Genomic DNA, 57,671 nt, shown 5'->3' on the forward strand with positions numbered 1-57,671 from the left:
AATCCGGAGCCGGTCGAGTGCTCGAAGATCACCCTGCAGCAAGCGCTTCAGTAATCCGGCCCGGACTACACCCAGATCCTGAAATACCAATTTTTGCGAGAACGATATGAATTTTGAACACGAATTGAACCAGTCGACGCCGATTGGACACTGCCTTGAGTGCTGCGCGAAAAATGGCACTCACACGCTGGATTGCTCACTCGGCACACCGCCGCGCATCACGATGACGCCGTTACTGCGGGACGCGCTGGAAACCTGGCGCCACGCCGCGGAGGGCGACGAAAACGCGGACCTGTATCTGCTCGATGTGCTGAGTCTAATGGCCGGCCCCGGCCGCGAGCAGCAGCGCGGGGTGCCGGATGCACCTGCGGCAAGTGGCTCGGCGCTGACGGATGCGCAGATCGACGCGATATGGGAGCAAGTCCCGAGAGGGGCCGACTCGCTTGAAGAAATACGCCGGGACGTCGCCAGAGCCATCCTCGCCGCCCAGCAGGGGACAAGCAGCGCGGCGTTGACGGATGAGCAGATTATGCGGATTGCGGGTGAATCATATGCCGATGGACTGCGCGATGATGTGAAGTTCGTCCGCGCCTGTTTCGCCGCCCAGCCCGCCAGCACCACCCCCGCAGCGGACGATGCCCACGAATGCGGCGAGCGGACTTGTCACTATTTCGGCAAGGCTGTGCCCGATCACTGCAAAGAATGCCACGCAGGCACCGCGCCCGCCAGCGCCGCAGCCGAAGCGCCCGACCTCGAAAGCTGCGCGAGCTGGCGATGGCGTCCACTCCAAGCTGGCTCGCCGCCCCTGTAGCAGCAGAGCCAGCGCCGACCGGAGGCCGCCATTAGTAAGGGCATTGCACGCCAGTCGGCAGAAATCGCGGATGCGCTGTGGAGCGGATAGCGCACGCACTGCAGCTGGGCCCAGCTGGCCCGCCGCTGGCAATCGAGCTGGACCCGGACGATGACGCGGTATTCACGGCGCCGCTGGATGATTGCTTACCAATGAAAGATGACGAAATGAAAAAGTCTAATAAGGGCCCTGAATCATGACCTATCCAATGGCTTGGGTCAAATTGGAAAAGTATTCCGAAATGACTGGTGACAGCGTTGATGCCGTAATGGCCCGGAGGAAAACAGGCAAATGGCTCGACGGGGATCAATGCAAAGTAGTGGATGGCCGGCTGTGGATAAATCTCCCAGCGGTAGAAAAATGGGCGGAGAAATGGGAACCACAAAATCAGTTTCAACGGGCGTAGAGTTAGCGGCGGGGACGCGTTCCCAATCGATTAGAATCAAGTTTATGTATCGAGGAATGGAATGCCGCGAATCACTCCAACTCACCCACTCGAAAGCGAATATCAACTATGCCATGCGGCTCAGGGGCGAGATTCTAAACGCCATTGAAAAAGGCACGTTCAAGTACGCGGACTATTTCCCGAATTCGAAAAATGCCGGAAAATTCGACGCTAGACCGGCCCGGGTCACGGTTGGCGAACTATTGCGCGAGCAACTGAGCATCGCTGACCGGACTCTATCGCCGAAGACGGCCAAAACTTACTGGGAGGCATGCAACACCCATCTTTTCAAAAAATGGGATAAAACTCCTATTCTGGGCTTAACGCCTCCAGTCGTGCGGGCCTGGATCGGAACGTTCACTTGCAAAGCAAAAACAATGCGGAACATACTTCAGCCACTAAGCAATGCACTCGTCCAGGCGGTTAATGATGATCTAATCGAGTTCAATCCGCTCGAACGCGTAAAACTGAATAAGATAATGACCAAGGAACAGCGTAAGAGTAATTTTGCCCCAGACCCGTTTGATATGTCAGAAATAGTTGCTATCCTGAAAGCGGCAGATGGCCAAAAGCGGAACCTATTCCAGTTTTCTTTTGCAACAGGCATGCGGCCAAGCGAATGCATGGCACTCGAGTGGTCTTCGATAGACTGGTTCAAAGGGAAGATTCGCGTTGAACGTGTCAAGGTGGCCGGCGTGACGAAAGAGGAAGCAAAGACTGCAGCAGGCAACCGTGATATCGATATGCGGCAAGGCGCGTTCGACGCTTTGAAGGCCCAGCAGCAGTTCACAGCACTCGCGGGCGGCGTAGTGTTTCATGATCCTGGAACAGATAGGGAGTGGTCCACTGACAAGGCCATACGGCAGAGATGGGAGATTGTATTGAGGAAGGCAAAGGTACGGTATCGAAACCCATATCAGACCCGCCACACGTTCGCCAGCACGCTGCTGAGCGGCGGAGAGAATCCGCTGTATGTCGCCAAGCAAATGGGACACAAAAACACCGAGATGTTGAGCCGTCACTACGGCCGATGGATTGAACAGGGCAGCGACGTAACGACCCGCGCCCAGTCAGCTGCGTTTTTCGCCAAAGTGTCGCCAAAGTTGGAGGTGCAAAAACGGGAACCCGCATAAACAGGACGTTTCAAGGCGCTTGGTCTCAGGTTCGATTCCTGGACCACGCACTGCATTCGAGCCCGCCAGAACTTTCCACCCAGATCACATCAACGGCTTGGAAAAGATGGCGCCGCCGCCAGCAACACAAACGCCTCGAAGCGCTTGACGCTTCGTTGCCCAGCCCTTCCAGCTATTATCGCTTGCCGGATTACACGGCCCTTTCGCCTCCTCTCCACCCATCTCAAATCAGCCAGTCAATCCCTCCGTGGTTGTTGGCCCCGGTCCGCCGATCCTTGTCATTGCCTGTATTTTCAATCGTGAGGACAGTCTACAATTGCTCCGGCGGCTCCGGAGCGGATCATGTTCGTGTGGATATCCAGGGTGGCAAAGATAGCCCATGCATACGAGTGCCCTACGGTACCAGCGGCTCGATCAATTGGAAAATCTACGGTTACCCCGGTAAATTTCGGCGGTGGGTACGTTGCTGAAAGCTTGCACGTCCCATGCTGAGCGGACGTTGTTTGAAGTTTCACATGCCACCGCGGGCCTTGACATCATCGCTTCATGCATAACGGTACTGGCCGCTGTGGTGGCTTGGTCAAATTGCTGACCAGCCTTCTGCGCCAGGGGCTGAGTCTTTCGCCTTCAAAAAGTACGAAACCCCGACAGGATTTGCAACCGACATGCCATCGCCAGGCATATCAGGCGTCGCCGATATCACGCGACCGTAAAAGTTCGCGCGATTATTTTGATCCGGATCAGATACCACTACGTTCGTTTTACTAGGATAGAAATTCGTGCTCGACAAAGTAATGATTGGTATAGAGCATAACGATGTGAGTGGAGTCCGTATGCATAAAAAATTGGCGTTGAAAATGATTGCGGCTTTCATGGCGTTTCGATGGGCAAGCGCCGAAGCCGCCCTGGTAAATCCTGGCGAAGACCAGCAGCCTGCCACAAGCAGCACACAGAAGGGCTCAGCTGAAGAGGATGCAATCTTTGCGACAATGGCCAAGCTCGCCATTCAGCTAGCCACATTAACGAAATACACTTCCGCCAATGGCAAAATCCAGTCGGAGACAAGACCGGACGGGACTGTTGGAACCTATCTGTATGATCGAACCGGGCGATTCCAGGCGATCACGTATTCTGATGGCCGGGCGATCACAGCCATCTACGATGAAAGCGGGGATATTCAAGCCATGTTAGAAAATGGCACTGGCCGAAAGCTTGTTTTTGGAAAGAATAAGACCATTCATTCAGACAAAAAAGATAACGATCTCCGATCGAATTTTGCAATTCAGATGGGAATTTCAGCGCTCGTGGAACCACATGGGAAAAAAATTCAAGGCGGCGACCCAGTCTGCGTCGGCTCCAGCCCAATTCCATGCATCCTAGAAGCGCCCGCGGGAAGTGGCGGAGGCCACTGAAGAGGGGGCAGGCTCCAGCGCGACCCATCATGCGGCGGTAGGACTCTTGCGGATTGCTATAAAATCCCTTGCCGGGCGAGACAGATCCTGGCCCGACTCCGATTGATAGGTGATCGTGCACATAACAGTGCAAGATTAATATTGTTGCTGTTCACATCAGGATGCAAACCATTCTTGGATCACATTTATTTCAAAAAGCGGGGAGCCGATAGATCACGCCCGTCAATCCGATGTTCCAGCAAACCGCATGGGACAAGGTGGCAGCGCGTCTGTAAAGAATCTCCGAAAAGCTACCCGTAGGAGCTGCATTCCGCCAGGAATGTCCGGGCATTCTGGCACCCTGGAGCCCTCGATGGCGTGGGCGTCCCGAGCGGAACGGCACGCGCAACAGCAGTCCGGACACTTGGAACATTTTGTCTTCGCAGCTACTCCAGAGACTGGGTACGAAGCATCATCCCAGTGCGGCCAACCCTTGCCGCGGCGCTCAGTTGCGGAATTTTAACAGTGTTTATTCAAGTTATCCGCATGGATGACGAGGAGATAGTCAGTGTCTGCTAACCCAATAATCATGATTCCCATCGGCGTGGTTTCGTCGCCGCGAGTCGATTTAAGCGACGACAATTGGGGTTCGGCCGAATCCGTAATTACGATCGACTCCCCGGAACTGCTGCATGAGGCGCTTCTGGGCTTGGATACATTCAGCCACATCGAAGTGATATATCACCTTCATCGCGTCCCGCTGGAAGAAATAGAGAGAGGAGCCCGGCATCCGCGCGGGCGCGCCGATTGGCCAAACGGCGGGATACTGGCGCAACGCGCCAAGGCGCGCCCGAACCTGATCGGCTTGGCTCGTTGTCAGCTATTGTCCGTCGATGGTCGTACATTGCGCGTACGTGGGCTCGACGCGGTGGATGGGAGCCCGGTGCTCGATATCAAACCGTACTTGGCGGAATTCGGACCGATCGGGGAAGTAAGGCAGCCAGTCTGGAGTCATGAGGTCATGAAGGACTATTACCGTGAATGAGTGAGCGAGCCGACGCGCGCCCGCTCGCTCGCAATTTCTCATGCATCCGCACGCCGGGCAGCGGCATGAACACGAGCGCGTGGAAATACCGTGCGGCGGTCAGCCCTTCCAGGTGCGCTTGAGCCCGGTATCGGCATGAATCCAGCCGCCGCGCGGTCCGGAACGGTAGTAATACCCTACGCCGCCCTGGCGGAAGCTGCGCACCAGCCCGCCGAGCACATCGGCATTCAAATTGGCGATCCGGATATCGGCCGCCTTGCCTTCGATATGCAGCGACTGGCGCGCCGCCGGCACGCCCGCTTCCCTGAGTTTATCGTTCGATTTGGAAGTCCGAAAGCCCGACAGGATTTCCAGCGGTTCCTCGATACCGTAGCGGGCGATGAACGCCTGCGTGCCCCACAGCGTTTCAAACAGCTTGGGATCGATCGGCGCGGTTTCCTTGCCGTTGACGTCACGCATCAAGTGGCACAGTTCCTGATAGGCCGAATCGATGACCTGGCCATCCTTCCAGTACAGGACCTTGGCTTTTTCCCCGCTTTGCGGGCGCGTCAGCGTCAACACGCGCGGCTTGAGCCAGAAATCCAGATCCAGCGCTTGCGCATCGAAAATATCGGGTGGGGGCGCCAGTTCGGTTTCCGGGACCGGCGCGGATGGAGCCGCCGCACGGGCTACCGGCGCCGGTTTGCCTGCCTTGGTGACCTGGACCGGCCGCCTGGCCTGGTCCGCCGGCGCCGCGCTCGCACTGCCGCAGCCAATCAGCGGAACCGAAATAATGCCCATGGTGGACAGGCATAAGCCTTGATGTAGAAAATCTCTGCGCGTGGCCATGACGAATACTCAGTAAACAAGGCGCACACTATAGCGCAAGCTTGCCGCGCGCACAGGGCGCACGCGCATTATTGCCCGGTACAGTTGCAAAAACGCTTGCGCGGACTGGGATCGGTCGTCTCGCAGGCGTTCAATTTCTTCCAGAAAAAGTCGCACTCCAGCCCGTAGCAGCTCTTTTCCTTGCCTGCGAGGATGTAGCCGTTACGTTCATAAAACTTGCTGGCGGTGACAGTGCTGTTCAGACGCAACACGCTTACGCCCCACGCCCGCGCCTGCGCTTCCACGCCCTGCAGAAGAGCCTTGCCGACGCCGCTGTACAGCGCTTCGGGCAACACATAGCACAGCGACAACTTGCCGGCCTGGGTCAACAAGGCCACGCCCACCACGGCACCGTCGCGCTCCGCCACCAAAGCATGGTTGGCCGGCGATACGAACCAGCTCGCCACATTCTGCGGCGTCTTGTTGCCCAGCCACGCCGTGAGCGCGTCCGGATTGTGCTGGTGATCGGCCACGCAACACTCGGTAATCGAGCGGCGCAAGACGTCACACGCGGCGAACGCGTCTTCTGGCACAGCAATGCGAATCTCAATACCCATGTGTAATCACGATAACCAATAACAAAAGAGTAAAAGGTGTTGCCGCAGCCCAAGTGCAACGCAACTATACCAAGAACAGGCGCACACGCCTGTTGCGAATTTGCCCAACCCGACCAGCCTACGCCGCCCGGCAGCCCGTGCCAACGAAGAAAATCAAGGAAGCTTATGCGACACTACCAGCACGCCCCATCTAAGCATATGACAAAACAATCCTTCCGTTTTGGCTGCGGATTTTAGACCATGCGTCTCAGTTCCTACAATAGAAAGCCCAAGAGAACACCATGAAAACAACATGCAATATGCGTACCCGTCGGGCGATTCTTTCCCTGGCAGCCGGCATGGCCATCCTGCCACTGGGCGCCAGCGCCGCCGATGTGCAGCTGCTTAACGTCTCGTACGATGTGGCGCGCGAGCTGTACAAGGAAATCAATCCGGCTTTTATTGCAGAATGGAAGAAAACCACGGGCGAAACCATCACCATCAACCAGTCGCACGGCGGTTCGAGCAAGCAGGCGCGCTCGGTCGCGGACGGTCTCGAGGCATCGGTGGTGACCATGAACCAGGCCAACGACATCGACATGCTGGCCGACCGCGGCGTGGTGGCGGCCGACTGGGCCAAGAAGTTTCCCCACAATGCGGCGCCCTTCTATTCCACGATGATTTTTTTGGTACGCAAAGGTAATCCTAAACAGATCAAGACCTGGGACGACCTGGCCAAGCCCGGCACCAAGGTGGTGATCCCCAACCCGAAAACAGCCGGCAACGGCCGCTACACCTACCTGGCCGCATGGGGCTCCGTGATCAAGAAAGGCGGCACCGAGGTCCAGGCGCGCGACCTGGTCAAGCGCATCTTCAAGAACGTGCCGGTGCTCGACGGCGGCGGCCGCGCGGCCACCACCACCTTCACCCAGCGCGACATCGGCGACGCCCTGGTGACCTTCGAGAGCGAAGTGCAGATGGTGCGCACCGAGTTCGGCGACAATTTCGAGGTCGTCTACCCGGCCGTATCGATCCTGGCCGAGTCGCCGGTGGCGGTTGTCGACAAGGTGGTCGACAAGCGCGGCGTGCGCAAGCAGGCTACCGCCTACCTGAACTTCCTGTACTCGGACGTCGGCCAGAACATCGGCGCCAAGCACTTCCTGCGCCCGCGCTCGGAAGCGGTGGCCAAGAAGTATGCCGCCAACTACAAGCCAATCGCGTTGTTCACGGTCGACGAGGTCTTCGGCGGCTGGAAACAGGCGCAGAAAAAACACTTCGACGATGGTGGTGAATTCGACAAAATCTACCAGGTCAAATAAGCCTTCCCCGCCGCTTGCGCCATCGACGCGCAAGCGGCCTTTCCGCCCGTCGCCCTGCTCCCCTCCCCTGCCTCCACAGCATCGCCCGATAGCATTTCCGCCACCCGCGTAGCATACGAGAAACTTTGCTTTCCTGAAATAATTCAGGTACTTACGTGACTTTATTAACGTGTTTCTTGCGCTTGAGCTCGTTTTGCTTCGCGCACGCTAGACATAGCCGCGCCTTTGATGCTATCGTGCCCCTTATTAAGTAGTTGCCGTATAGAATTACCCCATTCAGCAGCTGCCGCGCTCCCCGCGCCGCCATTGACCCAGCCCTACTGCAAAGACCAATCACATGATCAAGAAATTGCTTGTCACCCTATTGATGTCGCTGTCCGCCGCGGCCGCTGTTGCCGTGCCATTCGGATCGCATTCAGTGCTGGTGATCGAAGACGACACCGGCAAGATCCTTCTCGAAAAGAACGCCAACCAGGTCGTCTCGATCGCATCGCTGACCAAGCTGATGACCGCCATGGTCGTGCTCGATGCCAAGCAAGACATGAACGAGCTGATCGCCATCGACCAGCGCGACGTCGACATCCTCAAGCACAGCACCTCGCGCGTACCGGTCGGCGCGGTGATCAGCCGCGGCGATGTGCTCTCGCTGGCGTTGATGAGCTCCGACAACCGCGCCGCGGCGTCCCTGGGCCGCACCTATCCGGGCGGCGTGGTCGCGTTCAAGTCGGCCGTGCGCGCCAAGGTGGCGGCGCTGGGCATGACCCAGACCGTGATCGAAGAGCCAACCGGCCTGTCGCCGAACAACAAGTCGACCGCCCTCGACCTGGTCAAGATGGCCAAGGCGGCGTCGGCTTATCCGGAAATTGCGCGCATGACGACCGAGTCGCGCGAGACGATCAATATCAGCGGCCGCGAGGTCGAATACCGCAACACCAACCGCCTGGTCGGCGCCAAGGGCTGGGAAATCGGCCTGTCGAAGACCGGCTACACGGAAGAAGCGGGCCGTTGCCTGATCATGAAGATCAAATCGGCTGGCAAGAATGCGACCCTGGTGCTGCTCAACGCCAAAGCCAGTTCGACCCGGATCGTGGATGCGCTCAGCATCCGCCGCTTCATTGCCGGCGATGAAGCGCCTGTGATCGCCCGTGCACCGACGCGCCAGCGCGCGCGCCCGGTGATCATGGCGTCGGCGACGCGTGCGCCGGTGCTCAAGGCCAGCTTGCGTAACCGTGGCCGTAACCAGCCGGTGATCGTCACCGTTGCCCGTGGTCCGGTGGTCAAGGCGGGGCTGCACAGCCGCGTGAAGTTAAAGCAGAACAAACCGGTGATCCACCGCCACCGCCGCGCGTAACAATGCGGCCCCGTCGCTTCCGCCACTGGCGGAAGCGACAGTTTGCCTCACCCCGAAATCATCTCCCGCAAGCCGCTCGCCCTCAGGGTGCGCTGCGCAATCGATTCGCCCAGAATCGCCGCCAGCGGCGACACCAGCGTGAACTGCGCACTGGCCCGCGTAATACCCGTATAAATCAGCTCGCGCGCGATCATCGCCCCGCGTTCGCGCGGCAGCACCAGCACCGTGTGCGCAAATTCCGACCCCTGCGATTTGTGCACCGTCATCGCGAATGCCGTCTCCACATGCCGCAAACGCGTGGCCAGCACGCTGCGCACCTTGTCGCCCTCCAGAAAATACACGCGCAATGACCCCGGACGGGCCGGATCGCCCAAGGTCAAGCCGATATCGCCATTGAACACGCCCGTGCCGTAGTCGTTCCGGGTGATCATCACCGGCCGCCCCACATACCACTCGCCGCGGCGCCGGATCAGGCCCGCCCCGTCGAGCCGCTGCTCGATCGCGTCATTCAACCCACCCACGCCCCACTCGCCCTCGCGCACCGCGCACAGCACGCGAAACGCCTCGAAGCGATGCAGCACCGCGCGCACCCAGGTTTCGTGCGCCTGCCCGCCATCGCCCTCACCCAAGAGCGACAGATACGGCGCGTAGCCGTCGAACGCCAGCTGCACCACATGCTGCTGATGCCCATGCTCGATCCAGCGCACCGTGCCATCGCCGCCGCGCAGCACTTCCTCGGCCCGGGCGACATCCCCCGCGTTCACCGCCAGCGCCAGTTGTCCGATCGGGCCACTGAAACGGCGGCTGCTGCGCAGCATCACGGTCTGCTGCGCCAGCGCCCCGCCGGCACCGCCATATTCAGCCGGAATGGTCTCGCCGCTGGCCGCCAGCGCATACGCCATCGTGGCCGCCGAATACCCGCCCGCCTGCGCATCGCGGCACAGATCGCCCAGCACCGCCCCCGCCTCCACCGACGCCAGCTGGTCCTTGTCGCCCAGCAGGATCAGGGTTGCACCCACCGGCAGCGCGTCAAGCAAGGAGGCCATCATCTCCAGGTGCACCATCGACGCTTCGTCGACAATGAGTACGTCGATGTCGAGCGGATTGCCCTTGTTATGGGCAAAGGTGCGGGTGTCGGGGCGCGCTCCCAGCAAACTATGCAAGGTGCGCGCCGCTCCCATGCGGGCCGTCAGGTCGCGCAACGGCAGCGTGGTGCCGACCTTGTCGGCCAGTTCGGTCAGCGCCTTGTCGATTGACTGCTTCAGGCGTGCCGCGGCCTTGCCGGTCGGCGCGGCCAGCGCGATGCGCTGCCGTCCCGCGTCCGGCGCCACCGCGAACAGCAGCGCAAGCAGGCGCGCCACCGTGTAGGTCTTTCCGGTTCCCGGGCCGCCGGTGATGATCGCAATCGAGCCGCGCAGCGCGATCGCGCAGGCCAGTTTTTGCCAGTCCGGTCCCTTGGTGCGGCGCTCCGACGCGAACAGGATGTCGAGCCAGATCCGAACCGACGGCGCATCGACCTCGCGCACCAGCCCGGCGCGCGCGCGGATCGTCTGCGCGACCAGGGTTTCGTCGCGCCAGTAGCGGCGCAAGTACAGGCGCTCGCCGTCAAGCACCAGCGGCTGGTCGAAATCGAAATCGCCCACGTGCCATACCTGGTCCGAGGCCGTCAGCTGGTCGATCCAGCCCTTGCGGTTCCTGGGCAGCGCACCGGCCGAGCGGGCCAGCGCATCCCACTGCTCCTTGTCCCAGGCCATCAAGGTGGCCGGATCGAGCGCCAGCTGGTCGAGCATCAGGCAGCTGTGGCCGCGCCCTTCCAGTTCCGACAGCAGCACGCAGGCCAGCATCAGCGCCGGCGTGGCGGTGCCGAGCGAGCCGACAAAGCGCGCAAAGGTGCCGGACAGGCGCCGCAGCTGGCCATCTTCGGTCAGCATGGCGACCTGCACCCACAGGGCGTCGAGCGAAGGAGCGCTCTTCATGCATCCTCCCGCGACGGAGAAACGCCGAGCAGCGCGTCGAGGCTATCGAGCAGCACCATGTCCGGTTCGAGCAGGTAGCAGCCGCGCGTGCTGGCATTGGCGATCCCGCGCAGGAACAGGAAAATCGCGCCGCCCAGCTGGCGCGCCGGATCGTAGGCCTCGCCCAGGCGGCTCTTGAGCAGGCGATGCAGGGCCAGCATGTAGATCGCGCCCTGGATATCGTAGCGGTGCACCGCCATCCCGGCCGCCATCGCGGCCTTGCCGTAGGCGGCATCGCCCGTGCCGAGCGCGTTAGATTTGTAATCGATCACCCAGTAGCGGCCCTCATGCTCAAATACCAGGTCGGCGAAGCCCTTGAGCATGCCGTGCAGGTAGCGCTCGGGCAGCGAGGGACGCGGCGTTTTCCCCAGCAGGTGCCTGGTGCACAGGCGGTCGAGCGCTGCGCTGTTCAACTGCTCGCTGGGGAACCAGAACTCCATTTCGGGAATGACGTGCCCGATGGCGGCGAGCGGCGCGCCCAGTTGCGGCAGCGGCGTGGTCGCCACCGCGCGCAGCCATGTCACCGCGTCTTCCTGGCGATGGCCCCAGCCGGCACGCTCGCAGCGCTGGCCCAGGCGCGCGGCGAACTGCTCGTCGTCGGCAATCGCAAAGCCCTCCTGCCCCATCCACTCAAGCTGTTCGTGCAAAAAATTCCCCGGCACGGAGCCGCGCGGGAAGCGGTGCCACGGTGCGTCCTCGGTGCGCGGCGCTTGTTGTTGCTGTTCTTCGTCGAACAAGGTCTCTTCCTGCGCGCGCATCGGCGCCGCACTGGTCTGGCGCGTGAGCGAGGTAAACGAACCGACCGCCCAGTTGCGCTCGAAACTGCCGCCAAAAGGGGCGGCGTCGACCAGCGCCGGCCTGGCCTCGTCGCGCGCCAGGATGGTGACGCCCTGCGGCGTATCGAGCGAGCGCAGGTCGATGGTTTGCGAGCCGCCGCGCAGCTTTTCCCAGTACGGCTGGATGTCGGCCGCGCCGATCGGCTGCCCGCCGGTGAGCAGGTAGCCGAGCGCGGACTCGTGCAGCTTGTTGTCGCCCGCCTTGCGCGCCGTGACAGCGGCCACGCCCAGCCACAAGAAATGGCGCGCGCGCGTCAGCGCCACGTACAGCAGGCGCAAGTCTTCCTCGATGCGCGCGCGGTCCACGGCAGTCAACGCTTCGTCCGACAGCGCCAGGTCGATGCGGCGCACGCCATCGCGCCCGACGAATTCGAAAAAGCTGCGGTTGCGCCGGTCGGTGGTGCGCGCCGTCACGGCGAACGGCAGGTACACCAGCGGATATTCGAGCCCCTTCGATTTGTGCACCGTCACGACCTTGACCAGCTCCGCGTCGCTTTCGAGCCGCAGCACCCGTTCGTCGCCGCCCTCGCCCACCCCGGCCAGTTGTTCGGCGAACCAGCGGATCAGGGCTTGCTCGCCTTCGAGCTGGCTGCTGGCGCTTTGCAGCAGTTCGGCCAGGTGCAGCAGATTGGTCAGGCGCCGCTCGCCGCCGGCCTGGCGCAGCAGCGCGGACGGCAACCGCATGTCGTGGATGAAGCGGCGCAGCATGGCCAGCACGCCCTGGCGCTGCCACACGATGTGCAAACCCTTCAACTGTTCGACCCGCACTTCCCACGCCAGTTCGTCCGACGACAGGCGCGCCAGTTCGCCCAAGGAAAGGCCGGACGTGCGGGTGGCAAAGGCCGCGCGCGCAAGCGCCCCGTCGAGCGGATTGGCCACCGCCTGCAGCCAGCGCAGCACGTCGGCCGCTTCTTCGCTTTCGATCACCGAATCCTTGTCCGACAGGTACACGCTGGGCACCTTGCGCTGCGCCAGCGCGCGCCGGATCGCGGTCGCCTCGCGCCGGTCGCGCACCAGGATGGCGATATCGGCCGGCACCAGACGCGTGAACGTGCCGTTTTCACTGAAACCCGCATGCGGATCGTTCAGCAGGCGCACGATATGCTCGGCGCTGTGGTGGGCGAAAAATTCGCGGTAATCGTCGGCCTTGAGGTCGTCGCGGTTGGTGCTGCAGATGGCCAGCGCCTGGTACGGCCCGTCCACGCCGACCAGTTGCTGTGCGCGGCCCTTGGCGGCGACCGCGTCGAACGGCAGCGGATTGACGCCACCCTTGCGAAAGCGGAAAGCCCCGGCCGCAAAGCCGGGATGGCCGTCGCGTCCTTCGGCGTGCAGGAACAGCTGGTTGACCGCTTCCACCAGCGCCGCCGTCGAGCGGTAGTTGGTGCCCAACTGGTAGTGACGGCCTTCGGTGGCGCGGCGCGCATCCAGATAGCTGTGAATGTCGGCGCCGCGAAAGCCGTAGATTGACTGTTTCGGGTCGCCGATCAAGAACAGGCCGCGCGACGGGTCGTTGTCGGCCACCCGGTACAGCAGGTTGAAGATTGCATACTGGTCGGGCGAGGTGTCCTGGAATTCGTCGACCATCGCCACCGGGAACTGGTCGACGATACGTTGGCGCAGGGCTTCGCCGTTGGCGCCTTCGAGCGCGCTTTTCAGGCGCTCGAGCATGTCGGCAAAGCCGAACTGGCGCTTGCGCCGTTTCAGTTCCATCATGCGCCGCGCGATATGAAAGGCGGCATGGCGGTACAGCGCGTGCGCCAGCGGGTCGATCGCCTTGAGCGCTTCCCACAGGTCGGCGGTGGCGTCGAAGCACGGCGGAATATCGCAACTGAAGCCCTTGCTGAATGCATCCGTGATACCGTCCGGGGTGAGGCGGTGCCAGGCGGTGTCGGTCAGCGCGGGCATCAGCATGGCCGGTGCCCGCGCCCAGATACGCAACGCCTCGAACCACTTGAGCAGCGAATCGGCGCGCAGCTTGTTCCCGTTGAAGCATTTGGGGGCCGTCTCGCGCTGGGCGGCGATCCACTGTTCCATGGCGTCGGCGCGCTCGGCCCAACCGGCTTTGAGCTTCGCCAGTTCGGCCGCCTGCGTGCGTTCGACCCGGTCGATCGCTTCTTCCAGCGATTCGTCGGGCGGATCGCCCAGCACCGCTACCCGGCGCACCAGTTCGCGCACTGTATTTTTAAGGGCGCGCACGTCCGGCCAGCAGGCCAGCAGCGCGCCGAGCGCACCGCTGTCGAGCGGGTACACATTCTGGCGCCAGTAGTCGTGCGCCGCGTCCTCGAACAGCGCGTGTTCGTCGCTGACCAGTTCTTCGTCGAACAGGCTGCCGCTGTCGAAAGCGTGCTCGCGCAGCATGCGCTGGCACCAGGCGTCGATGGTGAAGATAGCCGCTTCGTCCATGGTGTCGGCGGCCAGCATCAGGCGGTGCGCGGCCACCATCCGTTCGCCCTCGCTGCCGCAGGCGTCGGCCAGCTGGTGCAGATATGGATCGTCCAGTTCCAGCTCGCCCCGGAAAAAGCCGGCCGCTTCGACCAGGCGCTCGCGCACCCGGTTCGACAATTCACGCGTGGCAGCGCGGGTGAAGGTCATCACCAGAATCTCGGACGGCAGCAGCGCGCGCGCAAAGCCGTTCTCGCCGCCGTGGCCGAGCACCAGGCGCAGGTACAGGGCGGCGATGGTCCAGGTTTTTCCGGTGCCGGCGCTGGCCTCGATCAGGCGCGTGCCGGACAGCGGAAAATGCAGGGGGTCGAGCAGTTGGCTCATGCTGCGTCCCTGTCCATGGCGGCGATTTCGATGTGCTGGCCGAGCCAGCGCGCCAGCGGTCCGTAAAGCGCTTCGGCGACTGCCGGAAACTCGCCGCTGGCGTTAAGGGCCGAAAAATCGGGCCACAGGCGCGCCAGGCACTGGTCCAGCACTTCGCCCGACAGCTCGAAGCCGCCGTCGTAGGTGCTGCGCGGTTCGCCCTGCTGCAGTAATGCCAGCGCCGTCTTGCAAGCCACCGGCAGCGGCTGATCCATGTTGCGGCGCCACAGCGCCACCAGCGCGGCCAACTGCGCATAGGACTCTTCGCGTTCGAGCGGCGCCAGCATGACGATGGCGTCGCGCGCCACGAGGTAGCCGGTGACCGGCTGGCCGACCGCCGCCGCGGCCAGCTGGCGCAGCCACGGCGCGATCAATTTGTCGCCGCGCGGCGCACCCTTTTTATCGAGTACTTTCGACGAGATTTGCAGCAGCCATGCCGTTTCGCTGGCGTTGCTGCGCAGTTTGTCGACCCAGTCCTCCAGGTGCACGCCGCCCAGATCGAGGCTCACGGCCAGCTTGGGCGCCACTTCATCGAAGCGCGCGCCAAGGGTCAGCCAGGCGGTGCGCACCGGCACCAGGCCCTCGACCAGCTGCTCCTGCCACTGTTTGCCGACCAGGCCAATCGGCAGCACGCCTTCGCGCTTGAGGCGTTCGGCGCGCGCACTGAGGCTGTCGCGCACTTCGTGCAGCTCCTCGGGCGTGCTGGCGTCGTCGAGCAGGCTGTCCTCTAAAAAGTAGCGCTCCAGCGCGTCGAGCGAGAACGGTTCCTCGTCTTCCCCGACAGCCTGGGCGTCGCCAAACGCCACGCCCAGGCGGCGCCTGAAGAAATAGCGCGCCGGCTGGCGTAAAAAATTCGCCAGCTCGCCCAGTTTCAGGCGGTATTCGGGCTCCAGCTCGAACGGCGGCAGCATGGCGTCATCCAGGGCGTCGCCCGCTCCGTGCGCGGCGCGCCATTCGGCCGCGTAGGTCAGCATGCCGCCCTGCTCGAAATAGCGCCGGCTGAACGGCTGCAGCGCGTGTTCGGTCGTCATCGCGGCCAGGTCCAGGTCCCAGCCCTCGGCCAGGTAGTCGCGCAGTTGCGACACCAGCACCGAGGCCGGCTGCTCGCTGTTGTCGCGCACATTGCGCCCGACCCAGCTCACATACAGCTTCTCGCGCGCCGCCAGCACGGCTTCGAGCATCAGATAGCGGTCGTCGTCGCGGCGCGAACGGTCGCCCGGACGCGCCATGCCGGGCAGCGCCAGCAGGTCGAAGTCGGCCTGCCGCGTGCGGCGCGGAAAATCGCCGTCGTTCATGCCGAGCAGACAGACCACGCGAAACGGCACCGCGCGCATCGGCATCAGGGTGCAGAAGGTCACGCCGCCGGACACGAACTGGTGGTTCAGGGTCGGCTCGTCGAGGGCACCCAGCCACGCTTCGCGCAGCACCGCCAGCGGCACCTCCTCCTCAAAACCGGCGCTGTCGCAGGTCTCCAGCCAGCCTTGCAGGGCGTCGTGCAATTGCGCGAGCGTCAGGCGGTCGCCTTCCTCGGAGGCGGCGAAAAACGCCGCCAGCAGCGCGCGCGCCTGCTCGCCCCACTGCGCTGGCGTGCGCGATTCGGCCAGCGCGGCGCGCCAGGCCAGCAGGGTTTCGATCAGTTGCGCCAGCGAGCCGGCCAGCGCGGCATCGAGCCCGCCTACTTCGGCGTACGGTTCGATCTGGCGGAAGCTGCCGCCGGCGCCGCTGGCGTAACCGAGCAGCATGCGGCGCACGCCGAAAATCCAGGCATTCTGCTCGCCGGCCGAACCGAGTCCGAGGCCATCGCGGTGCTGCTGGTCCAGGCCCCAGCGCACGCTGGCGCCTTCGATCCAGTTGCCGAGAATGGGCAATTCATCTTCCGACAGGCCGAAGCGCGCGGCCAGCGCGGGCACGTCGAGCAGGTCGCGCACTTCGCTCTGGCGGCAGCGCTGCTGCGGCAGGCGAAGCAGCCATTCGAGCGACACCAGCAGCGGATTGACGCTGCGGTCCTTCACATCGCCGATCTCGAACGGGATGAAGCGAGGGTCGCTGCGCTTGTGCTGGTCGAACACGGCGTGGATCGCGGCCGAAAAGGTGTCGATGTCGGGCACCATGACCACCACGTCGCGCGGGCGCAGCCTGGCGCCGGGCGCGCCGAACCACGACAGCAGCTGGTCGTGCAGCACCTCGACTTCGCGCTGCACGCTGTGGGCGACGTGAAATTCGATCGAGCGGTCGCGTGGCGCGCAGTCGGGGTCCGGCAGGCCCCTGGCGCACAGATGCTCGCGCAGCGGCAGCATGTCGCGCACCGCCGCCTGCACCTGCGCCAGCAGGGTCTCGCCCTCGCCATCGCTGAACAGGTCGATGCGCAGCTTGTCGGCGCGCTCGCCCGACTCGGTATCGAATTCGTCGAGCATGCGGATGAAATCGCGCCCTTGCCTGCCCCAGCTGGCCAGCAGCGGATGGCTGTGCGCGTGCAGTTCTTCGAGCGGCACGCCTGACAGGTCGATGCCGCCGCGCTGGCGCTGGCGCTTGTGGGCGGCCTTGAGCAGTTCACGCCCTTCGATGATGTCGCCCCAGTAAAACTGGCACGGGTTCGGCACGGCCAGCAGCACCTGCGTGTGGTGCGAGAGCGAGGCGATGGCCTGCAAGGTCTGGTAAGGAAGCGCCGACATCCCGAACAGCACCACGCGGCGCGGCAGGCGCCCGGCCGGCGCCTCGCCGCTCTCGCTGGCGCGCACGAACTGCTGGTGGATGGTGGCGCGGCCCGAGTCGCGCAGCTGCGGCGGCAGGCTGTCGTTCACGGCGCGCCACAGGCACGCCTGCCAGCGCTGGTCCGGCGTGAGCGGGGTCACCTCGCCGCGCGCCGTGCGCAGCCGGTCGCGCCCCGCGCTCCAGTCGTCGAGCCAGTCGGCGCGGTACACCTGGTATTGGTCGTACAGGTCGGCCAGGCGTTCGGCCAGTTGCAGGCGCCGTTCCGGGTCGCCGTCGCTCAGGAAATGGCGCAGTGGGGCGAAGGCGTCGTCGGCCAGCAGGTGCGGCAGGAGGCGCATCAGGCGCCAGGTGAGCGGGCCCTTGTCGTACGGGGAGCGGGTCGGGACCCGTTCACGTCCCAGCATGCCGCGGTAGGCTTCCCACAAAAAGCGCGCGGGCAGCGCCACGCGCGTAGCCGCGCACACGCCCATTTCTTCGGCCAGCGCGATCTTGAGCCACTCGGCCACGCCGTTCGACTGCACCAGGATGATTTCGGTTTCGAGCGGGGCGAGCGGGTGGCTGCGCAGCCAGGCGAAGAGCGCGGCACGCAGTTGCTCCATCTGGTTGCCATGAAGGATAAGGAGGCCGGGCGTGACGGGAGAAGACATGGCGCACAGCATACTAGCTTTGGGCTGGGCGCGGTAGGGTGATACGTGCGGTCAACGGTTCAAAGCGGGCTCGACTTTAGCGATCGCGGCGCCGGAACGAACCCCGATTCGCGCAGGGGTGCCTGGCGGCCCGCGAAGCGGTTTCCGGGACGGAGGTACGAATAGTGCAAGCATGCATGATCGACAAGCGGGCTCAGCTAGTGGATTCGGTCAGTTCCTGCGCGATGTGCTCGTTCAACTGGTCGAGCAGCGCGTACATGCTGGCCACCAGCGTGCGCGCCTGGTCCACCGTGGCGCCCTCGCGCAGGCGTTCCAGGTCCTGGCACAGGTCGGCGAAGCGCATCGCGCCCACCGCCTTGGCCGATGCCTTGATGCGGTGCCCCAGGTCGGCCATGCGATCGAGGTCGGCGCGGTCGAGCGCTTCGCTCACGTCGGCCAGGCCGTCGCGCGCCGAGTCGAGGAACATGAACGCGTACTTGCGCATCTTGACCGGATTGGCGCCGAAGGTCAGCGACAGCGCCGACATATCGAGCATGCCGGCGTCGCTCGAGGCTACCGGCGCGGCCGACATGCGGGTCGGCGCCTGGTCGGCCACCGCCGCCACGCGCCGCCGTCCGTTGCGCGCCGGCCGCGTGGCCAGCCACCTGGCGATCACCTCGAACAGCAGCTTGGGCGAAATCGGCTTGGTGACAAACTCGTTCATGCCCGCTTCCAGGCAGCGCGTCTGGTCGTCCTTGCCGGCGTTGGCGGTCATGGCGATCACCAGCGCGTCGCGCAGGCGCGGGTCGGAGCGGATCATGCGGGTCGCTTCAAAACCGTCCATCACCGGCATCTGCACGTCCATCAGCACGCAGTCGAAGCGCTCCTTGAGCATCAGGTCGATCGCTTCCTTGCCGTTGTTGGCCACCACCACCGTGGCCTGGGCTTCTTCGAGCAGTTCCTGCCCCACCTGCTGGCTGAAGATATTGTCTTCCACCAGAAGGATGTAGGCGCCGCGCAGCTGCTCGAGCAGCGCCGGATCGACGGCGCTGCGGTCGCCCGGCAGGAAGTTGAGCGCCTTGCCCAGGCGCGCCGTGAACCAGAAGGTGCTGCCCTGCCCCGGGGTGCTGTCGACGCCGACCGTGCCGCCCATCAGCTCCGCAAGCTGCTTGCTGATCACCAGACCCAGGCCGGTGCCGCCGTATTTACGGGTGGTCGACGGGTCGGCCTGGTGGAAGGACTTGAACAGGTCGGCGATTTCGGCCTCGCTCATGCCGATGCCGGCGTCGATGACCTCGAAGCGCACGACAAAGTCGTTCTCGTCTTCCTCGGCCGCCAGCGCGCGCACGCGGATGCTGCCGTTTTCCGAGAACTTGATGGCGTTCGAGGTGAAGTTGAGCAGCACCTGCTCCAGCCGCAGCGGGTCGCCGCGCAACTGCAGCGCCAGATGCGGGTCGATCTCGAAGTCGAGATGGAGGTGCTTGTTGGCGGCCGCATCGCCAAGCTGGTTGGCGATGTTCTGCATCAGCGCGCGCAGGCCGAAATCGAGCACTTCGAGTTCGAGCTTGCCCGCTTCGATCTTGGAAAAGTCGAGGATGTCGTTGATGATGCCGAGCAGGTGCTGGCTCGAATGGTGGATTTTTTCGAGGTAGTCGCGCTGCTTCGGATTGGCCACCGTCTTGAGCGCCAGGTGCGACATGCCGATGATGCTGTTCATCGGCGTGCGGATCTCGTGGCTCATATTGGACAGGAAGTTGCTCTTGGCCTGATTCGCGGCGTCGGCCTGCGCCTTGAGCTGGTGCAGTTCGGTCACGTCGGTCGACAGGCTGATCACGGCGTTCACCTCGCCGTCGAGCAGCACCGGCACCTTGACGGTCCACAGCTGGCGCACGGTGCCATCGGGCTCGGTGAATTCCACCTGGCTGGCGTGGCGCGCGCCGTCGGTGAAGATCTTGCTGTCCTGTTTCCAGTAAAAATCGGCCATCTCGGGCGTCATCACTTCGCGATCGAACTTGCCGATAATCGCTTCGGCCGGCTGGCCCAACGCTTCGGCGGTGCGCGCGTTGATGTAGATGTAGCGGCGCTCGCTGTCCTTCATGTACACGTGCGCGTCGATGCTGTTCAGGACCGAATCGAGCAGCACGCGCTGTTCGATGGCGGCGCGGCGCGAGCGGTACAGGGTGAAGAAGTAGGCGTAGGCCAGCATCGTCACCAAGAAGCCGACGCCGAACGTGACCGGCGGCAGCAGCACGTCGAAAGCGCTGTACAGGTCCGCGCGCGCGACCCGGAAATGCGCCTTCCACAGGTTGCCGTTGTAGTCGACCGGCAGCACAGTGTCGAAATAGGTATCGGGGCCCTGGCCGCCGGCGGCCACCGGGTCGTGATCGTTGTACAGCAGCCGGTCGAGCCGGCCCAGTGCCAGGGTGCGCTGCTCGGGATCGGGGCCGCCGTCGGCGTACAGGGCCAGCCTGAGACGGCGCTGCGGCATTTCTTCGAGCGCGCTGCCGACCAGCGCCGGCACCGAAAAGCCGATCCCCACGCTGCCGATGTAGGCGGCGCGGCGCGCCTGCGCGGTGTAGAGCAGCGCGCCGCTGCGGTACACCGGCATGCGCATGCCCAGCGCCACGTGCGGGCGTGGTTCGTTGACGATGATCGGCATGCCGGAGGCGCTGATCCTGCCGCTGTCGCGCGCCTGGTCCAGGTGCGCCAGGGCGGTGGCATTGGCGCCGATGTCGAGGCCCATGCGGTTGCCGGCACGCGCCGCTCGCGGTTCGATATAAGTGAGCACCGTGTAGCCGGCGCGCTCACCGTCGGGACGGATGCTGAAGTCGGGATAGCCGCCCGCGTCCAGGCTGCGGTCGGCCCGCACCGAGGCGATGAAGTCGTCGCGTTCGGCCGCCGTCACGTAGCGCGCGAAGCTGACCCCTTCGATGGCCGGGTAATGCGTGCCCATGCCGAGCGCCTGCACGTAGCGGTGAAACTGCAGGCGGCTGGGCGCCTCGGCGCTCTGAAACAGGGCCGACATGCCGCGCGCGAGGTCGGAATAGGACTTGATGCGGGTCGACAGGCTCGATTGCGCGCCGCGCGCGAAGGCGTCGAAACGCTGGCGCGCATCGCCATCGACCGTCCTGGTCGCGCCCATGTGCAGCAGGGTTGCCACCAGCGCCGATAACGACAGCCCCGCGGCCCACCACGCCAGACGCGCTCCCGGGCGGCTGCCGACGGTGCCTGCCATGGTGCGCTTGATCGCTTGCATCATCGTCCAACCCCGTTATTTTCGCTCGGCCGTACTCGGAAACGACTCTGCAGGCGGCATACTATTAGTGACATGGATGGCGCGCGCGGACCTGCCGACCGCGACGCACTTCCTCAAGGGTACTTTGCAGCAAGAGAACATGCAATTGATAAATTTTACCGTCGCGCCGGCGCCATAGTGCGGCCGAGAAAGCAGTACAGGACACAGGAGCGAAAATGCGACATTTGATTGGCGAAAGCATATCGGAAACGGCGAAACCGGCGCACGCGGCAGACGGCGCGGACGATCCGCATCTGTGGCTGGAAGAAGTTACCTCGGCCGCCGCGCTGGACTGGGTGCGCGCGCGCAACGCCGTGTGCGAGCGCGAGCTCGAAGGAAAGCCCGATTTTGCCGCGCTGCGCGAGCGGCTCGGGACTATCCTCAACGACAAGGCGCGCATTCCATGGGTCGGCGGGCATGCTGGCCATGTTTATAACTTCTGGCGCGACGCCACCCATGTGCGCGGCCTGTGGCGGCGCACCACCCTGGCCGGTTACCGCGCCGACGCCCCCGACTGGCATACGGTGCTCGACCTCGACCTGCTGGCCCACGCCGAGCAGGAGAACTGGGTCTGGGCCGGCGCCTCCTTCCTGCGTCCGGCCGGCGCGCGCTGCCTGGTGTTCCTCTCGCGCGGCGGCGGCGACGCCCATGTGGTGCGCGAATTCGACCTCGACGCCGGGGCTTTCGTGGCCGATGGCTTCGCCCTGCCCGAATCGAAATGCAGCGCGCGCTGGCTCGATGCCGGCCGGCTGGCCGTGGCCACCGACTTCGGCCCCGGCAGCATGACGGCGTCGGGCTATCCGCGCATCGTCAAGGAGTGGCGGCGCGGCACGCCCCTGGCCGAGGCCAGCATGCTGTTCGAGGCGCGCGAGGATGACCTGAGCGTGTCGGCATACAAGGTCTTCACGCCCGGCTTCGAGCACGAGTTCGTGGAGCGCCAGATCGGTTTTTACAGCAGCGAGCTGTTTCTGCGCAGCGGTGCGGCGCTCACGCGCATCGACAAGCCGGACGACGCCAATGCCTACACGGTGCGCGACCAGCTCGTCATCGAACTGCGCTCCGACTGGCAAGTGGGCGGGCGCACGTATCCGCAAGGCGCGCTGGTGGCGACCGATTTTGCCCGTTTCATGCAGGGGGAACGCGATTTTGCCGTGTTGTTTGCGCCGAGCGCCACCAGTTCGCTCGACGGCGTGGCCATGACGGCCAGCGCCCTGCTGCTCACGGAACTGGACAACGTGAAGAACCGCATCGCCGAACTGCGCCATGTGCGCGGCCAGTGGCAGCGGCGCGAGGTGACGGCGCCGGAATTCGGCGCGCTGGAGGTGAGCGCGCTCGATCCGGCGGGGTCGGATCAGTATTTCCTGACCGTAAGCGATTTCTTGACGCCGACCAGCCTGTACCTGTGCCAGGTGGGCAGCGACCGGCGCCAGGCGCTCAAGGCGATGCCGGTCTTTTTTTCGGCCAAGCCGTATATCGTCAGGCAGTTCGAGGCGGTGTCGAAAGATGGCACGCGGGTGCCCTACTTTGTGGTCATGGACCGCAAGACGCGCATGGATGGCAGGAATCCGACCGTGCTGTACGGATATGGCGGCTTCGAAATTTCGATGAAGCCGTTTTACAGCGGCGTGACCGGGGAAGCGTGGCTGGCGCGCGGCGGCGTGTATGTGCTGGCCAATATCCGCGGCGGCGGCGAATTCGGGCCGCGCTGGCACCAGGCGGCGCTCAAGGGCCAGCGCCAGCGCGCCTTCGATGATTTTATCGCCGTTGCGCAAGATTTAATTGAGCGCAAGGTCAGCAGTCCGGCGCACCTGGGCATCATGGGCGGGAGCAATGGGGGCTTGCTGGTGGGGGCGGCGATGACGCAGCGGCCCGATTTATTCAACGCGGTCGTGTGCCAGGTGCCGCTGCTGGACATGCGGCGCTACCACAAGCTGCTGGCCGGGGCCTCATGGATGGGCGAATATGGCGATCCGGAGGTGGCCGGCGAGTGGGAGTATATCCAGCGCTACTCGCCGTATCACAATGTATTTAGCGACAAGCGCTATCCGCGCGTGCTGCTGACCACCTCGACCCGGGATGACCGGGTGCACCCGGGGCACGCACGCAAGATGGTGGCCCTGATGGAAGCGCAGGGGCATGACGTGCTGTATTGGGAAAACCTGGAAGGGGGACACGCGGGCGCTGCCAATAACGACCAGCAGGCGCAGATGTGGGCGCTGACGTATACGTTTCTGCTGGAGCAGTTGCGGTAGGGACAAGTCCCCGGCCGACGTTCCCGTTTCACCACCACCACCGTTGTTCCCGCCTTCGCGGGAACGACGGTGGTGGTGGCGGGAACGACAGTAGGTGGCGGGAACGACGGCTCGGTAGCGTGAACATCGGATCGGTAGCCGACACCACGCAGGGCGGGTACCAACGGGTTCTGTCTCATTCACACCAAACCCACCCGCTTCGAATATCGATTAGCGCAAACTTTCTTAATATAGTTCCGCTCCCTTCGCCATTCCGAACGCCGCCCCACACCCTTCCCGCCCCCATTTCCCCGTTCCCCGACCTGCTATTTCTGCCAGCTACCCCGGCCCGGTTGTCCGGTTTGTAATAGTTCATCAAGCGAACTCGTTTACCGCCGATCAACCCGAACCATGACTGGAAACATCACCATGGAACACCTCGCCTCACTATCCCCCCAGGTTTCCCCCGCCCAGCCGGCAGTGTTGCGAGAGAGCACCCCGCGCATCGTCGGCGGCGGCAGGTTCTGGAGTCCCGGCATCGGCCTCGGCGCGGGCATCATCCTCGAACTGTCCGCCGATATCGACAGCCTCTCGCAACGCATCGCCCAGCTGCCCGAGCGCGCCGGCGCCGTGCGCCCGATGGTCACCCATTACCTGTTCATGGTCAAAACCCTGGCCGCCGCCTGGGCCACGCGCAGCCGGCCGGGCCTGCACGCCGCCCTCGACGGCCTGCGCTACCTGGGCGAAAGCTTGCTGGCGCAGGACGCCGCGCCGCTGTCCGCGGCGCTGCTGAACATGTTCCACGGCCGCCCCTCGGACGGCGGCGCGGGCGCGGTCCGCCTGATCGACGGCTTGGTGCGGCGCCTGGCCGCTCCCAGCCAGGCGCTCGACACAATCGACCAGGATGTCGGCAGTTACCTGGCGCAAATGGCACGCGCCTCGGCCGACCTGGAAACGGATACGGTGCTGGTCACCCAGCGCCTGCAGGCCGACCACGTGCACGCCTTCATCCTGGCGCAGCAGGTCAATGCATTGCAGGGAAAACTGGCCGAGGCGCGCGCGCGCCGCCACAGCCACTGGCTGCTCGGGCCGGAGGCCGAGGAAGCGCGCAACGATATCGGCCGGCACAACGGCGCGCTCGACAGCGTGACCCGCCAGCTCGACCATATCCGGAACGGGCAAAGCGCCATGATGGCCGAGGCGGCCTATCTGCAGGGCTTGCTGCCGACCCTGTCCGCCTATCTGAGCGGCATGGACCGGATCGGCGCCGGCATCCGCACCGTGGCGGCCGGCACCCGGGCCCTGCGCGCGGAGCTCGATGAACTGAAAAACGTGCTGCTGGCCGGCCCCGGCGTCAGCGGCCAGGCCCATGCCCAGCTGCAAGCCGCCCTGCCCGCCTGGCGCACCCTGGCGGCGCGCATCGCCACCTTCCCCCCGGCCCCGGCCGACTGAGCGGGCGGGCGCCGCTCAGGACGCCAGGCGCGACTCGAACATCGCTTCGTAGGTGCCGGCGATGTCGATATACAGGGCCACGGCGCGCTCGACCCCGATCTGCACCGGATCGCCGAAGCGCGTGGTGAGCACCCCGGCACGGCGCAGCAGGCGCTCGATGGCGGTGGTGGTGACGGTCACGTACTGGTCCAGCCCGGCGTGATGGCCGTGGCTGATGATTTTGCCGATCGATTCCATCGTAATGTCGGAAAAACCGAAATTCTGGTTGCCGTCGGTTTCGATGGCAAAGCGCGACAATTCCCAAATACGTGCGTTCCGAGGGGCATCCTGCCCGTGCAGGAGCTGCGCAAATGAATCCTTGAGCATGTACGGGCCTTCGGTCGGCAAAAGGCGCCAGCAGCCGCGCAAGGCCCCTCCACCCGGTTCACGGATCATCATGTAGAGCGGTTCGAGGGCATCGTAGCCATCGATTTCCATGCCGCTCATGATCGGCACTTCCCAGCCGAGCCGGTCTTTGAAGACCTTGGCGCGCAGTGTATGCATCTCCCACAGGTCACGCGATTTAAATTCGCGCCTTGCAGCGATTCGAATATGCAGAGCCATCTTAGGTACCTCGCTTTATAAAAAGTTATGCAACTTGCATGAAGAATCATGCAAAAAAGTCATTGACATAACTAGTAGAGTTGCTAGGTGGCCCGTAAGCACAGTGAATGGAATACTGCCCTTTTGTTTGCGAGGAAACGGTATGGCTCAGGATTTCAATTACCAGACGACGGCCGTGGCAGAACAGCGCGGTGAGGTCGATCACGATAGCGGCGTCCAACAGGCAGGCAGCACGGCCAGCACGCCCCACAGCGAATTAAAACGCTTCAGGATCAGCAAGCGCGAGAGCCAGGAAAAGTTCTGGGGACGCTTCGGCGTCACCCAGTCCAGCGGAAGCCGCTTTGAAACCGGCCTGGGTATCCCGGCGCCGGTGGCGATTTTGGTCAAGCTGTATGTCAAGGGCAAGCTCAGCGATGGGGATCTTCCGGGCTGATAATACCCAGACTGATGGCCTTGACCAGTGCCTGCTGCCGGGTGTTGACATTGAATTTCACGCGGATGTTACCGATGTGAAAATTCACGGTCGCCTCGGAGCAGAGCACGATCTTGGAGATTTCCCACGACGATTTGCCAACCATGACCCAGTTGAGCACTTCGAGTTCGCGCTTGGTCAGGCGGGGAATCGCTTCGGCGCCCGGTTTGGGCGCGACGAATTTGAGCGAGGACTCGAAGGCATAGTCGCGGATCAGCGATAGCGACGGCATCAGCTGGCTGATGGTGCTGTCGAACTCGCCGTTGGGCGGCGCATCGGAAGCGAAACTGACCACGCCGAACTCCCCGCTCGGCCCGTGGATGGGGAAGGTGATGCCGGAACGGATGCCGTAGCCGCAGGCTTCCTCGTACATCTCGCGCTGGCCGGGGGCGTGGAAGGTATCCGGTTCCCACACGATGGGAAGCGAGCTGGTCATGCAATGGGCGACCGTCGGGTCCACGTAGTGGAGCTTGTCGGCGTCGTAGCGGCTGCGCCATGCGGGCGCGTAATTGCTGTGCAGGAAAGCCGTCTCCAGCTTCACATGCTTGGAGCCCACGGCACCATACAGTACCTGGTCGAATCCCTGGTCGTGGGCCAGCGAAAACAGGGCGGAACTCCAGCCATTCTCCTGGTCGCTTTTTAACAGCGTCATCAGTTGTCCCATTTTCACCATTGCCGTCACTCCCTTTTGTTGCCTATTTTACACAAATATCCCGTACTGACACTAGCAGGGATGCTCGCGTAAATTAAAAGTCATAGAAAAGTAACTATTTGTCAGTATTTTAGGCTTTTCCGCACCCTTGTGTTGGACAAGTTGTACGGACAATTCCTGCTAGAAATGAAACTAATAGTTACGTCGGGTTGACTTGCGCGGTGAGGCCAAACCCGTAGCGCAATCACAACATGGACCCTGAGTACAATGAATTGTGCGTCATGGAAATTTATTCTCGGGTAGTCTCTGGCCACTTTCTGTTACCAGGCCATGCAAAACGGGTAAGCTGCACGTTTTTCTCGCCCTGGGCCACGCGCGGCGCCGGTGCTTGACTGGCGGGCGCACTGGTATACAGTTGCTGTTCCGTAGAAAACAATGTGATCGGCAGCCATTCCCAACCAGACCCACGTACCGTGCAGATCATTCCGAAAGTTTTACTCGTCAACGATGATGCAGCCAGCCTGCTCGCGCTCGAAAGCCTGCTGGCCGGGGCGGCGCGCGCGCAGCATTACGAACTGCTCACCGCCACGTCCGGCCATGATGCGCTGCGCATGGTGCTGACTCACGATTTCGCGGTGATCTTGCTCGACGCCAACATGCCCGGCATGGATGGGTTCGAGACGGCCGAGGCCATTCATTCGCACCCGCGCACCAGTGCGATGCCGATCATCTTCATCACCGCCCACTACGACGACGAGCGCCATCGGCTCGAAGCCTACAGCAAGGGCGCGGCCGACTATCTGTTTACGCCGGTGATCCCGCAGGTACTGCAAACCAAGGTGGCGGTATTCGTCGACCTGACCCGCAAGAACCTCGAACTGCAGGCCAAGACGCGCGAACTGTCGCTGCTCAACCAGGACCTGCGCGTGCAGCGCGTGCAAGACCTCGAACGCATCAACCGCGCCCTCGAACAGGAAGTGGCCGAGCGCAAGGTGGCCGAAGAGCGCGCGCAGGCGCTCTCGATCCGCGACCCGCTGACCAACCTGGTCAACCGCCGCTCGCTGATTGCCCAACTCGAACACGCGGTGGCCACGGCCGACCGCCATCAGGGCGAATTCGCCCTGCTGTTCCTCGACCTGGACCGCTTCAAGCAGATCAACGATTCGCTCGGCCACGAGGTGGGCGACGAATTGCTGCGCCAGGTGGCGGCGCGCCTGCTGGCGGCGGTGCGCGTGTCGGACGTGGTGGCGCGCCTGGGCGGCGACGAATTCGTGGTGCTGCTCGAAGGCCGCGGCGCCCCCGCCAATGCGGCCCGGGTGGCGCGCAAGATCGAGCAGGCGCACAGCCGCCCGTTCGAGATCAACGGCCAGCGCATCGCCACCTCGACCAGCATCGGCATCGGCCTGTATCCGCAGGATGCCAACAGCGCCTCGCAGCTGATGAAAAACGCCGACACGGCCATGTACCACGCCAAGCAGCACCGGCGCGGCAGCATCGAGTTTTTCCGCGAAGAGCTCAACACGCGCGAGCGCGAACGCGCCCAGTGGGTGGCCGAGCTGCATGCGGCACTCGAACGCAAAGAGTTCGAGCTGCTGTTTCAGCCGCGCGCCGCCCTGCCCGACGGCGCCGTGTGCGCGCTCGAAGCGCTGCTGTACTGGCGCCATCCGCGCCACGGGCTGATCGCCGCGTCCAGCTTCCTGCCCGACGTGGCCGACCGCCTGCTGCTCGAACAGGTGTGCGAATGGATGCTGGGTGCCGCCTGCAGCCAGGCCGCCGCCTGGCGCGCGCAGCCGGCGCCGCTGCCGGAGGTGGTCATGGCGCTCGACCTGGCGCTGCTGCAAATCCGTCCCGAACTGGCCGCGCGCGTGCTGGCGCATCTGCGCACCTGCAAGCTGCCGCCGGGCTGGCTGGAACTGGAAATTCCCGAGCACCTGCTGCTCAACACGCGCGATAACGTCGCCGTGCTGCGCCAGTTGAAAGCGGCCGGCGTGCGCCTGACGGTCGACGACTTCGGCAGCGCCGGCGCGGCCCTGGCCATGCTGCGCGAACTGCCGCTCGACGCCATGAAAATCGACCGCGCCTTCGTACGCGCCATCGGCATCGACGGCGGCACCGACATGGCCGCCGCCATCGTCCACCTCGGACGCGCGCTCGGCCTGCGCGTGCTGGCACAGGGCGTGCACACCGAAGAACAGCTGGCCGTGCTGCAATCGCTCGGCTGCGACGAATTCCAGGGCGAGCTGTTGAGCCCTCCCCTGCGCGCCCCGGCCATGCTGGCGCTGCTGCGGGACCAATGCAAGACCGATCAGACAACGAGCCCGAATCCGAATCGGGCCGCTCCTTCAACTTCCAAAAAACGAGGACTAAGCCGATGAACAACATGACCGACCTGGCCGAGGAACTGGACATCAAGCTCCTGCTATCTACCCTGATGGCGCTCAAGAAAGGCGACTTCACGGCGCGCATGCCATCCGACTGGAGCGGCATGTCGGGCAAGATCGCCGACACCCTCAACGAGATCATCGAAACCAAGGAAAAGATGGTGCAGGCGGTGACCGACGTGTCGCGCGTGGTGGGCCGCGAAGGCCGCCTGACCCAGCGCGCCTCGGTCCCCAACGTGGTGGGCGGCTGGGCCACCATCATCAGCTCCGTCAACACCCTGATCGACGACCTGGTGCGCCCGACCACCGAAATGGCGCGCGTCATCGGCGCGGTGGCCAAGGGCGACCTGTCGCAGACCATGGCGCTGGAAGTGGACGGCCATCCGCTCAAGGGCCAGTACCTGCGCGCGGCCACCACCGCCAACACCATGGTCGAGCAGCTGTCCTCGTTTTCGTCGGAAGTCACGCGCGTGGCGCGCGAGGTGGGCACCGAGGGCAAGCTCGGCGGCCAGGCGCAGGTGAAAGGCGTGGCCGGCACCTGGAAGGACTTGACCGACTCGGTCAACTCGATGGCGGGCAACCTCACCTCGCAGGTGCGCAACATCGCCGAGGTGACCACCGCGGTGGCCAACGGCGACTTGTCCAAGAAAATCACGGTGGACGTGCGTGGCGAGATCTTGCAGCTCAAGGACACCATCAACGTCATGGTGGACCAGCTGCGCTCCTTCGCCTCGGAAGTGACGCGCGTGGCGCGCGAGGTGGGTACCGAAGGAAAACTGGGCGGCCAGGCCTACGTGCCGGGCGTGGGCGGTACCTGGAAGGACTTGACCGATAACGTGAACTTCATGGCGTCCAACCTCACGGGCCAGGTAAGGAACATCGCGGCGGTGACGACCGCGGTGGCGAACGGCGACTTGTCCAAGAAGATCACGGTGGACGTGAAGGGCGAAATTCTCGAACTTAAAAACACGATTAACGTGATGGTGGACCAGTTATCCTCCTTCGCCTCGGAAGTGACGCGCGTGGCGCGCGAAGTGGGAACCGAAGGAAAGCTGGGCGGACAGGCGCAGGTGAAAGGCGTGGCCGGTACCTGGAAGGACTTGACCGACTCGGTCAACTCGATGGCGGGCAACCTCACCGGCCAGGTGCGTAACATCGCGGACGTGACGACCGCGGTGGCGAACGGCGACTTGTCCAAGAAGATCACGGTGGACGTCAAGGGCGAGATCCTGGAGCTGAAAAACACCATCAACGTGATGGTCGACCAGTTGAACTCCTTTGCGTCGGAAGTAACGCGCGTGGCGCGCGAGGTGGGTACCGAAGGCAAGCTGGGCGGACAGGCCAACGTGCCCGGCGTGGCGGGCACGTGGAAAGACTTGACCGACGGCGTGAACTCGATGGCGGGTAACCTCACCGGCCAGGTGCGAAACATCGCCGACGTGACCACCGCGGTGGCGAACGGCGACCTGTCCAAGAAGATCACGGTGGACGTCAAGGGCGAAATTCTCGAACTTAAAAACACGATTAACGTGATGGTGGACCAATTGTCTTCCTTCGCATCGGAAGTCACGCGCGTGGCGCGCGAGGTCGGTACCGAAGGTAAGCTGGGCGGCCAGGCGTACGTGCCGGGCGTGGGCGGTACCTGGAAAGACTTGACCGATAACGTGAACTTCATGGCGTCGAACCTGACGGGCCAGGTGCGTAACATCGCGGCGGTAACCACCGCCGTGGCGCGCGGCGACCTGTCCAAGAAGATCACGGTGGACGTGAAGGGCGAGATCCTGGAACTGAAAGACACCATCAACGTGATGGTGGATCAACTGTCTTCGTTCGCATCGGAAGTGACGCGCGTGGCGCGCGAAGTGGGTACCGAAGGTAAGCTGGGCGGCCAGGCTAACGTGTCCGGCGTGGCCGGTACCTGGAAGGATCTGACCGAGAACGTCAACCAGCTGGCGGCAAACCTCACCAACCAGGTGCGCGCGATTGCCGAGGTGGCGACCGCCGTGACGCGCGGCGACTTGTCGCGGTCCATTCAGGTGGAAGCGCGCGGCGAGGTGTCCTACCTGAAGGACAACATCAACGAGATGATCCGCAATCTGAAAGAAACCACGCAGAAAAACGCGCAGCAGGATTGGCTCAAGACCAATCTGGCGCGCTTTACCCGTCTGCTGCAAGGCCAGCGCGATTTGCAGGCGGTCACGAAACTGATCCTGTCCGAACTGGCGCCGCTGGTGTCGGCCCACCACGGCGTGTTCTACATGATGGATTCGCAGGAGCTCGACGCGCGCCTGCGCATGATCGCCAGCTACGGCTACCGTTCCAGCCGCAAGCTGGCCACCTCCTTCCTCCCGGGTGAAGGCCTGGTCGGCCAGTGCGCGCTGGAGAAAAGCCGCATCTGGCTGACCGACGTGCCGCGCGATTACATCGTGGTCTCGTCGGGCCTGGGCGCGGCGCCGCCGACCAATATCGTGGTGCTGCCGATCCTGTTCGAGCAGCAGGTCAAGGCCGTGATCGAAATCGCTTCGCTCGACCGCTTTACCGAAACCCACCTCTCCTTCCTCGACCAGCTGATGGAATCGATCGGCGTGGTGCTCAACACGATCGAAGCGAACAGCCGTACCGAATCGCTGCTGACCCAGTCCCAGTCGCTGGCGCAGGAACTGCAGCAAACCAACCAGGAACTGGCCGAAAAGGCGCGCCTGCTGTCCGAACAGAACATCGAGGTGGAACGCAAGAACCGCGAGGTGGAACAGGCCAAGCTGGCGCTGGAAGAAAAAGCGACCCAGCTGGCGCTGTCGTCCAAATACAAATCCGAGTTCCTCGCGAATATGTCGCACGAGCTGCGCACTCCGCTCAACTCCCTGCTCATACTGGCGCAGCAGCTGTCGGATAACCCTGAGGGCAACCTCTCGGGAAAGCAAGTAGAGTTCGCAAAGACGATCCACGGTTCCGGATCGGACTTGCTGACTCTGATTAATGACATTCTCGACCTGTCCAAGATCGAATCCGGAACCGTGACACTCGATGTGTCGGAATACCGCTTCTCGAACCTGCGCAACTACGTCGACCGCACCTTCCGCCACATGGCCGAAGCGAAGCACCTGGGCTTCACGGTGCTGCTGGCGGACGCGCTGCCAACCGCCGTGATGACCGACACCACGCGACTGCAGCAGGTGCTCAAAAACCTGCTGTCGAACGCCTTCAAGTTCACCAGCCACGGCGAAGTCGCCCTCGAAATCTCGCTGGTGACGAGCGGCTGGACCAGCGACCATCCGAACCTGGTGCATGCCGACGCGGTGCTGGCGTTCTCGGTGCGCGACACCGGCGTGGGTATCGCGGCCGACAAGCTGCAGCTCATTTTCGAAGCGTTCCAGCAGGCCGACGGCTCCACCGCCCGCAAGTACGGCGGCACCGGCCTTGGCCTGTCGATTTCGCGCGAACTGGCGCGCCTGCTGGGCGGCGAAATCCGGGTCGAATCGGTGGTCAACGCCGGTTCCACCTTTACCCTGTTCCTGCCTTACAACCGGGCTGGCTTCATCAACTACGACCAGGCGCGCCAGCCGCAGCCTGCTCGCCTGGCGCCGCCGCCATCGACCGTGGTGTATGCCAGCACGGTCACGCCGTACGACAGCAGCACCATCCACGCCGATCCGGCCGCATCGCAAGCGCAGCTGGTCGAATACGCGTCGGTGCTGGACGACCGCGGCCTGATCGCCCCGGGCGATCCGTCGGTCCTGATCATCGAGGACGACGAAAACTTCGCCAAGGACGTCATGGAGTTCGCGCGCGAGAAGAACTTCAAGGCGATCGTCACGCACCAGGGCGATTCGGCGCTGTCGCTGGCGCGCGATTACCTGCCGTCGGCGATCATGCTCGACCTCGACCTGCCCGACATCGATGGCTTCACGGTACTCGACCGCCTGAAACGCGATCCGAGCACGCGCCATATTCCGGTGCACGTGATGTCCAGCCTGCGCGAGCGCGAACGGGCGCTGCGCCAGGGCGCCATTTCGTACATCAGCAAGCCGGTCGAACGTGAAGCGCTGCAGGAAGAATTCACGCGCATCCAGAAGTTCCTGTTGGGCGGCAAACGCAGCCTGCTGGTGGTCGATGACGAGAAGATGCAGCGCGACTCGATCGTCTCGCTGATCGGCGACGCCGACCTGCGCATCGTGGCCGTGGAAACCGGCGCGGCCGCGCTGGAAGCGCTGCGCGGCTCGCACTTCGACTGCATGGTGCTCGACCTTACCCTGCCCGACATCAGCGGTTTCGACCTGCTCGACGTGATCGGCAAGGACCCTGCCCTGCGCGACCTGCCGATCGTGATCTACACCGCCAAGGAATTGAGCCGCAAGGAAGTGACCAAGCTCAAACGCTATGCCAAGACCATCGTCATCAAGGATGCGCGTTCGCCCGAACGGCTGCTCGACGAAACAGCCCTGTTCCTGCACCGCTCGCACGCCTCGCTGCCGGAACTGCAGCGCCGCATGCTGGAAGAGATCCACGCGGCCGATGGCGGCCTGGCCGGACGCAAGGTACTGATCGTCGACGATGACTTGCGCAACATCTTCGCCCTGTCGTCGCTGCTGGAGCGCCAGCAGATGCAGGTGTCGTTTGCCGAAAACGGCCGCGACGGCATCGAGGTGCTGGAAAAAGACCCGACCATCGAGATCGTCCTGATGGACATCATGATGCCGGAAATGGACGGCTACGACACCATGCGCGCGATCCGCCGCATCCCGAAGTTCAAGTCGCTGCCGATCATCACCCTGACCGCCAAGGCGATGAAGGGCGACCGCGACAAGTGCATCGCCGCCGGTGCGTCGGACTACATCACCAAGCCGGTCGACGTGGCGCAGCTGCTGTCGCTGATGCGGGTGTGGCTGCATTGAACGGCCCAATCAGGCAGGCCGGCATGCCGGCAACCGAGGAGCTGGAAATCGACCTGCTGCTGGAGGGCGTTTCCAGCGCTACGGCTTCGACTTCCGCGCCTACGACCGTCCGGGCCTGAAGCGCCGGCTGCTGGCGTTGATGGGAGAGCGCGATCTGGCCACGGTGTCGCTGCTGCAGGACCGCGTGCTGCACGACGCCGCCGCCGCGGCGGCGCTGCTGCGCGCGCTGAGCGTGCAGCCGGCGTTCCTGTTCGACGATCCGGAACAGGTGCGCCAGACGCGCGAGGTGCTCGGCGCCTGCCTGCGCGCGTCGGCGCTGCCGAAAGTGTGGCTGGCCGAGTGCGCGCACGCGGAGGAAGCGTGGTCGCTGGCGATTTTATTGGCCGAGCAGCAGATGGATCATCGGACCGAGATCTTCGCCACCGTCGCCAATGAGGAATTGCTGGCCGAAGCGGTTGATGCCAGCATCCCGATGGAGCGCATGGAGCAGTATCAGGAGAACTACCTGAAAAGCGGCGGGACGGCCAACCTGGCCGATTATTTCGAGGTTCGCGGCAAGCGCGCGGTACTGCTGCCGGCGCTGCGCAGCCGCATCACGTGGGCGCAGTACAACCTGGTGACGGATGCGTCGTTCAACGAGTTCCAGCTGATATTATGCCGGCGCGCGCTGGCCGATTTTGGCCCGGTGCTGCGCCAGCGTGCCCTGCGCCTGTTCCACGACAGCCTGGCGCTGTTCGGGGTGCTGGGGATCGACCGGGAACTCGCGCCGGGCGACACGCTGGCGTCGAGCTACCGCCCCGTGCTTGCGCACCAGCCGTGGTACAAGCGTGTCGCGTAGCGCGTCGCCTGGCGCGTGGCCTGGTGCTTAGTCGATGTTCAGGCGCGCTTCGTCGTCGCGGTCGATCAGGCGGTCAATCACCACATCGATTTGATCCGACATCAGCGCATCGAGGCTCAAGGTGCCTGTCAGTTTCCCCTTGAGCATGGCCTTCACTTGCGGGGCCATCTTGTTCCAGTTGTTCTGGTCGTATGTGACGCTGCCAAAGCGTCCTTCGCAGTCGAAAAACAGGTGCGTGTAACTGTTTTCGCTATTCTTTACATGGCCGAAGATGAAGAAATTCGCATCGAGAAAAGCAATCTCGGCATCCGTGAAATATTCGCCGAACTCCCAGCGGTCGCCCCACAGGTTGACTATCATGTCAACGAAGCCGCCGAACAGGATCATGCTCCGGTGGTTCGCAGGGTAGAGCCGCAGCGAGCCTGACTGCTCCGGGTCCTGTACCTCGACGCTACCGTGTTCAAGATACAGCCCACGCAAGGCGGCAGGCAGCTTGCAGCCCCACTTTTTCTCGCGCGCGGCCAGATCTTCCGGCGTGACCGGCGCCGATTCGAGGGTGAAATGCCCGTCCCACAAGGGACTCTCCCGCACCACCCGCAGCTCATGGGCCGCCGCGCGGAATCGCTCCAGCGCCGCCTGCCGGGTTTCGCCGGGCGCACCGGTGCGCAGCCGGTCCACTGGATGCGACGCCTTGAAGGCCAGGTAGGCAGGGTCCGTGAGATACGCGGCCAGCGCCGCGTCGTCGACGCTGACGCCGTGGACTTTGCGGGCCTTGTATTGAAGGTGGTGCAAGCTGGCGAAGAAGCCATCGCGGTAGCGATGCGGCGCGCTTTGGTATGCGGCCAGATAAACGATGGCGCGCTGCTGGTATTTGTCCACGAATGGATCGTCGTGCTCGGCGTCGCTCGCCACCAGCCGGAAGCAGCGCTCAAACAGCTCCACGGCGGCATCGACATCGCCGCGCCCGGCCGCGAGCACGGCGAGACTGGTCAAGGCCGTGCGCACATTGGCAAGCGTGATGAGTTCTTCGTCGTCCAGGTCTTCCTCGCCGACGGGAAAACGCTCCAGGACGGCTTCGCAGGTCGCAGCCAGTTCGTCGGGCATGTCGAGCTTTTCGAGGCAGGCGAGTCGAAGCTGGAAATAGCCGCTCCAGGCGGCGTCTTCGTCGTCAAGCGCGTCGTCGTCGGACAGTTCTTCGAGGATCGGCAGGGCCGCATCGGCAAAGACAAGGCTGGCGACGTAGTCTTTCTTGCGCAACTGGACGCCCGCTTTGCGCAACAGAGCGGTCATGTTCGTGATCGTACTTTTCATCGTGTGTTATCTCAAGTCGCAATATGGCGCGGTTTCCACCTTCAACGGCCGCCCACATACCAACGGCGCGGCACGAACAAGGTATGTCCCGACGCTTGAGTAAAGGTAATCCCTTCAGTGCTCTCGGTAACAATGCTTTGCTGGAGATAGCGCGACATATCTTCATCAAAGTTATATAGAGACAGGTCGGTGGAGTGCCCGTACGGCGAGTTTTTCAAGCTGATGAGTATTTGATATCGCGGCTGCATGCTGAAAAACCCGACCTTGGTGCCTGTTTCCAGTATCGAAACGGTATATCCGCTTTTCAGCGCCGGTAAACTAGCGACGGGCTGCGTCTGGCTGACCGAAAACCAGACAGCCATCACGCCGACAAGCAGGCCGGCGAGCAGGGAAGACAGGGGCAGCAGGAATGGACGTTTCATCATGTCGTGGCGAAGGCGGGCTGTTTATCGAAGGCCCCGGCGCAATGTCGCCCGGGGACGCCCTGGCAGTCAGTGTCTAACGCGCCGCGGACGGACGTTCGGCGATGCGCTCGCGCCAGGCCTGCAGATTGGCCATGCCTTCGGCGCCCGGCTTGAACTTCATCAGCCCGCGCGCGAATTCAAGTGCGCACCAGGCTGTGATGTCGGCCACCGTGAAGCGCTCGCCGGCCACGAACGGGCGCTTGGCCAGCTCGCCGTCGAGCCAGCGCGCATGCTCGCGCATTTTCTCGCCCTGCGAGGCGCCAAAATCTGGGAACTGCGGCTGCTCGAGCATGGCCAGCCCCGGGTGCGTATGGCGCACGCAATTGGCGATGCCCAGCAGCAGATGGAGCTCCACCCGGCGGTCGGCCATCTCGATAAAGGCGCGCTCCTCGAAACCCTCGCCCATCAGGTTCGGCTCGGGGTGCAGGCCCTCCAGATAGGTGCAGATGGCGCGCGTTTCGGTCAGCACGCGGCCGTCGTCGAGTTCCAGCGCGGGCACGCGCGCCAGCGGATTCTTGGCGACGAAACTCTCGCTCTTGTGTTCATTGGTGCCCAGGTCGATCATCACCGGTTCGATTCCGGTGATGCCTTTTTCGGCGATGAACATGGTCACGCGGCGCGGATTGGGTGCGAAATTGCTGATGTAGAGTTTCATGGCATCCTTGCGGGAAGTTAGTTGTTGCGCGACTGGCCGGTTTCGAGCATGGTGCGCGCGGCGGCCGAGAATTTGGCCGCTTCTTCGTCGCTCGCGCTGGTCAGGTCGCGCGGCGATGGCGGCATCTGCAGGCCCTTTTCCACCGCCGGCCGGGCGCGGATGGCATCGATCCAGCGTTTCAGGTGCGGCAGTTCCTCGATCGATACGCCCGACCACTTGTGCGTGCGCACCCAGGCCCAGTTGGCGATATCGGCAATCGAGTAGTCGCCGGCCAAAAATTCATGATCGCGCAGACGGCCGTCGAGCACGCGGAACAGGCGCCGGCTCTCGCCCTGGTAGCGGTCGATCGCGGGCTGGATCTTTTCGGGGAAGTAGCGGTAAAACACGTTGGCCTGCCCCATCATCGGACCGATGCCGCCCATCTGGAACATCAGCCACTGCATCACCTGCGAGCGGCCCTTGGCATCGAGGGGCATGAGCTGGCCCGTCTTTTCCGCCAGGTACACCAGGATGGCGCCCGACTCGAACACCGCGAAGTTGTCTTCGGCGCGGTCGACAATCGCCGGAATGCGCCCGTTCGGATTGATCGCGAGGAACCAGTCTTCCTTTTGCTGGTTCTGGTGCAGGTCGAGCGTGTGCAGGGTGTACGGCAAGGCCAGTTCTTCGAGCGCGATGGAGACTTTGTGGCCGTTCGGCGTGGGCGCCGAATAGAGGTCGATCATGGCATTCCTTTCCGGTTGGATGACGAAAGAGCAAGGCGCATCATAGCGTCAATCTGGCGTGCCCGCACGCGCTGTGCCACAATCGCCGGATGACCCGCCACCGCCCTCTTCCCGCCCTGCTGCGCGCCCAGCTTTATCAACATCTGGCGGCGATGGAAAAGGCCGGCCTGCCGCCCGACCGGGCGTACGCGCTGCTCGATCTCGGCACGGCGGGACGCGAACGCGTGGCCGCATTTCGCAAACTGGCGGCTCGCCGCAACGACCCCGCCAGCGCGGGCCTGGCCAGCGGCCTGTTCACCGTTTTCGAGGCGCGCCTGGTGCGCGCCGCGCTGGCCGCCGGCAGCCCGTTGGCGACGTTTCAAAGGCTGGCCGATTTTCACGCCACCAGGGCGCAGCAACTGGCCACGCTGCGTTCGCGCATGGTGCTGCCGGTCGCGATCCTGGCCGTCGCCCTGTTCGTGCAGCCGCTGCCGGCGCTGGTGGGCGGCGCGCTATCGGCGGGCGGCTACCTGTGGCGCGTGCTGGCGCCGCTGCTGGTGCTGGGCGGCGCGGCGCTGCTGGCGGCACGCGCCTTCGCCTGGTTCGGCTCGGGCAGCGAGACGCCTGCGCGCGCCGGCATCGAAGACGCCCTGCTGGCGCTACCGGTGTTCGGTCCGATGCACTTGCGCCGCAACATGCGCGACTTTGTCGACAGCCTCGCACTGCTGCTGGAGGCCGGCCTGCCGCTGTTCGATGCCCTGCCCGAGGCCCTGGCCACGGTCGACAACCGCATCGTGCGCGCCGACCTGGCGGCCATGGAGCCGGCGCTCAAGTCGGGGGCCACGCTGGCGCAGGCTATCGCCGCCCTGCGCCTGGCCGATACCGGCCAGCTGCACGCGCTGGTGCTGACGGGCGAACAAAGCGGCACCCTGCCCGCCATGCTGCGCCGGCATGCCGCCAGCGAGACCGAGTCGATCAACCGCTTCCAGCTCGATATGATGGCCTGGCTGCCGCGCGTGTTCTACGCCCTCGTGGCGCTGTGGATGGCGGTGGCCATCCTCGGCAGTTCGGTGAGCACGGTTGTGCCATCCTGAACCGCACCCTGCGCTGTTCCGTGCCACAATCGAACCTATGAAACCAATCCGAACTTACCTGCCGCTGCTGGTCCTCGTCGCCGGCTGCGCCACGACGCCCACGCCACCGCCGGTGCCCACGCCCGCCGATGCCACGTTCAGCTGGTACCAGGATGTGGCGCGCACGCAGCAGGTGCTGCGCATCGATACGGCCAGGTCGCTCATTACGGTGACGGTGCGGCGCGGGGGCACGTTTGCGCGCATGGGGCACGACCACGTCATCGCCAGCCGCAGTATCGAAGGTTTCGTCGCGCCGGACGCCGGCCGCGCCGACTTCCGCTTCCGGCTGGACCAGATGACAGTCGACGAAACGGCATTGCGCACCCAGGCGGGCCTGACTACCCAGCCCGACGACGACGCGATCGCCGGCACCCGTACCAACATGCTCACGCGCGTGCTGGAGGCCGAGCGCTATCCGCTGGTGACCCTGCATGCCGAACGCGCCGCCGGCAAAGGCGACACGCTGCGCCTGAGCGTCAACCTGCATGGCGTGTCACGCACGGTGGAGGTGCCGACCACCATTGAACGCAGCAACGATGGCGTCACCGCGAGCGGCACGCTGACGCTGCTCCAGAGCGACTTCGGCATCACGCCGATGTCGGTGATGGGCGGCGCCCTGACGGTGCAGGATCCGATGGAACTGGCGTTTAGCATCGTGGCGACGCCGCTGCCGCGTTAAGGACCACCGGGTTGGCCGGGTCGGTGCTCCACTCGTACCAGCCGCCGTCGTAGACGCTGATGCGCTCCCAGCCCATCAGCCACGCATAAAAGAACGCCAGCGAGGCGCGCCAGCCGGTGCCGCAGTAGAAGGCGTTGTGGCGGCCGGGATGGATGCCGCCCAGGCGCCACTGGGCGGCGATGGTGTCGGCATCGAGCATGCGTCCGTCCGCGTGCTGGAAATGGCTCATGCTGTTCACGTCGCCCTCGCGCCCCGCCCTGCCCCACAGCGCGCCGGCAATCTCGCCGCGCGCCTCGATGTAGCTGTAGCCCGAAGTCGCGCCCGTGAATTCGCTCCAGGTACGGATGCTGACCAGGGCCGCGTCGGGACGCGTCAATAGCTGGCGGGCCTGGGCCGTATCGATGAGGTAATCGGGACGGCCGGGGAACGGCGCGCCGAAGCTGCGCGCGGCCACGGGGACCCGGCCCGGGCCGGCGACGCTCGGCAGGCCGGCCGCGCACCAGCCGGCAAAGCCGCCGTCGAGCATGCGCACGTCGAGCACGCCCGCGTACAGCATCAGGTGCGCCGCGCGCGCCGCAGCCAGCGCGTTGCGTCCGTAGACGATGACGGTAGTGTCGTGGCCGATGCCGTGCTCCAGCAGGACCTGCAGCAGGACGGCATCGTCGACTTTATTGAACAGGGGCGGCGCTTCCAGAACCCGCGTGTCGAGCCAGGCGGCGCCGTCGATGTGGGCCGCCTCGAATGCAGCGGCGCCAGCGCAGCCCACTTCCAGCAGGCGCACGGCGCCGTGCCGCGCAAGCAGCGCCAGCTCGCCGGGCGCGACCAGCTGGCGCGCGCGCACCGAAGCTGCGCGGGCGGCGGCGATGGGTTGGCAGGGAGACTGGCGGGCATTCACGGCGGACTCTTCAGGGAGCAAACCCGCTATTTTAAAGCGTCGACGGGATGGCGGACCAAAACAGCCCGGCCGCGCATGCATCGAACACAGCAATTCGTGCTTTATTACTCATACATGATCTGCTATAACAGACATGCATCGGGGTCCAGCATGCCACGGCAGGAGCCACACAGTCCCGCTCAATTTTTCAAGGTGTAGTTCGATGAACCCTCTTCTTGCCAATCGCGACGAGCGCGGCATTACCTTGCTGGTGCTGAGTTTCGCCGGGCTGCTTTTCGTCGGCATCATCGCCAACCTCGTGTTCGAACTGGTGCAGGCGCGCGATCATGTCATCACCGAGAAAACCAACAGCGCCCGCGTACTCGTCAAGGTGCTCGAGGAGCAGGCCGTCGACAGCGTGTTCGCGGTCGACCTGGCCATGCAGACCACCATCAAGGCGGTGCAGATGGTGCCGCGCGGTCCGGCCGAGAGCAAGCGGCTGGTCAATGAACTGCTCGACAGCAGCATCGACAACCTGCCCTTCATCCGCGCCATCTGGCTGCTCGATGCCGATGGCAAGATGATTCACGACAGCCAGAAATTGCCGGGAGCCTACAATCTGTCGGACCGCGCGTATTTCAAGATTCATCGCGATCATCCCGACCATGGCACGCACATCGAGGGGCCGATCATCAGCAAGCTGGGCGTGCCCTTCATCAGCTTCAGCCGCCGCATCAACCGGCGCGATGGCAGTTTTGGCGGGGTTATCGTGGCCGCGCTCGAACCGAAATACCTGCGCCGCTTCTACGACTCGGTCAAGGTCGGCAAGGATGGCATGGTCGCCCTGGTGCGCACCGACGGCGTGCTGATGCTGCGCATGCCCGCTGCCAATATGGTGGAAGGCAAGCGGTTCACGTTCTTCCCCAATTTCGAGGCGACCCCGCCGCCGCCCGACGCCGGCAGCTATACGGCCGACAGCAGCATCGACCAGATCCGCCGCCTGTATTTCTACCAGCGCGTCAGCGGCCGCCCGCTGGTGGTGGTGGTCGGTCTTGGCGAAAAGGAATTGCTGGCTGACTGGTACAGTATGGCGCGCGCCTACATCGCCGTCTCGCTGGGGTTTTTGATGCTGCTGGGGGGGCTGAGCTACCTGGCCCTGCGCGAACTGCACAAGCGCCATGGCTTGAACCAGGCGCTGCACAACAGCGACGATGCGCTCAAGGCGGCGCAGCAACTGGCGCTGATCGGCAGCTGGCGGCTCGACCTGGTGGCGCGCAGTGGCCAGTGGTCGCAGCAGATGTACCGGCTGCTCGGGCTGCCGCTGGCGGACCAGCCGCCCCCGCTCGATGTTTTCTTGCAACGAATTCATCCGGACGACCGCCATCTGGTCGAATCCGCCGTGCGGCATGGCATGAACTGGTCGGGCGAACTGCGCAGCAATCCGGCGCTCGGGCCGCAGCGCTATTTTCATTCGCGCAGCACGGGCGTGCATGACGCGGCCGGCAATGTGACGGCGCTGATGGGCACCCTGCAGGACGTCACCGAGCGGCGCCAGGCCGACGAAAAGCTGGAGCTGGCCGCGCGCGTGTTCGCCTGCACGCGCGATGGCATCGTGGTCACCGATGCCGCCAGCACCATCGTGGCGGTGAACGCGGCGTTCGAGCGCATCACCCAGTACAGCGAGGCCGACGTGGTGGGACGCAATATTCGCGTGCTGCGCTCGAACGTGCACGATATCGATTTCTACCGGCAACTATGGGACACGATCGCGCGCGACGGCCATTGGCGCGGAGAAATCTGGAACCGGCGCAAGAATGGCGAAGTGTTTCCCGAGTGGCTGACGGTGAGCGCGGTGTCGAGCCCGGAGCACGGCACGGCCGGCTATGTCGGCGTGTTCACCGACCTGAGCGACATTACCGAAGCCAATGAACAGCTGCAATTCATGGGCAACCACGATCCGCTCACGCGCCTGCCGAACCGCTCGCTCTTGAACGACCGGCTGGCGCAGGCGATCGAGACGGCGCACCAGGGGCAGCGCGCGATTGCCGTGCTGCTGCTCAATATCGACCGCTTGCAGCGCGTCAACGACAGCATCGGCCATGATGCCGGCGACCTGCTGCTGCGCGAAATGGCCCAGCGCCTGCTGCTGCGCCTGCATCCGGGCGACACCCTGGCGCGCATCGGCAGCGACGAGTTCGTGCTGGTGCTCTCGCACGTGGACGACAACGACGACGTCAACGCCGCTGCCCAGCAGATGCTCGACACGGTGGCCGCGCCCTGCCAGTTGCTGGGGCACGAGGTGGTGGTCACCGGCAGCGTGGGGATCGCGCTGTTTCCGCTCGATGGCATCACCGCGGGCGACCTGATCAGGAATGCGGACACGGCGCTGTCGCACGTCAAGAACAGCGGCCGCAACAGCTTCCGTTATTTCACATCAGAAATGAACACGCGCGCGCTGCACTGGATGGCGCTCGAGCACCGGTTGCGCAACGCGCTGGGCCGCGCGGAATTTTCGCTGTTCTATCAGCCGCAGGTACGGCTTGCCGACAAGCAGATGTGTGGCGCGGAAGCGCTGATCCGCTGGCGCAGCGCCGAGCTGGGCATGATTTCGCCGGCCGAATTCATTCCCCTGGCGGAAGACTCCGGTCTGATCATCGAGATCGGCGAATGGGTCATCCGCACCGCCTGCATGCAGAACAAGGCGTGGCAGAATGCCGGCCTGCGCCCGCTGCCGGTGGCGGTGAACGTGTCGGCGCACCAGATCGCGGCCGGCACCTTGCCGGCGATTGTGAAAAGCGCCCTGTTCGACAGCGGCATGGAGGCGCGCTTCTTGGCCATCGAACTGACCGAAAGCGTGCTGATGCAAGAGGCGGAGCTGGCGATGGCGCAGATCGCCGAGCTGCGCGGGATGGGCGTGGCGGTGGCGCTGGACGATTTCGGCACCGGGTTTTCGTCGCTCAGCTACCTGAGCCGCTTTGCGCTGGACAAACTGAAAATCGACCAGAGTTTCGTACGCAATATTACCGATGACGCCAAGAGCGCGGCGATCGCCAAGGCCACGATTGCGCTAGCGCATGGCCTTGGGATCACAGTGGTGGCGGAGGGAGTGGAAACGCGCGAACAGCTCGATTATCTCGACGGTGCGGGCTGCGACGAGGTGCAGGGATATTTTTTCAGCCGCCCGGTGCCGGCCGCCGAGTTCGTGGCCCTGCTCGTGGCGGGCGGCACGCCGTCGGCTTAATCATGCCGGGCGATGTAGCTTCTGACAGCGGCCTCCGCTTCGCCGAATGAGGTCGCTTCGATGGTGCGCTGGAGGAGGATGGCGGTGCTGATCTCGCCGGCGGCAATCTTGGCCAGGACTTTCGGATGGATGTCGTCATCACCGGACCCGGCGCCCGGAATTGAACTGAGCATGCGCTCAAGCCGCTTGAGCCTTCTGAACTGTTCGTCCTGCTTCAGATACATCATGTACAGCCCGCACATGCACATGAGAAACATCGTTAAGGCCAGGTCTTGTGATTCCATGCTGATTCTCCGGAGTGAGTAGTTCGACAAGTAAGTTGCCGTGATCACAGTAAGTCAAGGCACCCGCAAGTACCAGCCAAATGGCCGCATTCGGTGACACCCGTCAACAGAGTTAGGGTCGGGCAACTATGTGCTTGTTGCGCCGGCCCGCAGCCAATCTCGCGCGCGGAGGCCGGCGGCAATGTGTAAGATAATGCCATCGCCATGTGGAGGGAACGCATGATCTGATCGGACCGATGGAAGGAACGACTTTGTCAACGATGCAGGAAACACGTGCCTGGGTACGCATGCCATCGGGCCGCCGTCTCGACCTGCTCAACCCCACGCCGTTCGACTGGGACGACGCCGATCTGGCCATCGGACTGGCCCGCACCTACCGCTGGGGCGGGCATTCGGTGTGGCCGCTGCCGCTGTCGGTCGCCCAGCATTCGATTGCCGTCATGCAGTTGAGAAAAAATGCAGCGCGCGGGCCGCTCGATCCGCTCACCGAGCTGCGCGAGCTGCTGCACGATGCCGAGGAAGGCTTGCTGGGATTTGACGCCATTTCGGTCATCAAGCCCTTTCTCGGCGACGCCTTCCGCAACCTGACTCTGCGCCTGGAACAAGCCATCTTCCTGCGTTACGGCCTGCCCAGCTGGACCACCACGGAACATGCTTCCCACAAGCGCGCCGACCGCCTGGCCGCCGCCAGCGAAGCGGTGCATGTGGCCGGCTGGACCAGGGATGAGGTGAAAAATACCCTCAAAATTTCCGCCAAGCCCCAGATCGACGACCCCCTGTTCCCCATTTACGGCGGTACGCCATGGGAACCCTGGGCGCCCGAGCTGGCCTGCGCGCGCTTTCTCGATGAGCTGAACCGGCTCAAGGCCAGCATCTGAACGCCAGCTGGCTGGCTCGCCTCGTGCCTTGCCTAAGCCACGGATTTCACAGGGTTTTTGAGGATATCCACAAGAAGTGTGGATAACATTGTGGATAAGCCCCGACGGGCGCCGCTTAACGCCCGGGTTTAAGCGGGTTTCAACAAAATGCCCGTTCCGCAGGCAAAAAAATAAGTTGAATAAAATCAAGGACTTAAAACACCCCATGGCGCGCATACAAACTGTCCATATGGCAAATTCCTACATGCAGGCGAAACGGGGGATAACTCGTGTGGTCTTTGACAAAGTGCGCCGGCTGGCTTAGTGTGGAGCCATGTCCGCTTCCTCCACCGACAACATCCGAAATGGCGACCTGATCATCGAGGACGACGACCCGTCCGACGTATCCGCATCGCCGACGCAGGAACTTCCTCCCTGGCGCATCCTGATCGTCGATGACGATGTCGACGTGCACGTGGTGACCAAGTTCGCCCTCAGCAATGCCCAATTCCAGGGACGGCGCCTGAGCTTCCTGCACGCCTACAGCGGCAAGGAAGCGATCGAGACGCTGCGCGCCACGCAAGACATTGCACTGGTGCTGCTCGACGTCATCATGGAAACGGAAGATTCCGGCCTGCGGGTGGCACGGCAGATCCGCGAAGGCCTGCACAACGAGCTCGTACGCATCGTCCTGCGCACCGGGCAGCCGGGCCAGGCGCTGGAACACAGCATCATTTGCGATTATGACATCAACGATTTCTGGTGCAAGGCCGACCTGACCACGCGCAAGCTGTTCACCACGGTCATTGCCTCGCTGCGCGCGTATGCCAGCCTGCAGGCGGCAGCGGCCGAGCGCGCAGCCATGGCTGCCGAACTCGACAAAGCGCGCCAGGTGCAGGCGCTGCTCGGCCAGCAGGCGCTGGTGCTCAAGCTCGACCCCAAAGGGCACATTATCGAGGCCAGCGACCGCCTGTGCGAACTGACCGGCCGGCGCCGCGACGCACTCATCGGGCGCGACCTGCACGCCTTGCATACCGGCACGTTCGCCGAGGCGCTGGTGGACGACATCAAGCTGTCCCTGGCGCGCGATGGTGCATGGTCGGGCGATATCCAGACCCGGGCGGCCGACGGCAGCGCCCTGCACTTGCGCTGCGCCCTGCTGGCGCTGAGCGAACCGGGCGGCGCGCCTTACGAATACCTTGCGGTGGCGACGCTGTTCGAGCCTGCCTTCACGCCAGGCGTGCGATGACGGGCCCCAGGCGCGAACGGTCGAGCGCCGGCTCCTAGCTTCCGAGCATCTCAGGCTCTCAGGCTCTCAGGCTCTCAGGCTACTTCCACGCATTGCGCGCCCGCTCGCGCACCAGCATGCGCACGCTGTCGGGCATCGGTTTGCGGCTCTGCTGGGTGTCGGCCGTCATCCACACCGTTTCCTCGAAGTGCTTGAGCATGGCCGGGCTGATGAAGCGCGTGCGCGCCGCGTACACATGACGGTCGCCCATCTGCGCTTGCTGCTTGATGAAAAACCGGTTCGGCACCACCAGATGAAGATGCTCCTTGGCGCGCGTCATGGCCACGTACAGCAGGCGGCGCTCCTCCTCGATATCGGCGGCGTTGCCCGTACTCATGTCGGACGGGATGCAACCATCCACCACGTTCAGTACATGCACCGACTTCCATTCCTGTCCCTTGGAGGAATGGATGGTCGAAAGAATCAGGTAATCCTCGTCCAGAAGGGGCGGTCCGGCGCGGTCGCTGGTCGCTTCGGGCGGGTCGAGCGTGATTTCGGCCAGAAAGGTTTCGCGCGAGCCATGACCGCCCGCCAGGCGCGCCAGCTGTTCCACGTCGGCCGCGCGCACCTGGGCGTCGTCATGCATGCGTTCGAGGTGCGGCAGGTACCAGTTCTTGACCAGCTCGATATCGGCCGGCCAGCGCAGCCCTGGCGCGCGCAGGGCGCGAAACAGCGCGACAAACTGCTCCCAGTCGCCGCCGCTCCTGGCGGGCGCGGCAAATTGCTCGAGCGCGCGTAGCGGCTCGGCCGCCTCGCCGACCGCGTCCAGCAGCCGGGTGGCGGTGGCGGCGCCGATGCCCGGCACCAGCTGCACCACGCGGAAACCGGCCACCCGGCCGCTTGGATTCTGGGCAAAGCGCAGCACCGCCAGTACATCCTTGATGTGGGATGCTTCCAGGAACTTCAGGCCGCCGAATTTGACGAAGGGGATGTTGCGTCGCATCAGTTCCAGCTCCAGCGCGGCGCTGTGGCTGGCCGCACGGAACAGCACCGCCTGTGCCTTGAGCGCCATGCCCGTTTCGCGGTGCTCCAGGATGCGGTTGCAGACCCAGCGCGCCTGCTCGGCCTCGTCGGCAATGAGCACCAGTTGCGGACGGACGGTAGACACCTTGTCGGTCCACAAGGTCTTGGCGTGGCGCTCGAGCGCGGCGCCGATCACGGCGTTGGAGGCATCCAGGATTGGCTGGGTCGAGCGGTAGTTGCGGTCCAGGGTGACGATGCAGGCTTCCTGGGCGAACTGCTTCGGGAAATCGAGAATATTGCGCACCGTGGCACCGCGGAAAGAATAGATCGACTGCGCATCGTCGCCGACCACCATCACGCCCTCGCCGCCCGGCTTCATGCCCATCAGGATCGCAGCCTGCAGGCGGTTGGTGTCCTGGTACTCATCGACAAGGACATGGTCGAACAGGCCGCCGATGTGGGCGCCGAGGTCGGGATCGGCCGCCATCTCGGCCCAAAACAGCAAAAGATCATCGTAATCGAGCACGTTCTGCTCCTGCTTGGCGTCGACATAGGCCCCGAACAGGGTCTTGAGCTGGGATTCCCATTCACTACACCAGGGAAAGGTACTTTGGAGCACCAGCGCCAAGGTGTCGCGGCTGTTGACCACGCGCGAGTAAATGGCCAGGCAGGTTCCCTTGAGGGGAAAGCGTTTCTCAGTATGGATCAGGCCGATGTCGTGGCGCACCATGCCCATCAGGTCTTCGGAATCGCCACGGTCGTGGATCGTGAACGATTCCTCGAGGCCGATGCGGCCGGCGTAATCGCGCAGCAGGCGCGCGCCGATGCTGTGGAAGGTGCCCGCCCAGGGCAGGCTGGCCGGCGGCTGGCCGCCGCGCGCACCCATGATCCGGTGCAGCACGTTGCTGGCGCGTTGCGCCATTTCGTTGGCGGCGCGGCGCGAAAATGTGAGCAGCAGGATGCGCTGGGGATCGGCGCCGCTCATGATCAGACGCGCCACGCGGTGCGCCAAGGTATTGGTCTTGCCGGAACCGGCACCGGCGATCACCAGCAGGGGCCGCGCGCTGCCCGCGGCCACGCCGATATCATGCTCGACGGCAGCACGCTGCGCGGGATTAAGGCTGGCGAAGGGATCGTCGGCGCAAGCGGCAAGGGGAACAGCGGTCATATCGGGCAATCAAACTGGGGTTGACATGACTGTACATTTATCCAGTATTATTACGCAAGTAAAATACTTTGCGCTTTCCCGCCGCGCCACCCGTCCCTGCTTCATGCCAGCCATGAAAGCGGCGGTCAAAAATCGCCTTATGCGCGCTAAGTAGCCGTTTCTAAAGTACTTTTTGGGATATCCACAATCGCTGTGGATAACTTTGTGGATAATCCCCTCTTGACAGTCCGCAAGCGTGTAACGATGCGGGTTTCAACAAAATGCTCATTCGTGAGGCAGAAATTATGCCCATATAAATCAAGCACTTACAAAGTCAATGGAGAAGGCGGTAAAAAATATTAAGAAATTTCCCACAAGATTTTTTTGTGCATAACCGCCTGTTTTGCACGCAGCGGGAGAGGGGTGGTTCGATAACATTCTGATATGCCCACAGCATCGCTCGCGCGCACTGCGCCGGCCTTGCATCACCACCCGGCACCACTTAATGAGCAAGCGGCCCACGCCGGCGCTGCGGCTCCAGCAAGACCCGTTCGATCACCTCGGGGGCAATATCCTGCGCTTTGAGATACTCGATGGCAGACATCGTATTGCGGCTCTCCTGGACCGAAATGGCATGGTTGACGATGTCGCGCTGGCGCACGTCGTGGCGTTGGTAAGTCGGTTCAGCCAGGGCGAGACCGCCGCTGTCGGGGCGTTGCTGTCGATTCATTTTGTGATTCCTTACAGGCATTCAGAAACGTTGCAAAGGGAACCCAGTACTGCCTAGGGAGTATCCCTCAATAAAGATCAAAGTCAATGTCAAGGTTCCATCGAAACGGCAAAAAATATGCTTGAGGCATAGTTTTACAGGCGTCATTTTTTCAGTCGGCAACATAGCGCCCGCCCATGACGCCGCGGCCTACAATGCGGCACGGGCGTAGGCCACACGCGTGCGCGCATGCCAGAATGTAGACCGAGGACATCATGACAATTCCAACTGAAAAGATTACGACGGAACCCACGCTCAACCCGGGTGACGAAGCCGAACCGGGCACGCCGGGCGCGGCCGAGGACATCTGCGACGCCTGCAGCGGCAAGGGCAAGCTGGCCGACGGCAGCGCCTGCGCGGAATGCGGCGGCACGGGCCGCGTGATGCGCGGCATTGGTGGCGGCTGAGCCCGCATGGACAGGCGGGCGGGCCGGCGCGATAATGCGGCATGACCGATCCGTCCCTCCCCGCCCGCCCGCGCCCGCAATCGCTGACCGACCTGTTTGTTTCATTTACCTTGCTGGCGCTGCAGGGCTTCGGCGGGGTGCTGGCGCTCGTTCAGCGCGAAATTGTTGAACGCAAGCAATGGCTGACCCATGAGGAATTCCTGGAAGACTGGGCCGTCGCCCAGATCATGCCGGGGCCGAACGTGGTCAATCTGTCGATGATGATCGGCGGGCGCTATTTCGGGCTGGCCGGTGCGCTCTCGGCGCTGGCCGGCATGCTGGCCCTGCCGCTGGTGCTGGTGCTGCTGCTGGCCCTGGTCCATGCGCGCTTTATCGATCATCCGGGCGTGGCAGGCGCACTGCGCGGCATGGCGGCGGTATCGGCCGGCATGATCGGCGCCACCGGCCTGAAATTGTCGCTGGCGCTGTCCAGGAACCCGATGCCGCAGCTGTGGTGCTGGGCCCTGTGCGTCACCGGCTTCGTGCTGGTGGCGCTGGTGCGGGTGCCGCTGGTGTATGTCCTGTTCGGCGTGGGCGGACTGGCCTGCTTGCTCACCTACCGGCGCCTGCGGCCATGAGCGCGCCGCAGATCGTCCTGAGCTGGAGCGACTGGTTCAGCCTGTTCGGCCACTACCTGATGCTATCGCTGATGTCGGTCGGCGGCGCGATCTCGACCACTTCCGAAATGCATCGCTATCTGGTGGAGCAGCACCATTGGCTGACCCAGGCGCAATTCAATAACGCCATTGCGCTGGCCCAGGCCGCGCCCGGGCCGAACGTGCTGTTCGTCGCGCTGATGGGCTGGCAGGTCGGCATGAACGCCGGCAGCACCGGCGCCGCATTCCTGGGCGTGGCGGTGACCATGCTCGGCATTTTGATTCCCTCGACCGTGCTGACCTATTTCGCCGCGCAGTGGGGGCATCGCAACCGCGATTTGCGGGCCGTGCGCGCCTTCAAGCAAGGCATGGCGCCGGTCGTCATCGCCCTGCTGCTGTCGACCAGCTGGATCCTGGGCAGCGCCAGCCAGCACTTGGCCACCGACTGGCCGCTGTGGCTGCTAACGGTGGCGAGCGGCCTGCTGATCTGGCGCACCAAACTGCATTTGCTGTGGATACTGGCCGGCGGCGCCCTGCTTGGCTGGCTGCAACTGGTTTAGTATTGCGCGACAAGGCATACTTGCGCCATCACTCACTACGTGGACCGACCGATGCTCGAACTTTTATCAGAACACGCCTGTTTCGGCGGCGTACAACGCTTTTATCGCCATGCCTCGACGGCCACCGGCCTGCCAATGCGCTTTTCCGCCTTCATCCCGGCCGTGACCTCCGGCCAGACGCTGCCGGCGCTGTTTTACCTGGCCGGCCTGACCTGCACCGAAGAGACTTTTCCGACCAAGGCCGGCGCCCAGCGCGCGGCGGCGCGCGAAGGCCTGATCCTGATCGCTCCGGACACCAGCCCGCGCGGCGCCAATATTGACGGCGAAACCGATGCCTGGGACTTCGGCGCCGGTGCGGGCTTTTATCTGGACGCAACCGAAGCGCCATGGAGCAAGCATTACCGCATGTTCAGCTACCTGCTCGAACTGCACGCGCTGGTGCTGGCCGAACTGCCCGTCAACGCCGCCAAGGTCGGCATTTTCGGACACTCGATGGGCGGCCACGGCGCCCTGGTTACGGCCCTGAAACGCCCCGACCTGTTCCGTTCGGTGTCAGCCTTTGCCCCGATCGCCGCGCCTACCCGCTGCCCGTGGGGCGAAAAAGCGTTCAGCGGCTACCTCGGCACGGACCGCGAGACCTGGAAGCAATACGACGCAAGCGAACTGATGCTGACCATGCAAGCGCCCTTCCCCGGCGGCATCCTGATCGATCAGGGCCTTGCCGACAAGTTCCTGGAACAGCAGCTGTATCCGGAAGCTTTTGAAGCGGCTTGCGCCAAAGCGCGCCAGCCGCTCGAACTGCGCCGCCATGCCGGATACGACCACGGCTATTTCTTCATTTCCACCTTCATAGACGACCATTTGCGCTTTCACCGGGCGCAGCTGGGCTAGGGCTCGCCACAGCCGGCGCGCGGGCGCGCGGGCGCGCGATCGTGATCAGATCGTGCCCGCCGCCGGGCTGCTGCGTCCGGCGTTGATGCGCGACCAGGAGCGCACGCGTACCGACAGGCACATCAGCAGCACACCGCTCATGAGCGCATACACGCCGATGAACGTGGCCAGCATGACCGCGCCGGCGCCGAGCGGAAACAGCAACGCGATCAGGCCGAACACGATGGACGCCACGCCGCTGAGCAGCAACAGCCACTCGCCGCGGATGAACTTGCGTACGCAGATGGCGATGACGATATCGAGCACGCCGCTGACGAGGGCATTGGCCCCCATCAGGAGGATCAAGGTCAGCAGGGTGATCGCCGGATTGAAGGTGGCAAGCACGCCCACGGCCAGGCTGACGAGGCCAAACACCATCAGCATCCACCAGTGCGAATCATTCCTGCGGTTCCTGACGGCCCCGAACATCCAGACCGCACCACCGAGCAGCGCAAACGCGGCGAACAAGGCCGCAAGAGTCAGCAGCGTGACGGCGGGCCACGCAATGGCAAGCACGCCGAACACGATGGCGATGGCGCCGCGCGCGGCAAGCAGCCACCAGTTCCGCAAAAGCGTTTCGTTCATGGCATCTTTCCTCCCTGCTGAATCAGACAGCGGGCGCGGGGTTTTGATCGGCGCGCAAACGCCAGGCCTGTGATAGATCAATCGTGCGTCAAAAAAAACGGCGCAAATGCGCTGCGGCGGCGTGCGCCGGGCGCGATCCGCTCCGCCTATGCGTGTGCCATAAGTATTTGACAAAAAATGTGCAACCGACGTGCGCTTCGCCTGTCGAAGCTACATGGCTATCCACCGACAATTCAAGAACCGCGTGCATGCAGGCAAGCTTCTGGCGCTGGCACTGGCGCCGTATGCCTGCCGCCCGGATGCGCTGGTGCTTGCCTTGCCGCGCGGCGGGGTTCCGGTGGGTTTTACCATCGCCAGGGCGCTTGGGCTGGCGCTCGACTTGCTGCTCGTTCGCAAGCTCGGGCTGCCCGGCTACGAAGAATTCGCCATGGGCGCGATCGCCAGCGGCGGCGTGCGCGTGCTCAACATGGAAGCCATCCGCGAACACCGCATCGGCCGCGAACAGATCGATGACGCATGCGCGCGCGAACAGCGCGAGATTGCGCGGCGCGAGCGCCAGTACCGGGGCGCGCGCGCCGAGCCCGAGCTTGCGGGCCGCACCGCCATTCTCGTCGATGACGGCCTGGCCACCGGCTCGACCATGTGCGCGGCCGTGCGCGTAGCGCGCGAGCGCGGGGCGGAGAGGATCGTCGTCGCGGTGCCGGTTGGCGCGCCGGACAGTTGCGCGGCGCTTGCCTCGCAAGTTGACGAACTGGTCTGCCTGAGCCAGCCGGCGAACTTCGGCGCGGTCGGCCGGTGGTACCGGCAATTCGAGCAAACCGGCGACGAGGAAGTACTGGACCTGCTGGCCATTGCCTGGCGCGATCAGGCGCGCGCATCCCATTCATCCACCAATGCAAGCGAACGGAGGCAATCATGAAACACATGTCCGAACACGATCTTCACCTCGGTAAATGGCTGGGCGGCGCTGCGCTTGGCGCGCTCGCCATGTACATGATGGACCCGGACCGGGGCGGCTTGCGACGCGCCCGGTCCGGAGAACGGCTGCGCGAGTTCGGCCACCAGAGCAGCGACATGCTCGGAAAGGTCGTGCACGAGGTGGGCGAGCGCATCGGCGCAAACGCCTCCGCTTCAGACCTGCTGTCGTCCGCTGGCCGGCAGGCGGCGGACGTTGCGGAGCGGCGCTCGTCGCCGCTACGGTCGCTGGGGCCGTCATCGCCACGCAATGCCGCCATGATGGGCGGCGGCACCCTTGGCCTGGCCAGCATGATGATCCGGCGCATGCCGCTCGCTGCGGTCATGGGCATCGCTGGCGTGGCATTGCTGATGCGCTCCGTCAGCAACGGTGCCTTGCCCGGGCTGGCCCGGCACCAGGGCCGGGGCGACACCACGGAGATCGAAAAAACCATCCGCATCGACGCCGCGCCCGAGCAGGTGTACGACCTGTGGGTCAACTACGAGAACTTCCCGCGCTTCATGGCCAACGTGATCGAGGTGCGCGACCTCGGCAACCGCCGCTCGCACTGGGTCGTCAAGGGACCGGCTGCCAGCGAATTCAGCTTTGATGCCGTGCTGACCGAGCAGGTACATCCACGCCGGCTGGCGTGGCGCAGCGAACCGGGGGCGGAAGTCGAGCAATCGGGATCGGTGCGCCTTGAACCGTCGCGTGGCGGCACGCTGGCCACGGTCAAGCTGTCTTATCGCCCTCCGGCCGGCGCCGTGGGCGAGGCGGTTGCGACACTGTTCGGGGCCCACCCGGCACACGAGCTTGAGGAAGACCTGGAGCGCATGAAAAACCTGCTTGAGGGCACGCCGCCCCAGAAGGGCGAACAAACGAGCGAAAACAAGAGGTTTCAATAGTGCGGGAGACGGCTGAACTATTCCACCAAGGCGGATAGCGGCTGAGGTATTCCGCTAACGCGGGTGGCGGCCCGATCTATCAGCGCGGGTGGCGGCGGAACATTTTCATTAAGGCGGGTGGCGGCTGACTGGAGCGCAACACCGCCGTAGGCGGTACGCTTTGCGCGTTCACGTCCGGCCGCGGTGAGGGCGTGCACCTTGAACGACGTCCAACATCGACGCGCGAGACACGAAAGGGCAAGAACAGATGAAAGAGGACAACGGCGCCGGGAATGCAGCGCCATTCCCGGGGAAAACCAGCCCCGATCGTTTAACGCCGCGCACCCGTCAATTGGTCAGGATCGCGCGCGCCAAACCCGGCCAGGATAGCCGATGCGCGCGCTGCCGTTGCCGGGTCGGCGGCGTCGACCATCAGCATGCATTGCCCACGCTGCACGGGCGTTGCATAGTTGCGCTCGTAGACATGCTCCTCGCTTTCGATCGGCGTATTGCCCACCAAAAAATTGCCTTCGACCGGTCCCGCTTCATCGTTATGCACCTTGAGCTCAAGGGCATCCGAACCGAAGCCGTCGGCGAGCAAGGCCGCGCGTGCCTGCTCCGCCTTCTCGAACTCATCAAACACTCCCAATACCGCATGATTGATCATTCCGCTCCCCTTCGCCTGGCTGTTCATCGGAAGAATTCGACCGGCGCGGGGCCGAACAGTTCAGTGCAGGCCCGCCACCGGCGCTCCAGCCATCGCCGCTACCGGCACCGGCGCGCTGGCGGCGCCGCCCAGCGAGCCAACCAACAGGTTGAGTTCCTCGTCGACGATAAAGCCGGCGGCCGACGATACCGTCAGCAGGATATCCGGCGCCATCGACGACGCAATCACAAACCCTTGCACATAATCCACCCCAATATCTGCCAGCGTTTGCACGGTGGCGCCGTCCTCGGCCCATTCGGCAATCGTCTTCATGCCCAGGTTGACCGCCAGCTTCACGATGGCTTCGACAATGGCCACGTCGGCCGGATGCGCATTCATATTGACGATAAAATTGCCGTCGATCTTGAGTATGTCCGCCGGCAATTCCTTGAGGTAAGAGAAGGAAGTATAGCCCGCGCCGAAATCGTCGAGCGCCACCTTGACCCCGAAATTGCGCACCTGGTCGATGAAGCGCCGCGTGTTGTTCAGGTCGTGCAAGGCGACGCTTTCGGTGATCTCCATGCACAGCCGGCTGGCCGCGTCGCGATGGCGGCGCAGGATGTCGATGGTGTCCTGGATGAAGCGTTCGTCGTTGAGCGAGGCGCCGGACAAATTCATGCACACGAACTGGGTATTGACCAGCATGTCCGCGTGGCGCTCGATCCAGCTCAGCGTGGTCGAGAGCACCCAGCGGTCGATCACGCCCATGCGCCCGCTCTTTTCGGCGGCGGCGATGATCGGCCCGGCGGCCAGCAGGCTGCCGTCCGCTTCGCGCATGCGCAGCAAGACCTCGAAGTTCATCGAGTCGTACGGCATTTTCAGCGACATGATCGGCTGCATTTCGATCACCATGCAGGCGGTCGCGTCGTTGGCCGAGAGGCGCTCGACCAGGTCCAGCTCGGCCGTGCGTTCGTGAAAGGCGGTCGAATCGCGCTCGTACACGACCAGCCCGTCGCGGTGCCCGGCCTTGGCTTCGCGGCAGGCGCGGTCGGCGGTCGACACGGCATCCTTCATCTGCATGCCCGGCTGCACTTCGATGAGCCCGATCGAGCCGCGCACGTGGAATGCCTTGTCGCCGACGCGGTATGGCGTGTTGCCGATGCGCCCGACCAGGCAGCGGCAAATCAGCGCCGCCACCCGGATCGACGTTTCCGGCATGATGATCACGAATTCGTCACCGCCCACGCGACCGATCTGTTGTTCCCCGCTGAGCACGGCGCCGATCCGTTCGCATACTTGCTTGAGGACTTCATCGCCCGCGCTGTGGCCGAACAGGTCGTTGATCAGCTTGAAGCGGTCCAGGTCGAGATAGGCCAAGGTCAGCGGCTTCATGGACGCTTTCTCGAACACGCGCTCGATGCCGCGCCGGTTGAACACCTTGGTCAGCGCATCGTTGTTGGCCATGAAGCGCAATTGCTCGGTGGCCTTGTGCTGCTCGGTCGTATCCTGCAACACGCCTTCGATCTTGCCGCGCGCCAGGGTCGCGCGGACCACGAAGCAACGCGAGCCGTCACGGTTTTCGATGCGCAGTTCGGCGTCGGCCTGATCCTGCACCAGTGCGGACAAGGTGCCCCAGACGCCGTCGGCAAAAAAGTGCTGGAAGTTCACGCCGCCCGTGACGTGGCCGTCCGCGCCGACCATCCGCTGCAAGGCCGGGTTGGCGCTGAGGAACTTCCCCTCCAGGTCCAGCGTGAACAGTCCGACCGGCATCGCCTCGTAGGCGTGCTGCAGTTCGGCCTGCGCCGCGATGCGCTGTTCGGTTTCCTGGCGCATCTGTTCGGCCACCGCCAGCGCCGCCAGCAGGCTGGACGCGAGCGCGGCGGTGACACTGTTGACCATGCCGGCCAGGTCGCGAACGCCGAGCGCGGCCGCGATGACTTCCACCAGCCCGGACATCATCGTGACCGCGAACGACGCGGCGAACCAGAACGCCACCCGCGTATGCGACCCGGACTGCGATGGCGATTGCGATGGCGATTGCGACATCAGGCTGGCCAGCCCGAGCGTCATCAACACCAGTCCATAGGCAACAAAGCCCCACATCACGGGCAGGAATATGTGGTACGGCAAGAGCACCGACAGCGCCAACAGCGGCAGGCAGCACCATTCGGCAAAGCGCAGCGGCGCACGGTAGCGCGTGGCCGCCAGACGTTCGCGGAACAGGGTCTGGTACAGGGTCAGGGTCGAGACTGCATACAGGGCAATCGTCAGGGCCCGCGACGGCAGCAGCCAGCGCTCCGGCACGATCTGGCCCAGCCACTGGATATCCCAGCCAGCCGAGAGCGCCCCCATGCGCAAGTTCAGGATCAGCCAGCCGGCCAGCAGCACGTACAGCGCCTGGCGGTTGATCAGGGCCGTGGTCAGCACGAACAAGGTCAGCACGATCATGCCGCCGTCGAGCAGGCCGGACTTGCGGTGGTACTGCTGCACCGCCACGGCGAGTTCGCCGGCCTGCCATTGCGTGGCCGACAGGCGTGCAGGGCCGATGAGCACGCTGCGGCAGAGCACGCGCGCCGGCACGTCCGCCTGCGATGGCGCGGCCCGTGCCTGTGAAAGTGTTTGGGCTTGCTTAAGCGGCGGCGCCAGGGTCAGCGCAAACCCCGCCATCAGCGGCGCCATCGCACCGGCCGAGACGGCGCGGCTGGAACTTCCCAGCGGGCGCAAAGTGTCGCTGTCCCAACAAGCAATCTCGACCATATGACGGGAAGGAAATTCGATCACGGTGCCGGCCTGCGCAGCGGATGCCATGCTGAACCAGAGAGGATCGGGCGACATGCGCGTTTCGCGATAAACAACTTCCGGCAATCCGGCCAGTTGCGTGCGCATCTGCGCGGGCGTGACCTCCGCCCCATCCTGCGCCATGACGCGGAGCGGCAGCGGCTGGCCGGCGGTTGCC

44 protein-coding genes (2 of these 44 cut by a window edge) are annotated in these 57,671 nt (G+C 64.0%); 25 read left to right on the top strand and 19 right to left on the bottom strand.

Annotated features, from left to right (window positions below; translation table 11 throughout):
- From RBA40_RS15355 to RBA40_RS15375, 6 genes are all read left to right on the top strand, one after another.
- Nucleotides 1-54, top strand: the final stretch of a protein-coding gene (locus RBA40_RS15355; protein WP_306648692.1) for a hypothetical protein. 192 nt of this gene lie to the left of the window's left edge; 54 of the gene's 246 nt are visible here — the last part of the coding sequence; the start codon falls outside the window, past its left edge; its stop codon occupies nucleotides 52-54.
- A 52-nt stretch (nucleotides 55-106) separates the two neighbouring features.
- Nucleotides 107-811, top strand: a complete 705-nt coding sequence (locus tag RBA40_RS15360; RefSeq protein ID WP_306648693.1) for a hypothetical protein — start codon at nucleotides 107-109, stop codon at nucleotides 809-811.
- 280 nt (nucleotides 812-1,091) lie between these two features.
- Nucleotides 1,092-1,256: an excisionase family protein gene (locus tag RBA40_RS33750; protein ID WP_510184486.1), complete on the top strand. Its 165-nt coding sequence runs from the start codon at nucleotides 1,092-1,094 to the stop codon at nucleotides 1,254-1,256.
- Nucleotides 1,184-2,428 carry a site-specific integrase gene (locus RBA40_RS15365; protein WP_306648694.1) on the top strand — a complete coding sequence of 415 codons (1,245 nt, stop codon included), beginning with the start codon at nucleotides 1,184-1,186 and terminating at the stop codon, nucleotides 2,426-2,428. The genes RBA40_RS33750 and RBA40_RS15365 overlap by 73 nt, the downstream gene beginning before the upstream one ends.
- A gap of 779 nt (nucleotides 2,429-3,207) precedes the next feature.
- Nucleotides 3,208-3,840 carry an RHS repeat domain-containing protein gene (locus RBA40_RS15370; protein ID WP_306648695.1) on the top strand — a complete coding sequence of 211 codons (633 nt, stop codon included), beginning with the start codon at nucleotides 3,208-3,210 and terminating at the stop codon, nucleotides 3,838-3,840.
- Between the two features lie 547 nt (nucleotides 3,841-4,387).
- Nucleotides 4,388-4,864 carry an SAM-dependent methyltransferase gene (locus RBA40_RS15375; RefSeq protein WP_306648696.1) on the top strand — a complete coding sequence of 159 codons (477 nt, stop codon included), beginning with the start codon at nucleotides 4,388-4,390 and terminating at the stop codon, nucleotides 4,862-4,864.
- A 99-nt stretch (nucleotides 4,865-4,963) separates the two neighbouring features.
- Here the strand turns inward: RBA40_RS15375 and RBA40_RS15380 are convergent, their stop codons facing one another.
- Nucleotides 4,964-5,644: a YcbK family protein gene (locus tag RBA40_RS15380; RefSeq protein ID WP_306648697.1), complete on the bottom strand. Its 681-nt coding sequence runs from the start codon at nucleotides 5,642-5,644 to the stop codon at nucleotides 4,964-4,966.
- Between the two features lie 116 nt (nucleotides 5,645-5,760).
- Nucleotides 5,761-6,204 (bottom strand): GNAT family N-acetyltransferase, encoded by a 444-nt coding sequence (locus tag RBA40_RS15385; RefSeq protein WP_306648698.1) that lies wholly within the window; start codon nucleotides 6,202-6,204, stop codon nucleotides 5,761-5,763.
- A gap of 365 nt (nucleotides 6,205-6,569) precedes the next feature.
- Here RBA40_RS15385 and RBA40_RS15390 point away from each other — a divergent pair, with 365 nt between their 5' ends.
- Nucleotides 6,570-7,586, top strand: coding sequence for a sulfate ABC transporter substrate-binding protein (locus tag RBA40_RS15390; protein WP_374710500.1), 1,017 nt, complete (start codon nucleotides 6,570-6,572; stop codon nucleotides 7,584-7,586).
- Between the two features lie 337 nt (nucleotides 7,587-7,923).
- Nucleotides 7,924-8,937, top strand: a complete 1,014-nt coding sequence (locus RBA40_RS15395; RefSeq protein ID WP_306648699.1) for a serine hydrolase — start codon at nucleotides 7,924-7,926, stop codon at nucleotides 8,935-8,937.
- 47 nt (nucleotides 8,938-8,984) lie between these two features.
- Here the strand turns inward: RBA40_RS15395 and recD are convergent, their stop codons facing one another.
- The 4 genes from recD to RBA40_RS15415 all read right to left on the bottom strand — a co-directional run bounded on the left by recD (nucleotide 8,985) and on the right by RBA40_RS15415 (nucleotide 21,190).
- On the bottom strand, nucleotides 8,985-10,913 hold the full coding sequence (gene recD / locus RBA40_RS15400) for an exodeoxyribonuclease V subunit alpha (protein ID WP_306648700.1): 1,929 nt from the start codon (nucleotides 10,911-10,913) through the stop codon (nucleotides 8,985-8,987).
- A complete protein-coding gene (recB, locus tag RBA40_RS15405) occupies nucleotides 10,910-14,554 on the bottom strand; it encodes an exodeoxyribonuclease V subunit beta (RefSeq protein ID WP_306648701.1) in 3,645 nt (1,214 codons plus the stop codon). Before recB ends, recD begins: the two co-directional genes overlap by 4 nt.
- Nucleotides 14,551-17,952 carry an exodeoxyribonuclease V subunit gamma gene (gene recC / locus RBA40_RS15410; RefSeq protein ID WP_306648702.1) on the bottom strand — a complete coding sequence of 1,134 codons (3,402 nt, stop codon included), beginning with the start codon at nucleotides 17,950-17,952 and terminating at the stop codon, nucleotides 14,551-14,553. Before recC ends, recB begins: the two co-directional genes overlap by 4 nt.
- 193 nt (nucleotides 17,953-18,145) lie before the next feature.
- A complete protein-coding gene (locus RBA40_RS15415) occupies nucleotides 18,146-21,190 on the bottom strand; it encodes a CHASE domain-containing hybrid sensor histidine kinase/response regulator family protein (RefSeq protein WP_306648703.1) in 3,045 nt (1,014 codons plus the stop codon).
- 212 nt (nucleotides 21,191-21,402) lie between these two features.
- Between RBA40_RS15415 and RBA40_RS15420 the strand changes: the two genes are divergently transcribed.
- Nucleotides 21,403-23,478 (top strand): prolyl oligopeptidase family serine peptidase, encoded by a 2,076-nt coding sequence (locus RBA40_RS15420; protein ID WP_306648704.1) that lies wholly within the window; start codon nucleotides 21,403-21,405, stop codon nucleotides 23,476-23,478.
- A 408-nt stretch (nucleotides 23,479-23,886) separates the two neighbouring features.
- Nucleotides 23,887-24,909 (top strand): hypothetical protein, encoded by a 1,023-nt coding sequence (locus RBA40_RS15425; RefSeq protein ID WP_306648705.1) that lies wholly within the window; start codon nucleotides 23,887-23,889, stop codon nucleotides 24,907-24,909.
- A 15-nt stretch (nucleotides 24,910-24,924) separates the two neighbouring features.
- On the opposite strand, the gene RBA40_RS15430 is transcribed toward RBA40_RS15425, so the two are convergent.
- The gene (locus tag RBA40_RS15430) at nucleotides 24,925-25,512 is read right to left on the bottom strand and encodes an acyl-homoserine-lactone synthase (protein ID WP_306648706.1); all 588 of its coding nucleotides are present in this window, start codon (nucleotides 25,510-25,512) and stop codon (nucleotides 24,925-24,927) included.
- Between the two features lie 142 nt (nucleotides 25,513-25,654).
- Here RBA40_RS15430 and RBA40_RS15435 point away from each other — a divergent pair, with 142 nt between their 5' ends.
- Entirely contained in the window at nucleotides 25,655-25,945 is a 291-nt protein-coding gene (locus RBA40_RS15435) for a helix-turn-helix domain-containing protein (RefSeq protein WP_157778627.1), read from the top strand.
- Here RBA40_RS15435 and RBA40_RS15440 read toward each other — a convergent pair.
- The gene (locus RBA40_RS15440) at nucleotides 25,920-26,636 is read right to left on the bottom strand and encodes a helix-turn-helix transcriptional regulator (RefSeq protein WP_306648707.1); all 717 of its coding nucleotides are present in this window, start codon (nucleotides 26,634-26,636) and stop codon (nucleotides 25,920-25,922) included. The genes RBA40_RS15435 and RBA40_RS15440 overlap by 26 nt on opposite strands.
- 437 nt (nucleotides 26,637-27,073) lie before the next feature.
- Between RBA40_RS15440 and RBA40_RS15445 the strand changes: the two genes are divergently transcribed.
- The 3 genes from RBA40_RS15445 to RBA40_RS15455 all read left to right on the top strand — a co-directional run bounded on the left by RBA40_RS15445 (nucleotide 27,074) and on the right by RBA40_RS15455 (nucleotide 34,747).
- Nucleotides 27,074-29,011, top strand: a complete 1,938-nt coding sequence (locus RBA40_RS15445) for a putative bifunctional diguanylate cyclase/phosphodiesterase (RefSeq protein WP_306648708.1) — start codon at nucleotides 27,074-27,076, stop codon at nucleotides 29,009-29,011.
- Nucleotides 29,008-33,909, top strand: coding sequence for a hybrid sensor histidine kinase/response regulator (locus RBA40_RS15450; protein ID WP_306648709.1), 4,902 nt, complete (start codon nucleotides 29,008-29,010; stop codon nucleotides 33,907-33,909). The genes RBA40_RS15445 and RBA40_RS15450 overlap by 4 nt, the downstream gene beginning before the upstream one ends.
- Before the next feature lie 130 nt (nucleotides 33,910-34,039).
- Nucleotides 34,040-34,747: a CheR family methyltransferase gene (locus RBA40_RS15455; protein WP_510184487.1), complete on the top strand. Its 708-nt coding sequence runs from the start codon at nucleotides 34,040-34,042 to the stop codon at nucleotides 34,745-34,747.
- A 27-nt stretch (nucleotides 34,748-34,774) separates the two neighbouring features.
- Here RBA40_RS15455 and RBA40_RS15460 read toward each other — a convergent pair whose 3' ends face one another.
- From RBA40_RS15460 to RBA40_RS15475, 4 genes are all read right to left on the bottom strand, one after another.
- Nucleotides 34,775-36,037 carry an SMI1/KNR4 family protein gene (locus RBA40_RS15460; RefSeq protein ID WP_306648711.1) on the bottom strand — a complete coding sequence of 421 codons (1,263 nt, stop codon included), beginning with the start codon at nucleotides 36,035-36,037 and terminating at the stop codon, nucleotides 34,775-34,777.
- Between the two features lie 62 nt (nucleotides 36,038-36,099).
- Nucleotides 36,100-36,483: a hypothetical protein gene (locus RBA40_RS15465; protein WP_306648712.1), complete on the bottom strand. Its 384-nt coding sequence runs from the start codon at nucleotides 36,481-36,483 to the stop codon at nucleotides 36,100-36,102.
- Between the two features lie 73 nt (nucleotides 36,484-36,556).
- Nucleotides 36,557-37,177 (bottom strand): glutathione S-transferase family protein, encoded by a 621-nt coding sequence (locus tag RBA40_RS15470; protein ID WP_306648713.1) that lies wholly within the window; start codon nucleotides 37,175-37,177, stop codon nucleotides 36,557-36,559.
- A gap of 17 nt (nucleotides 37,178-37,194) precedes the next feature.
- Entirely contained in the window at nucleotides 37,195-37,899 is a 705-nt protein-coding gene (locus tag RBA40_RS15475; protein WP_306627065.1) for a glutathione S-transferase family protein, read from the bottom strand.
- Between the two features lie 89 nt (nucleotides 37,900-37,988).
- Between RBA40_RS15475 and RBA40_RS15480 the strand changes: the two genes are divergently transcribed.
- Together RBA40_RS15480 and RBA40_RS15485 are read left to right on the top strand one after the other, a co-directional pair.
- Nucleotides 37,989-38,972, top strand: a complete 984-nt coding sequence (locus tag RBA40_RS15480) for a type II secretion system F family protein (RefSeq protein ID WP_306648714.1) — start codon at nucleotides 37,989-37,991, stop codon at nucleotides 38,970-38,972.
- A 37-nt stretch (nucleotides 38,973-39,009) separates the two neighbouring features.
- On the top strand, nucleotides 39,010-39,690 hold the full coding sequence (locus tag RBA40_RS15485) for a YceI family protein (RefSeq protein WP_306648715.1): 681 nt from the start codon (nucleotides 39,010-39,012) through the stop codon (nucleotides 39,688-39,690).
- Here RBA40_RS15485 and RBA40_RS15490 read toward each other — a convergent pair.
- Complete coding sequence (locus tag RBA40_RS15490; protein WP_306648716.1) at nucleotides 39,659-40,585, bottom strand: sulfurtransferase; 927 nt, start codon at nucleotides 40,583-40,585, stop codon at nucleotides 39,659-39,661. The genes RBA40_RS15485 and RBA40_RS15490 overlap by 32 nt on opposite strands.
- A gap of 202 nt (nucleotides 40,586-40,787) precedes the next feature.
- Between RBA40_RS15490 and RBA40_RS15495 the strand changes: the two genes are divergently transcribed.
- Nucleotides 40,788-43,805, top strand: coding sequence for a bifunctional diguanylate cyclase/phosphodiesterase (locus tag RBA40_RS15495; protein ID WP_306648717.1), 3,018 nt, complete (start codon nucleotides 40,788-40,790; stop codon nucleotides 43,803-43,805).
- Here RBA40_RS15495 and RBA40_RS15500 read toward each other — a convergent pair.
- Nucleotides 43,802-44,089 carry a hypothetical protein gene (locus RBA40_RS15500; RefSeq protein WP_306648718.1) on the bottom strand — a complete coding sequence of 96 codons (288 nt, stop codon included), beginning with the start codon at nucleotides 44,087-44,089 and terminating at the stop codon, nucleotides 43,802-43,804. The two genes, RBA40_RS15495 and RBA40_RS15500, sit on opposite strands and share 4 nt — an antisense overlap.
- A gap of 260 nt (nucleotides 44,090-44,349) precedes the next feature.
- On the opposite strand from RBA40_RS15500, the gene RBA40_RS15505 reads away from it, so the two are divergent.
- Together RBA40_RS15505 and RBA40_RS15510 are read left to right on the top strand one after the other, a co-directional pair.
- The gene (locus RBA40_RS15505) at nucleotides 44,350-44,967 is read left to right on the top strand and encodes a phosphohydrolase (protein ID WP_306648719.1); all 618 of its coding nucleotides are present in this window, start codon (nucleotides 44,350-44,352) and stop codon (nucleotides 44,965-44,967) included.
- A 313-nt stretch (nucleotides 44,968-45,280) separates the two neighbouring features.
- Entirely contained in the window at nucleotides 45,281-46,195 is a 915-nt protein-coding gene (locus RBA40_RS15510; RefSeq protein ID WP_306648720.1) for a PAS domain-containing protein, read from the top strand.
- Nucleotides 46,196-46,274: 79 nt separating this feature from the next.
- Here RBA40_RS15510 and RBA40_RS15515 read toward each other — a convergent pair whose 3' ends face one another.
- Together RBA40_RS15515 and RBA40_RS15520 are read right to left on the bottom strand one after the other, a co-directional pair.
- Entirely contained in the window at nucleotides 46,275-48,365 is a 2,091-nt protein-coding gene (locus RBA40_RS15515; protein WP_306648721.1) for an ATP-dependent helicase, read from the bottom strand.
- A gap of 481 nt (nucleotides 48,366-48,846) precedes the next feature.
- Nucleotides 48,847-49,074, bottom strand: a complete 228-nt coding sequence (locus RBA40_RS15520; protein ID WP_306648722.1) for a hypothetical protein — start codon at nucleotides 49,072-49,074, stop codon at nucleotides 48,847-48,849.
- Between the two features lie 254 nt (nucleotides 49,075-49,328).
- On the opposite strand from RBA40_RS15520, the gene RBA40_RS15525 reads away from it, so the two are divergent.
- Genes RBA40_RS15525 through fghA form a run of 4 tightly spaced genes read left to right on the top strand, consistent with a single transcriptional unit; the run spans nucleotide 49,329 to nucleotide 51,606 of the window.
- Nucleotides 49,329-49,520 (top strand): hypothetical protein, encoded by a 192-nt coding sequence (locus RBA40_RS15525; protein WP_306648723.1) that lies wholly within the window; start codon nucleotides 49,329-49,331, stop codon nucleotides 49,518-49,520.
- Nucleotides 49,521-49,561: 41 nt separating this feature from the next.
- On the top strand, nucleotides 49,562-50,137 hold the full coding sequence (locus RBA40_RS15530) for a chromate transporter (RefSeq protein ID WP_306648724.1): 576 nt from the start codon (nucleotides 49,562-49,564) through the stop codon (nucleotides 50,135-50,137).
- Nucleotides 50,134-50,715: a chromate transporter gene (locus tag RBA40_RS15535; RefSeq protein WP_306648725.1), complete on the top strand. Its 582-nt coding sequence runs from the start codon at nucleotides 50,134-50,136 to the stop codon at nucleotides 50,713-50,715. The genes RBA40_RS15530 and RBA40_RS15535 overlap by 4 nt, the downstream gene beginning before the upstream one ends.
- Nucleotides 50,716-50,766: 51 nt before the next feature.
- Complete coding sequence (gene fghA / locus RBA40_RS15540) at nucleotides 50,767-51,606, top strand: S-formylglutathione hydrolase (RefSeq protein WP_306648726.1); 840 nt, start codon at nucleotides 50,767-50,769, stop codon at nucleotides 51,604-51,606.
- Nucleotides 51,607-51,651: 45 nt separating this feature from the next.
- On the opposite strand, the gene RBA40_RS15545 is transcribed toward fghA, so the two are convergent.
- Nucleotides 51,652-52,230: an HdeD family acid-resistance protein gene (locus RBA40_RS15545; RefSeq protein ID WP_306648727.1), complete on the bottom strand. Its 579-nt coding sequence runs from the start codon at nucleotides 52,228-52,230 to the stop codon at nucleotides 51,652-51,654.
- Between the two features lie 220 nt (nucleotides 52,231-52,450).
- On the opposite strand from RBA40_RS15545, the gene RBA40_RS15550 reads away from it, so the two are divergent.
- Both RBA40_RS15550 and RBA40_RS15555 read left to right on the top strand, forming a co-directional pair.
- A complete protein-coding gene (locus RBA40_RS15550; RefSeq protein ID WP_374710503.1) occupies nucleotides 52,451-53,149 on the top strand; it encodes a phosphoribosyltransferase in 699 nt (232 codons plus the stop codon).
- Complete coding sequence (locus tag RBA40_RS15555; RefSeq protein WP_306648729.1) at nucleotides 53,146-54,090, top strand: SRPBCC family protein; 945 nt, start codon at nucleotides 53,146-53,148, stop codon at nucleotides 54,088-54,090. The genes RBA40_RS15550 and RBA40_RS15555 overlap by 4 nt, the downstream gene beginning before the upstream one ends.
- 310 nt (nucleotides 54,091-54,400) lie before the next feature.
- Here RBA40_RS15555 and RBA40_RS15560 read toward each other — a convergent pair whose 3' ends face one another.
- On the bottom strand, nucleotides 54,401-54,763 hold the full coding sequence (locus RBA40_RS15560; RefSeq protein ID WP_306648730.1) for a hypothetical protein: 363 nt from the start codon (nucleotides 54,761-54,763) through the stop codon (nucleotides 54,401-54,403).
- A gap of 33 nt (nucleotides 54,764-54,796) precedes the next feature.
- Nucleotides 54,797-57,671: the 3' portion of a putative bifunctional diguanylate cyclase/phosphodiesterase gene (locus RBA40_RS15565; protein WP_306648731.1), read on the bottom strand. It continues 152 nt past the right edge of the window; only the last 2,875 of its 3,027 coding nucleotides appear in the window; the start codon falls outside the window, past its right edge — the gene reads right to left on this strand; the stop codon is at nucleotides 54,797-54,799.

Origin of the sequence: Massilia pseudoviolaceinigra (assembly GCF_030846505.1) — a bacterium.
Lineage (GTDB): Bacteria > Pseudomonadota > Gammaproteobacteria > Burkholderiales > Burkholderiaceae_D > Telluria_A > Telluria_A violaceinigra.

What these genes read in the sequence shown, in the direction of transcription:
- RBA40_RS15480 (WP_306648714.1), top strand. Translation starts at nt 37,989, where the DNA reads ATGACCCGCCACCGCCCTCTTCCCGCCCTGCTGCGCGCCCAGCTTTAT.
- RBA40_RS15415 (WP_306648703.1), bottom strand. Translation starts at nt 21,190, where the DNA reads ATGATGCAAGCGATCAAGCGCACCATGGCAGGCACCGTCGGCAGCCGC.
- fghA (WP_306648726.1), top strand. Translation starts at nt 50,767, where the DNA reads ATGCTCGAACTTTTATCAGAACACGCCTGTTTCGGCGGCGTACAACGC.
- RBA40_RS15390 (WP_374710500.1), top strand. Translation starts at nt 6,570, where the DNA reads ATGAAAACAACATGCAATATGCGTACCCGTCGGGCGATTCTTTCCCTG.
- RBA40_RS15465 (WP_306648712.1), bottom strand. Translation starts at nt 36,483, where the DNA reads ATGATGAAACGTCCATTCCTGCTGCCCCTGTCTTCCCTGCTCGCCGGC.
- RBA40_RS15450 (WP_306648709.1), top strand. Translation starts at nt 29,008, where the DNA reads ATGAACAACATGACCGACCTGGCCGAGGAACTGGACATCAAGCTCCTG.
- RBA40_RS15505 (WP_306648719.1), top strand. Translation starts at nt 44,350, where the DNA reads ATGCAGGAAACACGTGCCTGGGTACGCATGCCATCGGGCCGCCGTCTC.
- RBA40_RS15500 (WP_306648718.1), bottom strand. Translation starts at nt 44,089, where the DNA reads ATGGAATCACAAGACCTGGCCTTAACGATGTTTCTCATGTGCATGTGC.
- RBA40_RS15545 (WP_306648727.1), bottom strand. Translation starts at nt 52,230, where the DNA reads ATGAACGAAACGCTTTTGCGGAACTGGTGGCTGCTTGCCGCGCGCGGC.
- recD (WP_306648700.1), bottom strand. Translation starts at nt 10,913, where the DNA reads ATGAAGAGCGCTCCTTCGCTCGACGCCCTGTGGGTGCAGGTCGCCATG.
- RBA40_RS15510 (WP_306648720.1), top strand. Translation starts at nt 45,281, where the DNA reads ATGTCCGCTTCCTCCACCGACAACATCCGAAATGGCGACCTGATCATC.
- RBA40_RS33750 (WP_510184486.1), top strand. Translation starts at nt 1,092, where the DNA reads ATGACTGGTGACAGCGTTGATGCCGTAATGGCCCGGAGGAAAACAGGC.
- RBA40_RS15380 (WP_306648697.1), bottom strand. Translation starts at nt 5,644, where the DNA reads ATGGGCATTATTTCGGTTCCGCTGATTGGCTGCGGCAGTGCGAGCGCG.
- RBA40_RS15435 (WP_157778627.1), top strand. Translation starts at nt 25,655, where the DNA reads ATGGCTCAGGATTTCAATTACCAGACGACGGCCGTGGCAGAACAGCGC.
- RBA40_RS15560 (WP_306648730.1), bottom strand. Translation starts at nt 54,763, where the DNA reads ATGAACAGCCAGGCGAAGGGGAGCGGAATGATCAATCATGCGGTATTG.
- RBA40_RS15470 (WP_306648713.1), bottom strand. Translation starts at nt 37,177, where the DNA reads ATGAAACTCTACATCAGCAATTTCGCACCCAATCCGCGCCGCGTGACC.
- RBA40_RS15555 (WP_306648729.1), top strand. Translation starts at nt 53,146, where the DNA reads ATGAAACACATGTCCGAACACGATCTTCACCTCGGTAAATGGCTGGGC.
- RBA40_RS15520 (WP_306648722.1), bottom strand. Translation starts at nt 49,074, where the DNA reads ATGAATCGACAGCAACGCCCCGACAGCGGCGGTCTCGCCCTGGCTGAA.
- RBA40_RS15495 (WP_306648717.1), top strand. Translation starts at nt 40,788, where the DNA reads ATGAACCCTCTTCTTGCCAATCGCGACGAGCGCGGCATTACCTTGCTG.
- RBA40_RS15395 (WP_306648699.1), top strand. Translation starts at nt 7,924, where the DNA reads ATGATCAAGAAATTGCTTGTCACCCTATTGATGTCGCTGTCCGCCGCG.
- recB (WP_306648701.1), bottom strand. Translation starts at nt 14,554, where the DNA reads ATGAGCCAACTGCTCGACCCCCTGCATTTTCCGCTGTCCGGCACGCGC.
- RBA40_RS15460 (WP_306648711.1), bottom strand. Translation starts at nt 36,037, where the DNA reads ATGACCGCTCTGTTGCGCAAAGCGGGCGTCCAGTTGCGCAAGAAAGAC.
- RBA40_RS15430 (WP_306648706.1), bottom strand. Translation starts at nt 25,512, where the DNA reads ATGGCTCTGCATATTCGAATCGCTGCAAGGCGCGAATTTAAATCGCGT.
- RBA40_RS15525 (WP_306648723.1), top strand. Translation starts at nt 49,329, where the DNA reads ATGACAATTCCAACTGAAAAGATTACGACGGAACCCACGCTCAACCCG.
- RBA40_RS15535 (WP_306648725.1), top strand. Translation starts at nt 50,134, where the DNA reads ATGAGCGCGCCGCAGATCGTCCTGAGCTGGAGCGACTGGTTCAGCCTG.
- RBA40_RS15440 (WP_306648707.1), bottom strand. Translation starts at nt 26,636, where the DNA reads ATGACGCTGTTAAAAAGCGACCAGGAGAATGGCTGGAGTTCCGCCCTG.
- RBA40_RS15475 (WP_306627065.1), bottom strand. Translation starts at nt 37,899, where the DNA reads ATGATCGACCTCTATTCGGCGCCCACGCCGAACGGCCACAAAGTCTCC.
- RBA40_RS15360 (WP_306648693.1), top strand. Translation starts at nt 107, where the DNA reads ATGAATTTTGAACACGAATTGAACCAGTCGACGCCGATTGGACACTGC.
- RBA40_RS15420 (WP_306648704.1), top strand. Translation starts at nt 21,403, where the DNA reads ATGCGACATTTGATTGGCGAAAGCATATCGGAAACGGCGAAACCGGCG.
- RBA40_RS15515 (WP_306648721.1), bottom strand. Translation starts at nt 48,365, where the DNA reads ATGACCGCTGTTCCCCTTGCCGCTTGCGCCGACGATCCCTTCGCCAGC.
- RBA40_RS15485 (WP_306648715.1), top strand. Translation starts at nt 39,010, where the DNA reads ATGAAACCAATCCGAACTTACCTGCCGCTGCTGGTCCTCGTCGCCGGC.
- recC (WP_306648702.1), bottom strand. Translation starts at nt 17,952, where the DNA reads ATGTCTTCTCCCGTCACGCCCGGCCTCCTTATCCTTCATGGCAACCAG.
- RBA40_RS15530 (WP_306648724.1), top strand. Translation starts at nt 49,562, where the DNA reads ATGACCGATCCGTCCCTCCCCGCCCGCCCGCGCCCGCAATCGCTGACC.
- RBA40_RS15425 (WP_306648705.1), top strand. Translation starts at nt 23,887, where the DNA reads ATGGAACACCTCGCCTCACTATCCCCCCAGGTTTCCCCCGCCCAGCCG.